Genomic DNA, 57,671 nt, shown 5'->3' with positions numbered 1-57,671 from the left:
GAAGTTGGCCTTTCCAACAAGTTCACGCAGCGAATCAAAGTACTTTTTCCCGCTCCGGAAGTTCCAATTACACCAAAAATTTTTCCCTCAGGAACCTTTAAAGAGACATCAGATAAAGCAGCAACAATTCTGTCTTTCTGATGAAACGTTTTGGTTACATTTTTTAATTCAATCATTTTTTACAGTTTAAAAACAAAAAAGCCTTTCATAAATAAGTTTGAAAGGCTTTTTCGAAATAAATTTTATCATTTTATATATTAAGCCAGATCAATAAACACCATTACAGCATTACAGCACATCATACTGCAATGATAATAATTATTCATTTTCTGGTTCTCTTTCTTCATAGCGAGTGCAAATTTAATTAGTTATTTCTAATTTTAACCTATAATTCGTTAAAACTTTTATTTCCCTATCAATGTAATAGGTTATTTTAAAATTCAAACCTTTAAAATCTAAATTCCAATTTTGAAAATTCCAATTCCCAGATCTTATTTCAATTCAAAAAAAAATCCAAATCCCAATTAGTTTGGAATTTGGATTTTTAAATATTGGTGTTTAAAACTAATTGTTTTGTTCTGCGATTGTAGATTTGTTAAGTTTAATCACTCTGATTTTCTTATTCGTATTATCAGATAAAAAGATACGGTCGTCAAGCTGGGCTGTACCGACAATAGTACCAAAAGCATTTTGTCCTAAAATATCAGAAACGCTTAGAACAGCTTTGTAGTTCATCTTTATAAAATCTGCTTTTGGATACAATTTTAAATAAGACACGCTTCCAACATTTTCTGAAGTAACGGCAAAATCTTTACTGAAAGATACTGCAATTGGTTTTATGTCTACAAATTGCACTTTTTCTGGCTCAATAGGAGTTGTAAGCGAATTTGCGGCATTGGCTTTAATTTTAGCAATATTATACTGCAGATAACTTTTTGCATCTCTCCCACCTACAACCAAGTTTCCGTCTAAAACATCCATTGAATATATTTCAGTATATCCGTTAAGAGTATTTAGTTTGGCAATAGGCTTTAAATTCCAGTCGCTTGTTTCTGTTATTTGGGAAGTTTCAAAAACTTTTATGCTTTTTTCTTTTTCTTTCACAAATACCAATCCGTCTTTAGCCACAACACCAAAAACGTGCACGAAAGTCTGCCACCATTGGCCGTTTCCAACTGTACTAATTCCTGCATTTGTAGTTTCATCAAAAACAAATAATCTAGATTCTGTAGTGCCTAAATAAATACGGCCGTTGTCAACAGAAACCGAAGTAAGGCTTGTAAGCGGAATAGTCGTTGTGCCTTTTGTATATTCTTTTATTGTTTTGATGTGTGCTAATGTCACAGCATTAAAAATCTCTAAAACATTTCCGTTTACAACGTATAGTTTTTCATTAGACAATGCAATTCCTTTTGGGTCAAATGCTTCTGTGCTTCCTGGGATATTTTCGTTGGTAATAGATGCTTCATCTGTTGGATAATAATACGTATAATCTTTAGACGTCGCATCGTCTTTACTGCAATTGGTAAAAAGACAAAGCGCAAGGATCAGGGGCAGAATATGTTTCATGTATAGTTTATATTTTAATTCCATTTTCCTTCGCCTTTATATTTTACTAAAAATGGATTGTTAGGTTTAATTTCAAATACTGGTTTTTTATAAGTTCCAGTCACATATTTTGTTTTTGTATACGTTTTTAAAACATCTGGATCTGTAAAGGGAAGATCATTTAGATAAATCAAATATTTATAAAAATCAGTAAGCATTCCCTGCTGCCCACCGCCTTCTCCGCTGTTTGCCAAGTTGCTGCTGTGGCTGAAACCAATATGATGCGAATATTCATGCGACCAAACCGACATATCTCCAACCCAATGTCCGGTTACATAACCCGATTCCCATTGCGATGCCAGATTTCCTCCGCCCCAAGCAGAATCTCCTCCAACCATTGCCATATAAACGGTTCTTTTGTCTAAGTAATTCCAATATATTTTTTCGATTTCTTCTTTAGAATAATAATCATAAACACCATCTACATCATCTGCATTTCCGTGCCAGTTTAAGGCTCCGTTTATTCCTGTTCCAGCTGCCGCAGCCTGTTCTTGTTTGTATTTGTCAAAATTGGTGAATGTGCTGTAATACAATGGATGGCTCAAAGCATACGAATAATTGATAATCATAGTAATGGCCTCTTTTGCCAAAACAGGATTCATAGGAAGAAATTTGCCCAATTCATTAATGTGGTATCCATCATGAAACTGAACTAAATGATTGGATTTTATTTTTTTGAACTTTTGAAATAAAGGGTCATCTGATTCTATTGAGAATTGAATGGCACCAGAGGAAAATCCTTCAATTTTGTCAATTGTTACTGCATTTCCTGTTTCTAACAAATAATCGTTTTTCTGATCAGTTAATGGAATTTTATGAAATGAACGATGAAAAGCTGGTATTTTAGAAAAACTGTAGATTACAAATCGCTTATCATAATTTGGCAGTTTCGCGTAGATTTTCACATTTGTAAGTCCGACTGGGGAGTATAAAGAAATCTGTACAGAATCTTTTCCTTTTTGGATAACCTGAAGTGGTTCGTTTACTCGAAACCATCGATCGGTTTTGTCATACATTTTTGAAGGACTTTCGTCATCTTCAAACATCGTCATTGGTTTATTTTCTGCTGGTAAAGTTGTGGCATCTATAGTTGGCAGATAGTTTGGCTTGTACGAATCTCCATCGTCACTACAGCCAAAAATAGTACTTGCCAATAGGGCAAATACAAAAAAGCGAGTGTTTTTTCTCATCAGTAAGTAAAGTAGGTTTGGGGTTAAATCTTCGTGCAAAACTATAAATATACTTTATATATACAAGCTGTTTGCAAGAAAAATATGAATATAAAATATACTAAAAGTAAGTTTTTATAAACACCTACTATACTTAAAAGTTAGATTTTAAAGTGGCTATTCAACCAGATTTAATGTCTTTATTACAGCCAAATCAGAATCGAATTGAACAAAACGCGCTGGAAAACCCGACTTAATTTTTCCGACTTTTTCTTTCATACCGATTGCCGCTGCCACTCTTGTAGTTGCCATTTTTATGGCTTCGTCCGGAGAAACATGCAAATGGTTATAAGCATTTTGCACGGCTTCTGTCATTGAAATTGATGCTCCGGCAAGATTTCCGTCTTCGTTTCTATAAAAACCATCAACTAGATGCGCGTCAAAGTTATCCCATTTAAAATTGGCAACTTTTCTGCCTAAAAATGTAGCATCGCTGATTAAGAAAAATTTATCCTGTTTTAATTTGTACGCTATTTTTGCGGCTGCATAATCGCAGTGAACACCATCTAGAATTATTGGAGCGAAGACTTCTTCATTTTCAAAAACGGCTCCCACTAAACCTGGTTCACGATGCCCGAACTGTGTCATGGCATTAAACAAATGTGTTACAAGATTAATTCCTTTTGCGAAATAAGGCTGTGCTTCTTTATGCGTAATTGTTGAATGTCCGATTGAAATAGTAATACCACTTTCAATCAGCATATTTAACTGTTTTTCTGTAAAACATTCTGGAGCTATGGTAATGACTTTTATAACGTCTTTTCCTTTACTGATAATTTCTTCAAGTTCTTCATCAGTTGGTTTTCGAACCTGAGCGATGCTATGTGCTCCACGTCTCTGCGGATTCAAGAAAGGCCCTTCTAGATGCATTCCAATTACACCATTATTATGTTTTTTCATGTAATTGCGAACGGCCTCAATTCCCTCTAAAATGGTTTCTCTTGACGAAGAAATTAGACAAGGTAAAACATGCGTCGTGCCATATTTCATACTAGCATCGTAAATATCCTGAATGCTTTCTTCGTTGGGTGTCTGGCTGAAATAATATTTTTCTCCACCATTAATTTGAATATCTATAAATCCTGCTGAAAGATGATTTCCGCCCAAATCTATAGTCTCGATATTGTTTGGAATTTCTTTTTGCACCGAAATAATAGTTCCGTTTTCTACAACTACAACTCCATTTTCTATTATTTCTTCTCCTGTGTGTACAACAGCATTTATAATCGCCTGTTTCATTTTGTTTATTTCTTATAACTTTCCAAAGTTAAATATTATAAGTTTTTAGCAAAATAAACTCTTTTAAAATCGCCAGAAATAATTTGGTTAATCCGCCCCGCCATCTACGCTATCAAAAGTTTCGCGTTCTTTAGGTTTTACACTATATTTTACTGAAACCATTGGGCCGTAGTAAACATCAAACTGACTGCCATTTGTACGCAACTGCATTTGACCTATCATCCCCGCCAAGAAATGAATATTAGGCGTGATTCCGGCAGTATAATAAATCGATAATCTGAAAATATCAAAATGTTCTTCAGCGTAATCTTTAGACGCAAACTTCAGCATCAATTCGGTATAATAGCCAATATTAGGTGCTAGAAAAATTGGCTTTTCTTTGCTTTGCCTCAAATAATGATTTACCCCAAAACGGGCTCTTATTCTCGGTATCGTTTGATGATTGCCGTTTCTATCATCAAAAAATTTGGTTTCAAAACGCACTTGTTCAAAAAGAGATCCTTTCGGCATTTCTTGGGTATAAGTTCCCATAACGATAAGCCTATTTTCTAATGTTTTATAATTCCCAGCTTCTTCTATTGCATATTTCTGATTGTGTGCATATCCTAACCAAAGTTTCATGTTTTTAAAACCAGAATATATAATCCAAGGTCTTATTACTTTACGCTGTGTGTATTCAAACGGATTTCCGTTTGTGTATGCGCCTTGAGTAACAAGCTGCAAATCTGCCTGTCCGCTCAAATGCCATTTTTCTATTAACGGAAATGCAACATCTACTTCGCTTATAGATGCTGGAATAAATCCCATTGTGTAAGGTGCATCTTGGGCTCTTAAAACCTGCGTTAGGATGATGCAACAGAATAAGAGAAAACTTCTTTTAAATAAATTCATATTCGGTCAATATTAAATTAAGGGCCGCGAAATATAAAAACTCTATCAAATTTAAAGAAAGAAGCATTTAGCGATTCAAAAAAGCGGTTTCATATTATAACATGAAACCGCTTTTTAATATTTTCCAAAAACAAAAAAGCTTTAGAAAAATATCTAAAGCTCTTTAAAATTTAAATTCTGAAAACTAATATAATGCAGACAGGTACAAAGCTGACTGTTTTTTAAAATCAATCTGGGTTTGCCAATATTTTATATAATTCGGCATTCGAAAGATAAAACTGATTCTCTAAACTAATTTGTGACAATTTTGCACTAACCAAATTGTTCTCTCTTGAATTGATTAAGAAAATCGAACTTTCTCCAAATGAGAAGAGTTTTTCTTCTGAGTCCAGCATTGTCATATAATCTTTTACGAGATTGTCAATTACGGCTTTTTGTTTTCTTAACGAAGCTATTTCGGTCTGCTGTGCTTTTATTTTATTTTTTAATTCTAATCGCTGCTGACCTATGTCATATTGCATGTCTTGAATTTTCAGTTTTGCCATTTTCAAACTTCCGCGTTCTTTTCTTAAGAAAATAGGGAAGCTGAAATCGATATTAAACTTATAATCATCGGCATTGAAATTATTCCAATAATTAGGCTCTGAAATATAGTTATACCCTACGTTTATTTTCGGAAGCAATGCATTAGCTTTCAACTGGCGATTGACTTCCAAAATATCCATTTTAGTTTCAAGCGACTGAATTTTTGGATGTGAGTCTAACGACTCAACATCGACCATCATGGCGTCTGTCTTTAAAGTTTCTTCTATGGTCTGAATTAAATTCTGCTCTGGTTTTACCAAATCTCCCAATTCAACAGGAACATTTTCTATCCATAAAAAATTAGCTAGTTTCAATTTTGCTTTCGCTAATTTCAGATTTCCGTTTTCAACATTCAGTTCTCTGTTTCTTACTGTAATTTTAGCTTCAACACTATCAATTGCAGGAGCATCACCAGCTGCAATTAGTTTTTTAACTCCTTGAAAACGAGTGCTCGCAAAACCTAAATAATTTTTATATAATTCGGCTTCGTTATAGCTTTTTCGCCATTCAAAATAAGCTTCACTTGCTTGATACAAAATTTCAATCGCTCTCAGTTTTCGCTGTGCATCACTTAGTTTTACCTGAAGTTTTCCTTCACGAACATCTGCCATTCTTTGGTTAATGAACATTCCTTGGCCTAAAGCAACGTTAATTCCGAGCGACGTTAAACCTGCTTCTGGAGTTTTATTCTGCGGATTGTAATATTCCCCGCTTGTATCATCAAAACCAGCTTTTACTTCAATTCCGTACCAGGTCGGAATTTTGAAACTGCTGTTTAATAACGAATAATATTCTGTGCCTTTAAATTCTTTCTTATTGTAATCTACTTCAATTTTTGGGTCAAATCCGCCACGTGCCAGCATCAATTTTGCCTGAGCGTTGGTCACTTCAAGATTGGCTTGTTTTACGAGCGGGTGGTATTTTTTAACATATCCCAAATACTCGATAAAAGTAAGCTCCTCTTGATTAAAATTCTGGCTATGCAGCGTAGAAAAACAAAATAGTATTAAGAAAGAAAACAATTTTACAAGATTTCTCATTTTACTTTTTCTCCTTTCCTTTTGCTTCTTTTTCTCCTGAGTTATAATAATTTGGAGGGAAACCATTCAGGTTTCGCCAAATCTCGTACCATACCGAAACGGTTTCTAACAAGGCAATACTTTGTGCTCCTGCTCCAATACTTAATTCTTTTGGCCAATGACGGTCTTCTCCATCTGGCGAAATCAGTATTCGGTATTTTCCGTTTGGGCTGATAAAGTTTTCTATCGCTACCACTTTTCCTCCGTAAGTTCCGTAAGATAATCCAGGCCATCCTGAAAATACAATTCTAGGCCATCCATCAAACCAAACACGAACTTTTGCGCCTCGGTGAACCAGCGGCAAATCGATTGGGTCTACATAGGTTTCTACGGCAATATCGTATTTAGATGGCATGATACTTACAACAGGAGTTCCCTCTTTGATTGTTTCTCCAAGACCTGCCAATAAAGCACGGTTTACATAACCGCTTTGTGGCGCCGTAATATAATATAAACCATTTCTAAGTCTATAATTGGTATATTGGTTTTCTAGCTTATTTACCTGTGCTTCTGTATCGTATTGCGTGCTTAAAGCGGTAAATTTATCACTTCTCGATTTTGATATTTTTTCAGCATATTCAGCAGTAATTCTATTGATTTCTACTTTTGCATTTATCAATTCGTTTTTGCTGCTCAACAGTTTATTTTCCTGCGTAATCACATACGCTTCAGCTTCTTGCAGTTTTAATCTTTTCTGCTCGACATCGGTAAGCGGTTTTAGGCCTTCTTTGTTTAATGCAGTCGAACGGTCAAATTGTGTTTTTGCAATTCTAAGTTGTGTTTTTACCGCAACCAAATCCATACTGTCACTTTTTATTTTCAGTTGTGACTGACGGATTTTGTTTTGTGCCTGTTGCAGTTTCAATTGTCTTTCTGTGCTAAGCGACTGAGCCTGCACATCAAGAGAATTTACTTTGTCGCTATACGATTCTACGGCCATTTTTTTGGCATCAACCTGTTGTTTGGTATTGCCAACGAGATTAGGATCTAGATAATCTTCTTTAATCTCCGAAATGTAAAGTATTGTGTCTCCTTTTTTTACATAATCCCCTTCCTTTACAAACCATTTTTCAATACGGCCCGCAATAGCATTGTGAACCGTTTGCGGCCTTTGATCTGGTTTTAAAGTAGTAACAGAACCTGTACCAGAAATATTCTGTGTCCAAGGCAGAAAAAGGCATAATACTGAAAATATCAGAAATCCGATGATGACTCTGTTTAAAATTTTATAATGTGGCCTGCGGGCAACGCTTGTAATCGATTTGTATTTGCCCGGCGTTATAAGTACGTTATTATCTTTAGATATGTTGAGCATGATTAAAGCTTTATGTCGTTAATAATTTTTCCGTCATCAATCGTAATCATACGACTGCATTTGCTTTTCCAAATATCACTTTTAGAAGTCACAATAACAGTCCAGTCATTTTCTTCAGAAAGTAAAAAATCAACGATTTTACTCGAAGTAATTTCGTCCATTTTATCAACTGGATCTTCTAAGAATAAGATATTTGGTTTACCCACAATACTTCTTGCCAAAAGAATTTTTTGAACATCAGAAGCAGAAAGTTCACGACCTCCTGGATGAATTTGATTCTCCAGTCCGTTCTCAAAAGTTTTAATGTACGGCGTTAATCCAACATTATCTAAAGCCCATTTTAAATCATCGCTATTTAATTTTTCATTTCCAAAAACAATATTCTCGCGAATAGTTCCTGCAAAAAGCGTATCACCCTGCAAATACGTTCCCGCCTGTGCTCTGTATGTATCTTCGTTAAGGCGGTTCATATAGTTATCAGTCACATACATGGCTCCGCTTTCTGGCTCTAAAACACCTGAAAGCAATCGCAGCAAAGTACTTTTTCCTGCACCATTTGTTCCCGTAAGAATAATTTTTTCTCCTTGAGAGATTTTCAAATTGATATTCTTAAGCGATTTTTTGCTGTGTCCTGGATAATTGTAACTAATGCTCTCTGTCTCGATATTGATTCCTTTTTCTGTTTTGTCAGAAGTCTCAGGAATGCAAGAAGTCTCCATATCAGTCACTTGACCAATTTTTTCAACAGAAGTCAAAACGTCGTAAAATGACTCTAATCCGAAGATGATTTTTTCTACTGAGTTAATTAATAATACAATTACGATTTCAGCTGCTACGAACTGCCCTATGTTCATTTGGTGGTGAATTACCAGAAAACCACCTATTGATAATAAGGCAGCAGTAACAATTACCTTAAAAATAGTAAGCTGAATGTATTGTTTTTTCATTACCTGAAAGTGTTTTTCACGGTAATTTACATAGTTGTTTACATAGCCGTCATTTCTGTCCAGAGCATATTCGAAAGCTCCTTTTCTGCGAAAACTTTCTCTGTTTCTCGCAATTTCCTGAAGCCAAGCTGCTACTTTGTATTTAAATTTTGATTCGTTCAAACTGGTTTCTAGACCGTCTTTGTACGAAAACTTAAAAATGACATATAAAATGACAATAAATAAAAGTCCAATTACCGTAAAGAAAGAATGGTAAAGCACTAATAATATAATTCCCAGTCCGACCTGAAGAAATGCTGTACAGAAATCAAGCAAAAGTTTTGCCGTGCCTTTCTGTACCATCAAAGTATCAAAAAAGCGATTTGCCTTTTCTGGAGCATACTCTGAGTACATTTCTTTAAATTTAATCAAAGGCAGTCTGTACGCAAACTCAAATGAAGAACGCACAAAAATTCGCTGCTGCAGGTTCTCTACAATACGCAGCTGTAAAATCGTTAGTACGCCTCCAAAACCAACTCCAACCGTAACTAGAATCACAAGAATGATCCATGATACGCTTAGCTGTCCGCTTTGAATAAAATTAATAATGGCTTGGATTCCCAAAGGCAGAGAAAGATTTACTAACCCTGCAAACGCAGCATAGAAGATAATTTGATACACATCGCGCTTATCTAGCTGCAATAAGTTGTAAAATCGTTTGAATGGTGTCATGAATTTAAAGTATAAATACAAGATTATTACATAGAATAAATATACGGCAAAAACCGCATTAACAGATTAAGATTTTGAACCTAATCCTTAAAAAACAAGTATTTATGAAATCATCCGAGGAGGCGGTATGTCTATTTTACCATGAAAACTAAACGAGAAGATTGTATTATCGATGTATTTTTTTCCTTCTGATTCTACTAGAAAGTAAAAATTAGGCATTAAGGATTCTGATGAAACTAAATATTCCATTAACGGAATTCCTTTTGCTAATTTGGCTGTTTTGGTATCTTTTGTTTTGTAGTCATCCAGCTCTTCTGGAATTCCGTCACACTTAAAGATTTTTTTTAAGAAGTTGCATGTAATGCCTTTTACCGTATAGGTTTCTGCATTATCGGTAATAATTCGGCTTACACCATTTGCAATGTTTAAACTGCTGATTAAAAAATAGCCGACAAGTAACGCCTGAAGGCATTTACATAAAAAGCTATTTTTAATCTTATTCAACATACTCTAAAATGGCGTAAAGCTTAAGAAATCAAATCAATTTGAACTGAAATCCCACTGATTTAAGGCGTTTGCTATAATTATTTTAAGGGCGCAAGTTAGAGCCATTTTTTTTGCAGAACATTAAAATAACATTAGAATTTAGAATCATTCAAAAGTTTATAATTACATTAACAAGGCATTCTTACAGGCCTATCGGAATTATGTAAAGACAAACTACAATTCTATAACTCAGATGGCTATGGTCATTCTACTTTTGGTATTCGAAAATTTGATACAATTCTTTAAAAAATATATTACAAGTGTTACCGATTAAACAAATTAGATTTACAAACCATTTAATACAGAATCAAGAGATGACTTACGCAAAAAATGATTTGACCCGATTTTTAGATGCGCAAAATAAACTTTATCTGACCGCATTATCTGAAATAAAAAAAGGTAAAAAAGAAACTCATTGGATGTGGTTTATTTTTCCGCAGATCAAAGGACTTGGTAAAAGTGCTCTTTCTGATTATTATGCCGTTGCCGACCTTAAAGAAGCAACTGAATTTTTAAATCATCCGATTTTATCGAAACATTTAATTGAGATTTCTAAACTTCTTCTGACTTTAAAAAAGAAATCTGCTGAAGGAATTTTAGGAGAACTTGGTGCCAGAAAACTGCATTCTTCTATGAGCTTATTTGTACAGGTAGAAAATGCGCATCCTGTTTTTCAGGAAGTTTTAGATACTTTTTTCTACGGCCATTTGGATCAATTAACTTTGAATTTTACACAAAAAACTAGTGTTCTGCCAGACACAGTACTTTCTTAATATTCTTAGAACAAAAAAGGGAATAGCTCGTAAACTATTCCCTTTTTGATTAACAACATAATTATAAATAAAGCACAAACCCTGAACTTTAACTTTTCTCAAAATTTGAAACGCCTTTTTTAAGCCAATTCAAATATTCTTCGATATCTGGATTATAAGCTGAAGTTTCGTTGAGCGTCTCTCCGTTATGATCTACCAGAACATAAAATGGCTGTGCGTTGGTTTTGTAGGTCAGCGTTTGGAATTCACTCCATTTTTGACCAATATATTTTAATTTTTTTCCTGTTATCTGAGAAGTGACCTGCTCGCTAGGATTCAGTTCTCTTTTATCATCTACATAAAGCGAAATTAAAACCAAATCACCTTTTAAGATTTTCTGCACCTTTTCGTCAGACCAAACATTATCTTCCATCTTGCGGCAGTTCACACAAGCATGACCAGTAAAGTCTATCATAACCGGTTTCCCTATTTTTTTGGCATATTGCATACCCAAATCATAATCGGTAAAAGCCATAATATTATGCGGACCAAGCTCTGCTCCTTCTGGAAGATTTTGGGTTACTTCTTTTGAAGCGGCATTATTCAATCCGTTCGGAATTTCACTGTAATGCATTGGCGGCGGAAAGCCACTGATCATTTTAAGCGGAGCACCCCAAATGCCAGGAATTAGATAAATGGTAAAAGCCAAAACTAAAACGCCCAATCCTAATCTTCCAACGCTTATATTCGAAACTGGACTATCATGCGGCAATTGAATTTTTCCAAATAAATAAAAAGCCAACGTTCCGAAAATGGCAATCCAAATGGCTAGAAAAGCCTCTCTTTCGAGCCAATGCAATTGCAGAACCAAATCGGCATTGGAAAGAAATTTAAAAGCCAAAGCCATTTCCAAAAATCCTAAAAACACTTTAACGGAATTGAGCCAGCCTCCCGATTTTGGAAGGGAATTTAGCCAGCTTGGAAAAGCGGCAAATAAAGTAAAGGGCAAAGCCAAAGCCAAAGAAAAACCAAACATTCCGACAAAAGGCGCAATTCCGCCTCGTGAAGCCGCTTCTACCAATAAAGTGCCTACAATGGGTCCTGTACAAGAAAAAGAAACAATTGCCAAAGCCAAAGCCATAAATAATATTCCGACAATTCCGCCTCTATCTGCTTGCAAATCTACTTTGTTTGCCCATGCATTTGGCAACATAATTTCGAATGCGCCTAAAAATGAAAACGCAAAAATCATTAAAAGCACAAAAAAGATCAGATTAAACCAAACATTTGTAGAAAGCGCATTGAGCGAATCTGCTCCAAAAGCCCAAGTTACAACCGCTCCCAAAAAAATATAAATGGCAATAATGGCGATTCCGTAAAAAACGGCTTTTCTAATTCCTTGCGATTTGGTTTTACTTTGTTTGGTAAAAAAACTCACCGTCATCGGAATCATCGGGAAAACACAAGGCGTTAACAATGCTGCAAATCCAGAGAAAAACGACAATAAAAAAATCGTCCACAAACTTCTTGATTGCATCTTTGGTTCACTTTTTCTGATTTCTTTTTTAGGCGTTTTTACAATTTCTGCAGGAACGATTTCTTTTGTTTTTTCTTTTATTTCAATAACTGAAGAATCTATTGTTTCTGTTTTTATTTCTTCCTTTACAGCAGCTTCAATTAAAGTTTTCGCTTTCGCGGAAGGGCTAACGGCAAACTCCAATTCGTCTGAACTTGGCGGAAGGCAGTTTTCATCATTGCAAACCATAAATTCAACCTCAGCTTTGATTTTGAAAGGTTTTGCCGAAAGTATTTTAACGCGTTGTCTAAAAGTAGTTTCTTTTTCAAAAAACTTAATCTGCATCTTGAAAACAGGATCGTTAACCGTTTTTCCTTTTTCTTCTTTTACAGCATCAGTTAATTGAAAATCTGCGCTTTTTATAAAATTAAAATGAGTTGGAATCGGTCCTCCATCTGAAACCTCCTGACTGTATAAATGCCAGCTCGATTCTATAATGGCTTTTGCCTGCAATTCGTATTCAGTATCAGAAATTTTCTCGACACTGGTTTTCCATTTTATGGGATTATATATCTGAGCCTTTACGAATATGGAAAACAGCAGGAAAAAGCCCAGTAAAAAAATATTCTTTTTCATGGGTAAAAATCTTTAAAAAGAGGGTTGAATAGCAAAAAACAACCCTCTAAGTAATCCGCTATACAAACTAAATTGCTTACTAATTCAAAATAACTATTTGATAGGGAAATACAAATTAAACTCTAGTAAATAAAGGGGTCAGATTATTTTAATGGTTTGAAAACGATTTCATAAGAATCGGCTTTGTTCAAAAATGAATTGGCAAATTCTTGAATGTCTTTTGCAGTAATTGATTTTACAATATTTTCGTAGTTATCAGGATCATTCATATTTATTCCATCAACAAAATAACTGTAAAGCAAATAACTGCTGTACCTATTAAAGTTTTTACCGTCTTCTTTTTCTTTTAAATAATTTGTTTTTGTTTTTTCTAAATCCTCAGAAGCAATTTCTCCTTTTTTAATTTTATCAATTTCCTGATACACAATTGGAAGTAAATGTTCTACTTTATCAGCATCACAATCAAAATTAATTTCCAATTTAGCTTTTGAAATTGGCAATTTATCGATATTTGAATCAACACCTGCACCATAAGTTCCGCCTTCTTTTTCACGAAGACTTTCGGTATAACGCAAAGTCAAAATATCTCCTAAAAAAGAAGCTAATATTTTGTTTCTCTGAGTATAAGCATAGTCCTTCAAGAATGCAATTCGAACCGAGCTTTTTTCAGTTTCCATTTTTATAAAAACATCTTTATCAATTTTATTTGATGTCCATTTCGGAACTTGTGTTTTGAATTTTTCATTACGTTTAATTCCATTTATACTAGCGATATATTTTTCTAATAATGGTTTTAAAACTTCTGGCGAAACATCTCCAACAATATAAAATTCAAAATTTGAAACATCTGCAAAACGATCCAGATAGAAAGCTTTCATTTTATCAAAAGATAAATCGTCGATATATTTTTGATTGAATGGCTGTACTCGTGGGTTGTTTTTTCCATAAACCACAGCTGTTAAACTGTCGTCCATTTTTGCATTGATATCATTTGCTCTATTTTTAAGCGAATTTTGTAATCTTTGCTTTAACAGTGCATACATCTGATTATCAAATCTTGGCTGTACAAAACGCAAATGAACCAATTGCATCATCGTTTCAATATCTTTTACGTTTGCAGAACCTGAAACGGTTTCTTTAAGCGAACTGATGCTTACAGAAGAATTAACAATTTTTCCCTTTAAAACTTTATCTAAATCAACATTTGAAAGTTCGCCAACTCCAGACATCATCGCCAAAGTTGTCGTACGCCCAATTGACGGAAGATCTTGCGGCTCGTATAATGAAGTTCCTCCAAAACTTTCAGCTTTAAGCTCTACTTCTTTTTTGTTTTTATCGGCAAATTTGTAATGCACTTTAACGCCATTGCTCAATACAAAAGTGGTTGCATCGATTGCAGTTTCTTTTTTCTCCGAAACAATTTTTCCAGAATTAATTTTTAGGTTTCCTAAAAGTGTTTTTCCTTCAAAAGTATCCACATAAGGCTGTAACGAAGCATCATTTTCAGCTTTCTGAATAATATCAAAAGCTTTTTCCTGCGTTAGATTGTTTTCGTTTTCTACACCTGTAATCGCTACAACACGATTTTGTGCAGTATATAATTTACTGATTTGCCCTTGAAGAATTTTGGTGTCAACATTTTTCAAAATGTTTTTTAACATTTCAAATTCTGCTTTCGGGTCGGCAATTACTTCGTGGTTCAGATAATCATCTTTTACCATTCCGATAACTTGTTTATGCGGAATCTCATTTAGCTTTTCTAAATAATTTTCGTAGCCCGAAATAGTTTCTGTAATGGCTCTTTCAATTTCTCCTTTAGAAAAACCAAATTTGTAGGCGCGAACCCATTCATTCATTACCATCGCAAAAGCTTCAGCTTGTTTTTCTGGTTTCGGAGAAACGTTCAAAATCCACATATCATTCAAACGCGTGTAGTTTTGATATCCGATTGATGCACTTTTAAAAGGGCATTCTTGTTTCTGCGCCATTTCTGCCAAACGATTATTTAAGATAGAAAAAGCAAGGCTTCTTTGTGTCGATTTCTCTAATTCTGCATAATCATTCGTCGATTTTTCGGCTGTATGGCGAATCATAAAACTTATGTTTGAAGCCGAAATTTCTTTGTCTAAAGCCAGTTTAAAAGTTGGTTCTACTCTTTCTGGAATGGCAATTTCAAAACGTTTTTTAGGATTTATAGTTGTCGGAATGTCTGCAAAAAGCTTCTTGATTTTTGCTTCGATTTCGTCTGCATTGATATCTCCCACAATTGCGATTGCTTGCAAATCTGGACGATACCAATCTTTATAAAAATCTTTTAAAACCTGATATTTAAAGTTCTTTACAATGTCCATATCGCCAATCGGCATACGATCTGCATAAAGCGAATTGTTGTAATAATACGGCGCCAACTGATTATAAATTCTCGCTCTTGCATTTTGTCTCGTACGCCATTCTTCGGTAATTACACCGCGTTCAGCATCGATTTCTTCATTCGTAAGAGATAAAAAATTTGACCAATCATGCAAAACCAATAAACAAGTATCGACAACTCCGCCATCTTTTGACGGAATATTATCTAGATTGTAAACCGTCTCGTCTGTGCTTGTGTAAGCGTTGATATTTTTCCCGAAAACGGCACCTTGTTTTTGAAGCGTATTCAAGATTCCTTTTCCTTCAAAATGTTTCGTTCCGTTAAACGCCATGTGTTCTAGGAAATGCGCCAGACCTTTCTGCTGATCGTTTTCTAAAATCGAACCTACATTCTGAATGATATAGTAACTTGCCGTATTTTTATTGACATCTGTCGGATAAATATAATACGTCATTCCGTTTGGCAGCACTCCCTTTTTTATTTTCTGGTTGACCGCAATTGGTTCTGTTGCTTTAAAGTTTTGCGCTTGCGCGAAAGTTAAACTTCCGATAAAAAGAAGTAAAACTGATATTTTTTTGCTGTATTTCATAAAGCTATTAATTAACCTTTCAATAATTTATCCAGTTGCACTCTCAACTCTGGATTTGACGGACGAAGCGCATCGGCATTGATAATATTTCCTTTTGTGTCAAACAATAAAAATCTTGGAATCGCATTTACGTCATAATTTTTTGCCACATCAGAACCAAAATCTTTATCGGCCATTAATTGAATCCCTTTTAATTGTTCTTTAGTAACAAAATCTTTCCATTTTTGTGCGTCTTTTGGTTTATCCAATGAAAGACTTACAAAAACGATATTTTTTCCGTGATAATCTTCCTCGATTTTTTTCATGTGTGGAATCTCTGCTTTACAAGGTCCGCACCAAGTTGCCCACAAATCTATGTACACAAATTTACCTTTAAAATCTGAAAACGAAACTGGTTTATCGTTGATGTCTTTATAAGTAAAATCCAACCCTTTTTGACCCACATTTTTATGCAATACTTTTTCATATTCTAATAAAAATGCTTTACTCGCGTCAGAAATCATAAAAGGTTTAATGGTTGGAGCAATTTTTTCGTATTCTTCAATTTTCATTCTTGAAGTGGCAACTTCTTCACGAAGGTATGCATCCTTTAAAGCTGGATCTGTAATATGAGTAATTGATTCTGTTAAGTCCAAACGTTTTGGCTTCTCACCACCATTAATGCTTACATAGAAAAAATAATTGGTCATTAAAGAAACTCCATTCGCTAATTTTAACAAATCAGGATCTGTAAATTTCTTGTCTGTCATCCAAGTTTTAATCACTGCCGGACGATCGTCTTTGTCTGGAAACACAGATCTTGGCATTCTGAAAAAAGTATAGGTCAGTTCTTCAACATCTGTTGCAACAGCCAATTTTAATAGTTTATTGAAATTGGCATCTTTCGTTTTAATTGATTTAGAAAATTCATCTGCTTTAGCAAGACCTTTATCAATGAACGGATAAAATTCTACATACGATACATTTTCACCCAAACGTGCAAATGGCGCAAATTCGTTATAGATTTCATTTGCTTTTTGCACCAAAGCATTTTGTCCGATATTCTTTCCGCTTAAAACATAATTTGTTTTATTGATTACCAAATTTAAGTCTAGTTTAGGTTCTAAATACAAACGAATTAACTGGTTTCTGCTTTTAAATTGCCCGTAATCTACATAATAAAAGCCAGCAGCTGAAACTGGTGTCATAAAGCCGAATTCCCCCAGCGAATTGACTTTTGCGGTAGCAGCAACGACTGGTTTTCCATCTTCAACATTGTAAAGCGTAATTTCTTTTGTTTTTAAATCTGGAATTGAAATTGTTCCTCTAATTACTGCATATTCTGAAAGATTGGCAGCAAAACTCATTTGAACCGTGATGAAGGTCAAAATGAAATAAAAAATGTGTTTTTTCATTGTTTCTTTGTTTTTTGTTGATAGTTTTAAATTGAAATTCTCATAGATTGATCGCCTTGTTCTATAATAAAATCTTTGCTTTCTTTAGTTTCTTTCAGCTTTTTAAGATTTTCAGGATTCAATAAATCCTTGGCTTCAAAATCATTGATTTGCGTGACTTTAGCATCAACTTTCACTTTCTTCAAATCTTCATTTTCCTGATCTATAATTCTCTTTATCAAAAGATTTTGGTTTTCGTCAAAGTCTAAAATAAGTCCGCTTAAATAGAAAGAAGATGTCTTTTTGAAATTTTTATTGGGTTCTAGATAAACCGTTTTATCCAACAAATTGATTGTAAAATTGAATCGTCGGATTAAATCGATTCCAAGAGAACCATCGGCGAAAGCCCAGTTTTTATTGGCTTCGTCATATTCCTGCAAAGCAATCGTTACGTTTGGAAAATTGTTTCCATTTATAGCAACATTTGGAATAGTTCCTCCTACAATTCCAGTTTGTTTTCCTAAACTGAAATTGACTGATTTATACTCGGTTTTTAGACTTGCTTCGAGATTGTTTTTATGATTGAAAGGTCCGTAAGCTATAAAATCATAACCTGCTCCAGTATCAAAAGTGAAACTGCCTTCGACTGTTTTTTTATCTTCAAAAGTCAGATTCATTTTTACTACCGGAAGCCCCGATTTATAATCAAAAACTAATGGTTTTGCTTTTCCCCAATACTTAAAATTTCCGAAATTGTACAAGTCAATTGTCATCGTATCAAAGTTGACCGATGTGATATAATTTCTAAGCAGGTTTGCACCGAATAATCCGTCGTAAACACCGTGTTTCGGAAAAATAACCAAACCTTGATTTTTAAGAACTTGATCGCCAATGTAAATGGTGTTATCCGCAGAATACTGCACTTGCTGACTTCCGCCAACTACAGACGCCGATTTACTTTTGGTAACGACAACTCCAGCTTTGTACGCGCTGTCTGGATTGAGCGCCATTCCGTCTGCGCCAGTATCAAAAAGCATTAAAAATTCGCGGTCGCCTTTGTTTAGTTTTATTTTAATGGCAATTCCATTTTCTATAATTTCAAACGGAATGCTTGCTACTTGTTTTACTTGCGCATGTCTGTCAACTTTGTATAAAGAATCGAAAAAAGTCACGTACAGCATTTTATTTTCTGAATTGAAAACAATTTGAGACGGCTTTTTTTCTTTTCCATTAAAACAAAAATCTACCAAGACAAAAGTTTCATTTTTAATCGCCACAGATTTTCCAATCTGAATGGAATCTAAAGCTGGAAATGCTTTGAAAATTCCGTTCAAATAAAATTCGTTTGAAGAAGAATCTCCTACACCAACAGTAAATTGTGGTGCCAGAAGATCTTTAATTTCATTATAACTTTTGTTCTGAAAAGCTTTTTCGAAAGTTTTAATAGATTTCTGAATGCTGTTTTGAGCCTGAATTGTACAGCCAAAAATGAGTATTAAAAAGAATAGTATCTTTTTCATTTCGAGTTACTTTTGTGCTGCATTTGGTTTCACTACAACTTTTTCTACACCAAAATCTTTTAACAAAATGCCAGAATATTTTGTAAACTCTTCTGGCATATAAAGTTCTTTAGAATCATTTACTAATTCTGTAAATCCTTTTAAATCGTTCTTTTTTTCGAACTCTTTTTTCTTGCGCTGTAAAATGGTAAACACATGGTTTGTAACGCTCCATCTTCCGTAATCTGTCGCGAATTTTTTACTGTTAAAAAGAAATGCATCATCATATTGTTTTCCTACTCGTAATCCTGTAATAATTACAAAAGAAACTTCGTCAGAAGCTGCTCCAGATTTTAAATATGTATCGATAACATCAAAAGGAACATTTCTCTTTCCATTTAAATAAGCTTCTTTGTAAAAATCAGGATAATCTTTTTCCTGAATTTCTGGGCTATACTTTTTGAAAGTTCCTTTTTTAGCCGCTTCTTTAGCGTTTTGAAGCAAGGATGTAAATTGCTCTACGTTATGGAAACCGCCTGCAATGTCAATTATTTTTCCATCGGCATTCATCAATAAAAAAGTTGGAAATCCAGTTACGCCATATTTCATGCATAGCTTTTTACCGATTTCTTCTTTCAAAATATCTGATTTGAAAGTGACAAAATCAGCGTTTAAAAGTGCTGTTACTTTTGGATCAGGAAACACTTCTTTATCCATTTGCGCGCATGGCATACAGCCTGTAAAATACAAATCGACAAAAATTAATTTTTTCTCTGTTTGCGCTTGTTTTTTAGCTTGTTCCCAACTTTCTTGAGTGGATTGTGCTTGTGCTTTTAAGGCAATAGATGGACAGGCAAGCAGCAAAACTGCGCTTGCGATTTTAAAAAAACGTTTCATAAAATGTGGGTTATTCAGCCGAATGAATTTTAAAAATTCATTCGGCTTTGAGTTATCAATCTTTAATTATCTAGCACGGTATGCAACATCAACAATTTTACACAATCCTGAATAACTATAATCAAGTACCAAATCTCCATTTACAGGAGGAACAGTAAATAATTCTAGTTTTCCTACTGAACCATTGTAACTTCCAACAATTAATTTTTTATTGTATAATTTATTGGCTCTTGCATTACAATCCAGATAAGTGATTTCTTCACTTCCTTTGTCCAGCATTAATTTTGCAGACTGAGTTCCATTATCATACTCATATAGTTTTCCTCCAACTGCATAAAACAAATAACCAGAATCTGGACTTACAGCAAATTTGGTCGCTTTATCAAAATCTGGAGCATTCAAGATTTCTTTATAATACGTTTGCGCAAAAGCTTTATTAAATCTCAACAAATGAAATTTACCTGTTGTAATATTTCTTAAGACCGCAAAATTTTCATAAGAATTGTAAGCTGACGTAGTCATAAACACTAGATCGCAATTGGTATTGTTCCAATCCAAAACAGTTGGAGAACCAACAACTGGAGGCATTATAGAACAATTTCCTTTTACTACATTCATACGAACAAAACGACGCAAATCTTTATCAAATAAAACTGGAGGACCACCGTATCCCTGATTCTCCGCTATAAAAGGCGCTGCATAAAAAGGTTTTGTTTCTGTATCCAAGATATTGTTTGGCAAACCATATCTAACTTGCTGCACTTTTATGTAACTATACACATTTCCTTTGCTGTAAATAATGTTTTCTGCAGGGCCAGCAGATTTCATAAAATCAACACCAAAATTGGTATCAAAAGCACCACCAACACTTTCGTAAGCAATATTTTGAGATTGCGTCCATGCGAAAGAATCTGGCTCTAATCTTGCTGTACCTGTTTCTGTAGAAGTAACATAAATTCCATAAGCAGTAGAAGTGGCAAGGGCTGAGCCAAAACATTCTACATCGACAGCTTTACCACTTAATTTTAGAGCTGAACCTGCAGCATCTAAAACATCTGTAATAACACGTGTTGTTCCGTTTGGTATTATAGAAACCATATCTAATCTTGCTTTTCCATCAACATCACCTACCACAAGCCAGCCTTCATAAATAGCCGAAACTACATTCAATGTAAAATAGTCCTGCTTCTTTGTAACCCCAGTAACTTTGTCAGTAATTAAAAACTCCGTTTGCCAAGTAACTCCAGTAACTTTATCTGTAATTAGGTAATAAATCTTGTACTGTCCAGGAGACAATTTTATTGGGGCATCAAAATCTTTCGTCGTGCCTATAACAGTTCTAGTTCCTTTTAACGCAACCCATTCAAATGTATAGCGATTAGGATCAGTCCCATCATCTTTGGTAGGATTTAAATTTGGAGATATTTTAAAACTTTCTCCTGTATAAACAGTATACTCATTATCGATACCTGTTACATTTAAAGTATTAATATCAGTATAATTGTAATTACCTTCATCGCTTACGCAACTGCTCGCTAAGATCAATAGGAGCATTACAGCGATTTTAATTTGTATCTTTTTAATCATTTTAATATGTTTTATATGAAATGAATTTGATAATTTATGGAAGGAACATTTCTGTGCCATCTTCTTCGTAGATTGTATTTCCAGATTTCTTCTGATCGGCTAAGTAACGTTTCATGAAATTTTGATAATACGTAACATCTGGAACTGTTAATCCAGGAGAACCCAATTTCTGGGCAAACATTTCTGGCTCTAAGTCCATGAGCTCACACATTAAAAAGAATTTTTTGGCAGTAAAAACACCCAAATAAGCGGCAAACCATCCAGGTGGCTGTGTTAATTTATCATCGAAAGTTATTTTACAACGAACAAAACTCATGGTTTTTCCCGTAATAGAATTCACCACTTTTGTCTGCATTTTTGTGGTAAACCATTCATTTTCTTCAAGGTTTAAAACCAGTGTATATTGATTAGTTTTCATATCTGGAGTTCTAAAAAAAGTAACTTCAACCGTATCAACATGTTTTCCTGCATGAAGGTAAATTTCTTTAGGAAGAGAGAAATGAGTTTCTTCAATCGCAGTGCTTGATGGATCTACAGTAAGTTTTACTTTTCTATCTACATCACTTAGGTTTCCTTGAACCCTAATTGGAATTTTAAAAATTCTTCCTGTAATAGTCGGTCTGTCTAAACTGAAACTAAAACCCGTACTGTCACGAACAGGTTCACTAATTCCGTTAGGCGCGTATAAGGCATTAGAAAAATAAATGTTATCAGTATCTTGGTATGTTTCGATTTCTTCTTTCTCGCAAGATGTAAATCCTAAAAAAGAAACGAAGATTATACTTAAAATCAATATCTTATTCATATTTAATCTTTTAAATTATTGAAAGTTAATTTCAGAATCTGGCAATGGCACTACATATTGAGTGGCATTCATAGTCAAATTTCCTGATGCAGCAGCACCGTTTGGAATATTTGCAGAATTGATTCTTTTGTAATAGAAAAACAACTGTCCCTCTCCAATAAATTCTTTTCGGTATTCTTTTGTGACTTCGGTTGCTAAAACTGCTGTTGCAGCTAAATTTCCAAGTCCTCTGTTAAAGCGAAGCGTATTTAAGTAAGAAATTCCAGTGGCAGGAACTGTTGAAGTTTCGGCTGCGATTAAATACATTTCTGAAAGTTTGAACATTGGAATTTGCAAACGAAACACTTTAGTCTTATCACTAACATCTTCATATTTAAAGAATGTTTTCTGAGTTTTTCCTCCAACAATTGGAATTTTCCAGCTTGGAAGACTTCTATAATCGTTATCATTCGACTCGAAAACTGCATTGATTCTAGACAATAACGGAGAATATATTTTACGATCTTCCAGACTAGAATCAAACAAATCTTTTTGTTTGGTATATAAGGTATAATCGCTTAGAGCAAAGAAATTTTCTGAAGAAAAAATACGATCAGGATCTGCTGCATTAGTTGCATCTAAAAAGGCTGTCCAAGGAAAAAGTGTATTTGATTTTGTAAAATTGATTACTTCATTTGCTATAGTTGAAGCACCTGTTTTATCTCCAGAATATAATAGGACACGTGCCTTTAAGCATTTTACTGCCAAATAATTCATTCTATTTCCTCTGTTTACAGAATAATACGGATTGCCCCCAAAAGCGCCCGATCCTGTATACTTTCCAGTTGTCAAAACAGGGTCATTTGCTAAAAGAGTTAAAGCCTGATCAAGATCTGCAAGCACCTTTGCAATTACATCATTTGCTGGAAGAATCGGGTTAATTGTTGTTACATATTTATCATAATAAGGAATTCCAGGATCAGCAGGAGCTACTTTGTAAATAGGCCCATAAAGACGAAGCATATCAAAATGAAGCATAGCGCGAATCGCAATCGCTTCGCCTTTTAACATATTAGCTTTTTCTGCAGAAATTACACCAGCATGTTCTTCTATGCTTTCCAGAAATTTATTGGCTGATAAAATGGTTGTAAATGCTGTTTCCCAAATACTCGTGAAAGTTGCCTTAGGTGTTTTTTCAGCATAGTTATAACTCGCCATAGTATATTTTTCATGATTTGACTGTATATTATACTGCTGTGCCAAAATCTCAACGGCATCCATAGTCAGCTGTTTGCCATAAAGATTATTGGAGGCCAATTGCAAATAAAGTCCATTGTGCACATTCTGAACTCCTGTTTCTGAACTGTACAGCTGTGATTCTAAGATTTTATCCTGAGGTACCACATCTAGAAAATCACTACAGCCAACAACTGTAAGAGATACTAGAAAAAGGAATGAAATTTTATGTAAATACTTTTTCATACTAATTAAAATGATACGTTTAAATTAAGTGAATAGATTCTTGAAAAAGGGTAATCGATACCTCGCTCGGCTTTGATAGAAGACACTAGGAAAAATTCGTTTGCAATAGCATTAAATGCTAATCCAGTTAATCCTGCTCTTTTTAGCCAAGCTCTATCAGTTACTCGATATCCTAGACGCATAGATTCTCCTGCTATATAATCGTCTTTTTGAATAAAGCGAGAAGATATTGGAGTAGCATTCGTCAAACCAATAGCTTTAAATTGCGCTACCTGTCCAGGTGTTGTCCAACGATCTGTAAAAGCTCTCGCATCTTGATTATCAAAAATATTATCCTTCGAGATATTTTCTACTTTGTTGTACAAGGCGGTATTAAATCTTTCCGCTCCAAAACTGTATCGCACTAATAGTCCGAAACTGAAGCCTTTATAGGTCAAGTTTGTAGAAACAACTCCTGTAGCCGTTTCTCTAGAATTCCCCATTACCACCTCATCTTTTTTATCTAATGTAAAAGTCGATTGACCATTTTTCTTTAAGAAAACTTCTCTTCCTGTTGCAGGATCAATCCCTAAAGAAGGAACAGCCCAAAGGTCATTACTGCTCGCTCCATCGTAATAACGCGTAAGACTTGTTGTTTTTTGAGCAGCCTCATTTAGAGAAGAAAGAGCATTATTAAAACCTCCTAATTTATTATCCCCAGAAGCACCCATAATACCAATTCCCCAAATAAAGTTCTTTTGAAGATCATAAATAAAGTTGTAGTTCACTTTCCATTCTATTCCTTGTGTAGCTAGATAGCCTATATTTAATGGATACGAATTTACCCCTGTTGAAGCAGCCATATCAATCGCCACAATTTGTGGAGAAGTCTTCCTTTTGTAGGCACCTAATGTTGCAGTCAGTCTATTTCTGAACATAGCCAAATCTAATCCAACTGATAAATCTTTTGTTCTTTGCGCTTCTAGATCAGGATTCGCTAGTTGAGAAACCGATAGTCCAGGTCCAAAAACGTTAGTGTTAATACTATATGAATAAACGTCATAAGAAGCAAAACCTACTAAATTTTGATTTCCTGTCTGTCCAATATTTCCGCGAAGTTTTAAAATATTAACAATGCTTTCGTTCATTTTGAACTCATTATTGATATTCCATCCCACACCAACACCCCAATATGGAGAATATTTTTTATTGGTTCCGAAGTTGGTTGCTCCTGACATTGTTTGTGTAAAATCAAACAAATATTTTCTATCATAAGCATAGTTGATTTGATTGGTTAAATCAACACTTCGAATTAACTCGGTGAACACTTTAGGTTTTCCGTTTGGCTGGTATCCAAAAGCAAATGCTGGATTTCCTTCAACACCTAATGGAAACCCTCTCAGCGTAGTTCCAAAAGCATTGTTTCTAGTTTCTAAAGCCGAAGCTCTAATGGTATAATTGAAAGAATGTACATTTTTAAAAACATTAGAATAAGTGGCACCAAGATTGGCGTTCCATTTATCAGTAATTGCCTCGTTTTTAAAGTACGATCCTTTTTCTGTGGCAATATCATTAATATATCTCGTATCATCTGGCGATACAAAAACAGTTGAAAGCGTGCTGTTTCTTGTTACCGATAATGCTCCAGTTGCTTTTATATGTGGATTTATATCGTAATTAACAGCAAAGTTATTCGTAAAATTGAAAGAATTTGATTTATCGTAACTACCTAAGAAAACATTGTAAAGCGGATTAGGAGCCTGATTTACCACAATATCTTTTGCTTCTAAAGGTAATGAAGAACCATCCAAATAACGTGTTATAATTCCATCTTCATTATATTTTGGATAATACGGACTTGTTTTTGCCCAAGTTTCAAAAGAACCATACGGTGATTCTTGGTTATCTCCTCCAGAAACAAAAAACTGATTGTTAATACTCAATTTATTCTTTCGGTAAGTTAAAGTAGCATTGTATCCCCAAGTATTATGCTCAGTGCCTTTCATAGTTCCCGTAACCTTTTTATAATTTCCTGCGATATTGAATCGGAACTCGTCACTTCCACCTCCGAAATTCAAACTATGCCCTGAGGTAATTCCCATTTGAATTGGCTCATTTAACCAATACGTATTGATTCCGCTTCGCACACCTGCTAAACGTCTTTGATATTCTTTTTGTACTTTAAAGTCAAATTCAGAAGCATTATTAGAAGTGGTATATACTCCAGAAAGTCTTTCAAACTCCAGTTTTTGCTCGGCATTCATTAAATGATAAACACTTAAATCTGCTAATTCGTAAGATGAATTATACACATAATTAAACTGCAATTTTCCAGGTATTGGTTTGTTTGTTTCAATAACCACAACACCATTTGCAGAACGAGAACCGTACAATGCAGTCGAAGCCGCATCTTTTAATAAAGTGATGCTCGCAATTCTATTAATGTCTAAATCGACAACCTGCTGTAATGTGGTTGGAAATCCGTCCAAAATAAATAGAGGCTGATTCGGATCGTCTCTAAACTGGCTGTCAACTTGATTGGCTGTTAAACTTGTCTGCCCTCTCACCTCTATCGTTGGCAGAATATTTGGGTTAGAACCTGCAATATTATTATTAATAACAATGAAAGACGGATCTAATGATTTTAAAGCTTGCACCGCATTTTGCGTAGAAATTTGTCTTAATTCTTCTCCTTTAAAAATAGTTACTGCACCCGTTATCAATTCTTTTTTACGAACTGTAACTCCAGTATTTACAACAACTCCTTCAAGCTCTCTTCTTTCTTCCTGAAGTTTTACATTAATTATTTTTCTGTTATTAATGTCAATAATTTGAGGGCGATGTCCAATATAGGTGAAAAGAATTTGTCCATCTTCTGGAGCCATAATGGAATATTTACCATCAAAGTCGGTTTGAGCAGCGGCTCCTGTACCTTTTACCCTGATGTTAACTCCTGGAATTGGCTCTCCTTTTTCATTGGTGACAGTTCCTTTAATTTCGATTAATTTAGACAGAACTACAACTTTCTCTGCTTTTCGTTCTTTTACAATAATCGTATTTCCAGCAGAAAAACTAAAATCAAAATTTTTATCAGAAAAGCTGGCTTCCAATAAATCATTCACTTTAATTTTTCCCTTTTTTAAATGTACTTTAGGTAATTTTTTAAATAAATCTTCCTGATAAATAAAAGTATAGTTAGTTTGTTTTATAATGATGTCAAAAACTTCGTCAACAGATACTGTTTTATCAGCTGTAATTACAACTTTCGTGTTTTGTGAAAATAGATTTACGGGAGAAAAACCAAAAATTGTAGTACAAAACAAGAAGATAAAAGTTCTCATAATGTTAATAATTAGCCGCTTTCTAAAATAGAAATAGGCACTGGTTAATTTAAATTTCATAAATTTACATGTTAATTGGTGGTTGGTTAATAAAACTGACTTACTGGTTGATACACAGAAAGGGATAAAGCGCAGTACGGTGAGAGGTCTAAACTTTAATCCCTTTTCTTTTTTATTTGATTATAATTTTATTGTCTTTCTTTTCATAGGCATTAATAAAATTGATATTCTTGATCGTGGTTAATATGTCTTCTAATTTCTGATTCTTATTTAAAACCCCATTAAACTTAACATTGCCAAGCGCTGGATCTGCAAATACAATATCAACATCGTACCATCTTGACAGTACTCTCGCAATATCTTTTAGAGGCATTCCTTTGAATACAAACAATCCTTTTCTCCAGGAAATTTCATTGTAAACATCTACTTCAGAAACATTAATATTTCCGTTGTACTCTGTTATTTTAGATTGTTGGCTTGGAGTCAGAATTTGCTTTTTAGCAGCATTGCTTACAGCAACAACTCCTTCTACCAAAGTGGTATAAATGGCCGGTTCATCTCTGTAGGCCTTAATATTAAATTCGGTTCCGATAACCTCAACATTCTGTTCTTGGGTTTTCACTTTAAATCTTGAACCTTTATGTTTGGTGCTTGGCGACACTTCAAAATAAGCTTCTCCATAAACCAATTCTACTTGTCTGGTTTGACCGTCAACAAAAGCAACTGGATATTTTAATTGCGATTCAGAATTCAGCCAGACTTTGGTACTGTCTGCAAGTTGCACAAAAAACTGCCCGCCTCTCGGAATCGTTAAAAGGTTATTGGCAATAGCCGCAGATTTTCTGTTTGAATTGTAAATTAATTTTTCTCCGTTGCTAGAAACATTTCCTTTTGTATACGATTTTCCTTTTTCTAATTCGATAACAGAGCCGTCTTCTAGAGTTAGAGTGGCTTTATCGCTTCCAATTAAAATTTCTTTGTGCGCCACTTGCGGTGTTTCAATCTTAAGCGGATTTGTTTTATTTATTATTAATGAAATTGAAATCAGCAATAATAATGATGCCGCCATGGCAATCAATTTGAAAGATGTTTTGGTATAGAATGGCTGAATTGATAGTACTTGAGATTCTTCAGATTGGATGGCGTTTTGAAGACGGGTTCTCATTTTATGTTCTAATTCTTCTTTAGAACCTAAAGCTTCGTCCCAATCCTTATCGGTTTGGAAACTTTCATAATAATTCAATAATTTATTATTCTCCTCGAGATTGGTATCACCGGAAAGATATCTATTTAGTAACAGTAAGAAATCCTCTTTTTTCATTTTTTATTGTATTATTCGGGAGTATATGAGATAAGTAACCAAAAAGGAATGTACCCCCTAGTCCAAATTGTACTTTTTTTGATTTTTTTTGAAAAAGATTTAAAAAAGAAGAAAAACCAAGCACCATCAACCAACTACCACATTTTTATTTTCGCTAAAAGATATTTTTTGAGAGCCACAAAATCATCGCCATACTCATGCTTTCACCCATCGAAGAGCGAATGGTATGCAATGCTTTGGTAATATGGTTTTCGACTGTTTTTGTAGAAATATTAAGTCGTTCGGCAATTTCTTTATGACTCAGCTGCTCTTCACGGCTTAGTTTATATACAGCTTGACATTTTTCAGGAAGTCCTGCAATGATTAAATTCAGCTGTTGCACCAGTTCGTCGTGCATTAACTGTGTTTCTGGAGTTGTAGATAAGAAACGTTTTTCTAAATCATCAAAAAGTTCTACATGAACTTTGTCTTTATTTTTTCTCAGATGATTAAAAACCTGATATCTCGCGCAGGCGTACATATATCCTTTTAGGGAAATATGAATTTCGATTTTTTCACGATTGTGCCAGATATTCATAAAAATATCCTGAATAATATCTTCACACAATTCTTTGTCTTTAATGACATTATAAGCCGACATAAAAAGTGCCTGCCAAAATGTATTGTACAATTCTGTCAATGCCGATTCATCGCCGTCGCGAAGACGATCGATTAAAATCTGATCCTGATTTAAGATAGAATTTGGCAATGATGGAAGTTTATGGAGATTGAATAATTCGCAACAAACTTAATAAATTCCGTTAATAATCCTAATTTGTTCTTAGTCTCAGAGAATTGCGTTTCTGATAAATCTTAATTTTAATAGCAGATTTAGTTTAAAGAAATTCTAATTTCACCAACAAAATCAGCTTGTTTTTTAAACATAAATAAAATTCATAATTAAAATAAAATGAATTTTCTAAAATCTCCAAAACAACTTCTTTTTACGTTAAAATTGTATTTTTATTAAATTTCAAAAAAAGACGTAGCCAATTTCTTTAAATCTAAAATTGAGTTTTTCAGGCTTCCCTTTTTTAACTCAAAATTTCTTAAATAAAAAATTGCTCTCCTTATTTTCTTATCTTAAGTCAAGGTCTTAACTTTTTCATAGCCATTACTTTTGAGAATTATTAACCTAAAACTCAAAATACATTTTATGAAATCATCAATCTATCTTAAAATTTTACTTTTTATTGTCGGACTTATTGGTTTTTCGATTGGGATCGCGCTTTTATTTTTTCCGATAACTTTTGAAGCTTCAGCAGGTATTTATCTTAACGAAAATGATTTTAGTCTGTTGAGCGAAATCCGTTCTTCGGGCGGAACGCTGATTGCATTTGGAATTGTAATTGTTACGGGAGCATTCAAATCTTCATTTACAAAAATTTCTCTGCAAACAGCAATTTTACTGTATTTCGCTTACGGATTTTCTCGCTTATATGCTACAATTGTTGATGGAGTTCCAAGTCCAACAATTCTAAATGCGGCGATATCCGAAATTGCAATCGGAATTATTTGCACTGGATTTTATTTTAAATATAAAAACGAACTCGGGTAAACAGATTCGCGATAGCTACTTGTAATAAGTTTTAGCTATAAAAACAAACTCATTTCTGAACTATCCTTTTTCTAATTCTGCTCAATGATTCGGGCGTAATACTTAAGTAACTGGCAATATGAACGAGTGGTATTCGATTTAAAAAATTAGGATTCGATTTCATGAATTTCAGATAACGTTCTTCTGGATTGTAATTGTTTAGCAAAGCAATATAACGTTCTGCTTTTCGATAATCTGAAACCATGATCAACGAAGTTATATGCTCCAATATTGGGCTTTTTAACTGCATTTCTAATTCTTTTTCTCGAGTGCCACTCACTAAAATGGTGTCTTCAAGACATTGGATGTTAAATTCAGAAGGTTTTCCGTCTAAGTAGCTGGAATAAATCACTAAAGGCATTTCTTCTATAAAAAAACCCGAGGTTTTTTCGACTCCATCAATCATTTTGAATTGTCTTAAACAGCCTTTTAAAACCAAATAACATTTATCGCTAATCTGTCCTTCTGTAACTACAAAATCGCCTTTTTTAAAAAATTCGATTGTTGTGTTTTCAATAATTAGATCAATATCTGAAGGCTTAAATCTAGTGAATTGTTCTAAAAATTTCCGAAGCAGATCGTTCATTGTTACAGTTTTAAATTTTCATTTTTAAAAATAACAAAAGCTATTTAATGTACTGAATTTGAGGCTCATTTTTTTCGCCACTTTACTATTAAAAAAACTCTAATGATAATTATTGTATTTTTGGACTAGCAAAATATATTTATTTACCAAACAAAAACAGTCCAGATGCTTCGACCGTGGCCATTAGAAATTCAGCTTGATAAAAAATCAGACAAAGCCATTTACCTGCAAATTGCCGATGCTGTAATAGATGCCATAAAAACTGGAAAATTGGTAAGTGATAATGCATTACCAGGAAGCAGACAACTCGCCGAATTATTGAAAGTAAACCGAAACACAGTTGTGGAAGCTTTGGATGTTTTAATTGCCGAAGGCTGGCTCGTGACAATCGACCGAAAGGGAACTTTTGTAACACAATCACTTCCACAGATCAATCATGCAGAAAACAAAAAAGATCTGAAAATTAAAACAGAGGAATCTAAAAGTTTTTTAGTTTTTGATGACGGACTTCCCGATAGCCGCCTTGCACCAATGAATGATCTGGCAAGAGCATATCGCGAATTGTTTAGTCGAAAATCGCGTTGGCAGATTATGGGTTATAGCACCGAATTGGGAAATTTGGAGTTTAGAAAATCGATTGCTCAAATGTTGAATTTTAAACGTGGCATGAGTATTTCTAAAGATCAAATCTGTATTACTCGCGGAAGCCAGATGGCGATGTATTTGGCTTCGCATTGCATTTTAAAATCAGGCGATTTTGTTTTGGTCGAAAATCCGGGTTACAAACCTGCTTGGGAAGCTTTTGAAAATGCAGGCGCAACATTACTTCCCGTAAATGTAAACTCGGACGGATTGGATATCGATCAAGTCGAAAAATATCTTGAGAAACATTCAAACATAAAAGCAATTTACGTTACACCACATCATCAATTTCCGACCACGGTAACGCTTTCTTTAAAAAAGAGGTTAAAACTAATTGAACTTTCTAATCAATATAATTTTACAATCATTGAAGACGATTACGATAATGAATTTCATTTTGGACAGCGCCCAATACTTCCAATTTCCAGTCATTCGGCTTTGAAAAACTATATTTACATTGGCACTTTCAGCAAAATTGTTGCTCCTGCTCTACGTATTGGTTATCTGGCAAGTTCTCATGAAAATATACAGAAAATAGGAAATCATAGAAAAATAATAGATGTTCAAGGCGATAATATTATGGAAGAAGCGATTTTGAACCTCATCAACGAAGGCAAAATAAAGCGTCATCTTAAAAAAGCCAATTTGGTCTACAAAACCAAAAGAGATTATTTTGAAAACTTGTTAAATCAATATCTTCAAGATAAAATCACTTTTACAAAACCCGAAGGCGGACTTGCATTTTGGATTGTTCCAAAAGAAGAAATTGATGTTCTTGAGATTTTTGAAAAGCTAAAATTACAAGGCATTCAGATTATGAGTCCAAACCGATTTAGTTTTGAAAAACCCATTAAAGGTTTTCGTCTGGGTTATGCTTCTCTTTCAGAAAAACAAATGAAGGAAGGAATAAGAATACTTTCAAAATTGTTATAAAAAGTCCTTCGACTTCGCTCAGGGTGACATGAAGATTGTCTGGCTGAGCGGAGTCGAAGCCTTTCTAGTTATCAGTCTTGCAAATTAATTTAATTGCAAAAATTAGCTATACAAAAACAAGCCAAAATTACACGCGGATTTTACGGATTTGCGATCGCAAAGACACGGAAAAAAACTGATTTTTAAAATCTGTGTTAATCAGTGTTTTCGCGATAGCGAATCCGTTTTATCAGCGTTCAATTAATTTAATTGCAATTCTCCATTTCAATAATAGAAAATCCATTTTTCCGAATCTGATTTTCAACTTCAATCGGCGCTTTATCAATGTGGCAGAAACGGCATTCTTTAGACGATAAAGTCTGTCCCTCTTGTGCTACACTTTTCAGGTATTTTTTGCCGTATTCATATACCTGTTCTGCATCATTAACATTTTCATCAACCAAAATATCAAAGTGCATAATTTTTCCGTCTTTGCGGGTTACGTAAGTATCCCAAACTGCTATTTTCATTTCTTTTTAAGGTACTAAGGTTCTAAGTTACTAAGGTTCTGAGTTTTTTTCTATGCAAATTTATATTGGTTTTCGTAGTGTCAAATCATCCAGTTTTTTCATTTTTTGAAATATACTGGTCCAGCAGAATTTTGCCGTTTAGGTATAGTTTTGCAGTATGAAAAACGAAATTATTTTTAATTTAATTAAAGTGCATCAGCGTATCGAAAATGCTTGCAAAGCTTCTGGCAGAAATCCCGCTGATGTTCAGCTTTTATTGGCAACCAAAACGGTTCCAGCAGAAAAAATTCGAATCGCAATTGAGGCTGGCGAAACTTTAATGGGCGAAAACAAAATGCAGGAATTGCGGGATAAAAATGATATTTTGAAAAATCTTCCTGTTGAACGCCATTTTATTGGACATCTTCAAACCAACAAAGTAAAAGATGTTTTGAAATATGCTACTTGCATTCAATCTCTAGATCGAATAAGTCTAGCTGACGAATTGCAGAAACAACTCCAAAATCAAAACCGAAAATTAGATGTTTTTGTACAGGTGAATACTTCTTATGAAGAAAGCAAATTCGGTTTAGCTCCAGAAGACGTTTTATCTTTCATTAAAAAAATAAAAACTTACGAGACCCTAAATATTAAAGGTTTAATGACCATTGGACTTTTAGATGTTGAAAAAGAAAAAATGATTCCGTCACTCGGGCTTTTAAGAACTATTCGGGATGAAATTTATTCGGAAGGAATTGACGATTTGCAAAATCTAAAACTTTCGATGGGAATGTCTCAGGATTTGGAACTTGCTATCGCGGAAGGTTCGAATATGGTTCGAATTGGCACTTCGATATTCGGAAACCGCTTTTTAGGAAAAGAAATCTGGAACGAAAACATTGCAGAATAAAACTTAATTTTGAAGCAAATAAATGAGCAGATGAACCTGAATGATCTTACTGTAATTGATACTGAAAAAATTGCTTTAGACGATTTGTTTTTTAGCGATGAAAATAAAGCGGCTTTGCTTCAGATTATCAAAGAACATCAATATATTGAGGAATTAAAAAAGTACAATCTTAAAGTTGATAATAAAATTCTGCTACACGGAAGCTCTGGCTGCGGTAAAACGACAACGGCAAAAGCGATTGCGAATACCTTAGACAAAAAAATTATCATTGTCAACCTCAGCACTGTTGTCGATTCTAGAATTGGTGAAACTTCTAAGAATTTAAAAGCCATTTTTGATAAAGCCATTAGAGAAAGAGCGGTTTTATTTTTAGACGAATTTGACCAAATTGGAAAAAGCCGCGACAGCGATGATAAAGATGTAGGCGAAATGAGACGTTTGGTAAATACAATAATCCAGCTTTTTGATTATTTTCCCGCTGATAGTTTGCTGATATGCGCAACCAATCATTATGAGATAATTGACAGCGCTTTATTGAGAAGATTTCAACTTCGTTTGAAATATGATATGCCTTCTGAAAAACAGCTGAATATTTATTATGATAAAATTTTAGGCAGTTTTCCAATACATTTTCAAAACATCGAAAGACGTTATGGCATTTCGTATGCTGAGGCTTTAGATTTTATCAATACCACTATGAAAAAGCAGATTATTGCTGCTTTAGATTCAAAATAAAAACATATAAAATTAGAAGTAATCTCACGTTGCAATTTTATATGTTCCGTAGGAACATTTGATTGTCATTCATTTTTAACCGACGAGACGTTCCTAACGGAACGTGGTTCACTGGTTACCTTTTTTTACCTATCAAACGTTCCTACGGAACGTGTAACCACAATCCACATTTTAATTCTACCGACGAAACGTTCCTAGCGGAACGTGGGTTGTACCGGTTATCTTTTTAAATCAAAAAACCCGCTGCAAATGCTCGCAACGGGTAATTCTCTTGGGCGGAGTTTTATAATAGAATGAAAGTGTACTTGTTTATAAGCCTCTTGTCAACCAGCCTTTTTTGTTGGCTGTCGCAATAGCATAAGGCCCGATCCAGAATAAACTGAAAGTGTAAAAAACACTATATGAATATGCCCAGAATGATTCTGAAAGTGTATATCTTTTGGCATAGAATACCATAGAAAATGTCGAAAACATTAAAATGGCTACCAATGTTGAACTTAAAAATAGTACTGGGTGAACCGCAATAAAGTAAAACATAAACAATATAAACGGATACGTCATTGCAATTTTAAAAAACTGGTTTAAGAATAACATTCTCGCTCCAAATTTTGACCCTTTTCTAAAATCTGTAAAAACATATTTCGCCATCATAAGATTTTCACGAACGTTACTTCTCGCCCATCTGATGAACATTTTGTACAGACCTTTGTATTCTTCAGGAACGTTTGTCAATACTACCGCATTTCTTTGAAATTTAACTTCAAAACCTTGTTTCAAAATCATGTTAGTCAAAGCACGGTCTTCTCCAATATCTGAAGGTTCGCCCATAAAAGTCTGGTTGATCCACTCTGGAAGACAATTGAAAACAGCATCTCTTCTATACGCCGCCAAAGCGCCTGGCGTACATAATACAGAACCTAATTCGCTTTCTGCAGAACGCTGAAATTCAAAACTCATTACGAAACTTACATTCAGCATTTTTGGCAAAATGGCTTTTTTGTTGTTCAAAACTTGAACATTTCCTGCAACTGCACCACATTTTTTGTTCACTACAAACGGACTAACCAAGTTTCTCAAAGTATCTTTTTTCACAATAGAATCGCTATCTACCGTTACAAAGATTTCTCCAGTTCCTAATTTAAAACCTCTGTATAATGCCTGACGTTTTCCTTGATTTTTTGGCTGCTGAAAAATCGTAACACGATCTCCCAATTTTGCTTTTGCTTCCTGCATCCAGTACCAAGTATCGTCTTTACTTCCATCATCAATTGCAAGTAGCTGTAATTTTTCTGCTGGATAATCGCTGTCTGCAAGACTCAATAAAGTATCCCAAACTAATTTTCCTTCATTATATGCTGGAACGATGATCGTACATGTTGGCAATAAATCATCTGATACAGAAGGAATTGCTTTATATCTTAAATACAAATAAGAGCTGTACAAGAAAACTCCTGTTTGATAGAAAAACAAAATGGTAGTGATCACTAAAAATGGCAATCCCCAAGTCGAAGCAATTCTTTCAAAATGAAATTGTTCAAAATCATCTTGCAATAGAATTACTGAGATTACACCTGTGATTAGTAATAAAAATGTTGCAACAAGAACCGCTAATCCGAAAGGACTCTTTGGTCTTTCTACGTGTACTTTTGATTTTTCGTTGGTTCTGAAAAAAGAACCGTTTAATGTTTTTTCGCTGATTGCTGAACTGCTGTTCGCATAAAATTGTTCTGAGATAATTGTTTCGCTTTTCATGCTTATACTCCTTTTTTAATTTCCTTAATTTGGCTTTTAGCAAAATCTTTCTTTTCTCATTTATTTGTAACTCTTATTCGAGAAACGATAAAAAACAAACGCATCAAAGATTTTGATATTAACACTTTTTACAAGTGGCGTGCCAACACGATTTTAAACTGATAAAGAGCTATTTAGAAAAAGAACTTCAAAAAAAAGTGTATAATTATTTCACACTTTTTGGATACGGTACACACTAAAATTGCCAAATTTGGAATTAAGAAAGTGAGATTTTAAAGGGTTTTTCAGCGATTTTGCGATTCGTATTTTTAGAAAGAAACGAAATTTCAAAACTATTTTTTCGCGCAAAAAAATGATAAGAATTATTCAAACGCCGTTTTAAAAATAAAATTGTTTGAAAGAAAGAAAATAGATTCTAAAACAGCCTTTTTTAGTCTTTTGAAAAACATTCTTTATAAAAATCAGGAAATCTTATCGAAAAAAGTTAAATTTATCCAAACAAACTTAACCCTAAATTAAGGAGACTACGAAATGAGTAAGGAGCATTACCATCTTTTACTGGCTGACGATGACGAAGACGACTGCCTTTTCTTTAAAGAAGCTCTCGATGAAATAGCTATCAGCAATGTTCTTTTAATGGTTCACGATGGCGTACAATTAATGGATTATTTAAAAAATAATATTGTAAATCTTCCTGACGTTGTTTTTTTGGATCTGAATATGCCCCGAAAAAATGGCTTGGAATGTTTGGATGAAATAAAAAATGACGAAAAACTAAAAAATCTGCCTATCATTATTTTCTCTACTTCACTGGATAACGAAATAGTAAATAGACTTTATCAACAAGGCGCTTCTTATTATATCAGGAAACCTGGAGAATTTTCTAAACTGAAATCTGTTATAAATAAAGCCCTTACCATTGCATCTGAAAACAATTTCACACAGCCTGAAAGAGCTAATTTCGTACTGCAACCCTAATTTTCTTTTGAAATGAGCCATAAAAAAAAGGAACATTATTTTCTATCCGAAGGAGGAGAAATGGGAGAATTAATTCGTTCTGCCAATTGGAACCAAACTCCTTTGGGGGATCCCGAAAAATGGCCTCAGAGTCTTAAAACAATGACTGCAATGATGTTAGGCAATCCGTTTGGAATGTACATTGCTTGGGGAGAAAATTATACTCAATTATACAATGATGCTTTCCGTCCTATTCTTGGCGCTTCAAAACATCCCGATGCATTGGGCGGAAGCTCTAAAGATACGTTTGCAGAAATCTGGGATACCATTGGTCCTATGTTTGCCAATGTGATGCAGGGACAAGCGGTAAGTTTTCCTGATTTTAAAGTTTCGCTTCATCGAAATGGCTATACAGAAGACTGTTATTTTGATTTTTCATATAGTCCCATAAAAATAGAAGACGGTTCTATTGGAGGAATTTTGGTTACCGTTATCGAAACTACCGAAAAGAAAATTGTTGCAGATGCTTTACAGGAAAGTAATGCACGATTTATCAATAATATCATGCAGGCTCCTGCCGCAATGTGCATTTTTAGGGGCGAAAATCATATTGTTGAAATCGCCAACGAACAAATGCTGCTGCTTTGGGATACAAGAGCAGAAAGTGTAATTAACAAACCTATTTTTGAAGTCCTTCCTGGATTAAAAAAACAAGGCTTTGATGAGATTCTTCACAACGTTTTTACAAACGGTAAAAAAATTACAACTGATGAACTTTTTGTCCAATTAAATCGAAACGGACAAACCGAAAATACGTATATCAATTTTGTCTACGAAGCCTTAAGAGAAACCGACGGAACTATTTCTGGCGTTGCCGCAATTGCAACAGAAGTTACCGCTCAGGTTTTGGCTCGTACCAAAGTACAAGAAAGCGAACAAAAAATAAGACAGCTGGTTGAAAATGCTCCTTTTCCAATTGCGCTTTATGTCGGCAAAGAAATGCGCATTGAACTGGCAAATGAATCTATAATAAAAGTTTGGGGAAAAGGACCAGATGTAATTGGAAAAACATACACTGAGATACTTCCAGAATTAAAAGACGGACCAATTTTTAAACAAGTCAAAACCGTTTATGAAACAGGACAATCTTTCCATTCTAATAATACCCGAATCGATCTTGTTGTAAACAACGAATTAAAAACATCCTATTTTGATTATAGCTTTACGCCACTTTATGACAACCATGGAAATGTTTATGGCGTAATGAATACTGGCGTTGAAATTACAGACTTATATTTAGCCAAACAAAAAATTGAAGAAAGTGATAAACGGTTCCGTGATACTGTAAGACAAGCTCCTGTTGGCATCACCATCCTTCGGGGATCAGAATATATAGTAGAAATGGCCAACGAAGCTTACCTCAAGCTTGTCGCTCGAGAAGAAGAAACTTTTGTTGGAAGACCATTATACGATTCTCTTCCAGAGGTAAAAGAAACCGTCAGTGCTTTACTTGATAGCGTTTTAAAAACTGGTATTCCGTATCATGGTTTTGAAGTTCCTGTTCCTTTAAACCGATTTGGAAAAATACAAACTTCGTATTTTGATTTTCTTTATCATCCATTAAAAGAAGAAAATGGGACCATTTCCGGAATTTTAGTAACGGCTACTGAAGTTACTGAAAAAGTAGAAGCTAGAAAAAAAATTGAATTAAATGAGGAACGCCTCAAAATTGTAGTTGAAGCCAGCGAATTGGGGACATGGGAATTGAATGCTAAGACCAGAGTACCCACTTATTCTCAAAGGTATCTTGAAATTCTTGGCGGCTATACGGAAGAAGTGGCGTTAACCCACGAAGAATTATTAGCCCATCTTCATCCCGATGATTTACACATTAGAAATAAAGGCTTTAAGGAAGCTTTAAATACAGGTTTCTTAAATTATGAAGTCCGTGTAATTTGGAAAGACCAATCAATACATTGGATTGAAGGAAAGGGAAAAGTTTTTTTTGATGAAAATCATGAGCCTGAGAAACTCATTGGAACAATTCGAGATATTACAGAAGAAAAAAAATACCAGCAGAAAATTGAAGAAAGCGAAAAGAAACTTCGCAATCTTATTATGCAGTCGCCTGTTCCGAAAGCCATTTTGCGAGGAGATGATTTTGTAATCGAAATGGCCAATTTTGTGCTTTTGAATAATATCTGGAAAAAAGAAGAAGCTGAAGTTCAAGGGAAAAAAATATTGGAAATATTTCCAGAACTGAAAAAACAAAAATATGCTGATTTATTAAAGAAAGTTTACGAATCTGGAAATGTATACTCAGAATCAGAATCTTTACTTTTTATTGAAAATGAAAAAAGCAGCAACTCATTTTATGTAGATTTTGAATTTGCACCGCTCCGCGAAAGTGACAATTCGATTTCTGGAATTAGAATGACACTTATTGATGTTACCGAGAAAGTTGAAGCTAGAAAGAAAATCGAAGAAAGCGAGAAGAGATTCCGATCGCTTACCGAAAGTATTCCGCAATTAATATGGGAAACTGATGCCGATGGAAATGCTCTTTTTACTTCGGGAAGATGGCTAGAATATACCGGTATTGAACCAGGAGTTGAGGGATCATGGCAGAAAATGATTCATCCAGACGATTTTGATGAAAATATAAAAATATGGCAGCACTCGCTTGCAACGGGAGAAATGTATCGCTGCGATGTAAGAATGCGAAGAAAAGACGGCTCGTACAGATGGCATACTGTTATTGGCGAACCTGTTTTTGGGCCCGACAATAAAATTGTAAAATGGGTTGGCGCCTTTACCGATATTCATACTGAAAAAGCTTTTACGCACGAACTCGAACAACAGGTTACAGCCAGAACTAGAGAATTAATCCAGATTAACGAATCGCTTAGAAAAAGTGAAGAGCGCTATCATTTAATGGTTGAAGAGGTTCAAGAATATTCGATTCTATATTTAAATCCAGATGGTATTGTAGAAAACTGGAATGTTGGAGCCGAAAAGATTAAAGGTTACAAAGCAGAGGAAATTATCGGGAAATATTTTGCGGTCTTTTATACTAACGAAGATCAGAAGAATAAACTGCCAGAAAGACTTTTGAACTTAGCGCGCGAAAAAGGAAAAGCAGTACATGAAGGCTGGCGCAAGCGTAAAGACGGAAGTTTATTCTGGGCAAGCGTAGTTATTACAGCTGTGCACAATAAAAAAGGTGATGTAATCGGTTTTTCAAAAGTTACGCATGACTTAACCGAAAAGAAAAAAGCCGATGATAAATTAAAAATGAATGCACTAGAGCTAGAGCAGAAAAATAATGAGCTGGAAGAAATGAACAAAGAACTCCAGTCGTTTGCTTATATCTCAAGTCATGATTTACAGGAACCGCTCAGAAAAATACAGACTTTTGCTTCGCAGATTATTGAAAAAGAAGCCGAACATTTATCGGAAAATGGAAAAGATAAATTTAAAAGAATGCAGAACGCAGCACAGCGAATGCAGACTTTAATTAATGATTTATTGGCTTACTCAAGAACAAATGCCCACGAACGTATTTTTATAAAAACAGATCTTGCTCAAATTATAAATGAAGTAAAAGAAGATTTAACAGAAGAACTAGATCAAAAAAGCGCTATAATTGAAATTGAACAAAATGCAGAAGTTGATATTATTCCGTTTCAGTTCAAGCAACTGCTTTATAACCTCATCAGCAATTCGTTAAAATTTTCAAATCCTGATATTCCAATTGTAATTAAAATTAGAAGCGAAATTGCATTAGGAAAAGATTTAGAAAATGAAAAACTAATTCCGGCTAAAAAATATTGCCATATTAAAGTTTCAGATAACGGAATTGGTTTTGAAGCGCAGTACAACAAAAAAATATTCGAAGTTTTTCAGCGTCTTCATGGCAGAGACCGCTACAATGGAACTGGAATAGGATTAGCTATTGTAAAAAAAATTATTGAAAACCACAACGGAATCATTACCGCTTCGGGTATTCAAAATCAAGGAGCTTCTTTTGACATATATATTCCTGTAAAATAAGAAATTTCAAATTCCAAATTTCAAATTCCAAATTTCAAATTCCATAAAAAAACGGAAACTGCCAATAAGCGGTTCCCGTTTTTTCATTTCAAAGGAAATTGAAATTATCTCAAAACAAATTTTATCTAGTATAAACAGTAATTATACCTGTTGTTTTGTCTTTAATTTTTAACTCTTTGTTGGTAAGATTCATGATATCGCTAGTAGAACTTACGTTTCCAACAGTAATAGTCAAATCGTTATGAGATCTTACATAAGTACCAGTAGTTTCTGTTAAAGCACAATTACTTCCATCATAATCTCCAATAACTGCTGCATTACTTAATCTTAAATCTAAATAATCTCTATTGCATCCTGGCGCATTTTGTGGCGCATCAACTAATACTTCTTGTCCATTAACAATTGTTCCTGTTTGGCTTAGATTATACTTCCCTTGAATAGGAACTATTGTTTCTCCTTCATTATCGTCGTTACTACAAGAGGTTACGAACATTCCCGCGCTTAAGGCTAATACGAATAAAAAGTTTCTGTTTTTCATGATTTCTTTGTTTTTTTATTAATTTAATTCAATAATGCTAAATTAAATGTATTTATTTACAAAAAATTTCATGATTCTGCGAATATTTTACATAAATCGCATTTTCTATAGATTTTACTTTTTTACATATTTATTTAAAATATATCTTGTTACAGGTTTTAAAGGGCTATTATTCTCAGGATGCCTTCCATGTCCGTTAAAGAAATCTATTCCATTTGCAGTTTTACCATACCACACAACTGCTTCTCCATTTGTATTAAAAAATGCTGTTGTATCGCATACTTTTATTTTTTTTAAATCAAAAACAGTTTTGTCAAAAGGTTCTACAACATTAAAACTTCCTAAACCATTTACTTCCAAATCACAGCTTACTTTTTCATAGTGATCACTTGACCATTGCATGCATTGTTTTTGAAAGAAAGCAAAATAAATCATTATTGCCAATCCAGCAGAAACAGCTGCAACCACTGAATATTTTATTATTCTAAATTTTCCTATACCTTCCGTTCCTATCTTAACAGGAGTTACTATTCCCAATGGAATTGTTTCCGAATCCAGATTTTCATCTTTCTCTATTAACGCAGCTTCACCTTGCTTTACTTCTTCATTTTTAGCTTTTTCTGTTTCTTCATTTTTTAAATCAGAAAAATTTTCGTTTTCTAACTCATCAATAGAACTAGCAGAAGAAATTTCCGGTTTATAATGTTTGGTGTTTCTTAGCTCTTCTATCAATTTCAAATTCTCAGGATCAATTTCTTTTCTAAACTTATTAAAAGGTCTAGGATTAAAATCTACCAAAATTGCTGCCATATCAACAACATCAATTTTATCTGGATCTGTCTCTCCTTTGAAAAATTTTTCTACTGGTCTAAATAAATCTGTCTCTTGCTTAAACTTTTTTTTTGAACTAATATCAAAAGAAAGTCCTAGTAAAGAATTGAACACATTCAAATCATTTGAATGCATATCGTTATTCGCAAATTTTTCCCAACATAACTTATTTAGTTTTCCTCTTGTTGGAGCATTCAAGAAATAAAAATCATCACCATTTTTTACTTCTTCATATTTTTCTTTAATGGCTTTTTTATATAAATCTTCCAAAGTATTGTTATTCATAGGCTTCATTTTTTTGGTTTTTAAGGATTTATAAGGAACAATAGGGATTTTACAAAATTTAATCGGAAATCCCGGAAATCCGTATCAATGCAGGTTCAAAACCGTTGTTACTTTGCCTCAACAAAATTAGTTATCGCTTTGATCTGCAGGTCAAAAGCAAATGTACAAAACTAGTTTATTTACAAAGTGTGGAAAACCGTAAGACGGATTTTATCCGGGAAGTATAGATGAAAATCTTACGGTTCTACACACTTCACTTCCCAAACAAAATTTGGCATTGCTGTCATTAAAAACAGTCAGAAAAAACTCCAGACAGCAATCCTCATGTCTAATTTTTAATCTATAAAAAAATGAAAACTCTATATTTATTGGGAGCGTGCGCGCTGTTGTCAACTACATTATTTTCTTGTACTGCTGACGAATTTGAAACAGAAAGTAAAAAAACTGAGGTAAAAAAAGAAGTAACTCTGCCAGAAGGACAAGCAAGTGAACCAGATGGTCCTGGTGATGATCCAATTGTGGTTCCTCCACCAAAAAAATAATCCATAAAATAGTACATATCTATTTTATTATTAATTTCGGGGAAAGTATTATTTATGATACGATCCCCGTTTTTATTTCTTCTAATCGCATTGTTTGTTTTTTCGTGTGCAGAAAAGACCTCTACTTCTATTGATGATAAAGATATAAGAGAAAAAGCCTTTCAGTTTAGAGAAAAGGGAATTGCACAGCTTCAAGAAAAAAACTTTAATAGCGCTTTTTATTCTTTTAATAAATCTAAAATCTCTTACGAAAAGATCAAAGACAGTGCTAACATCGTCTTCAATCTTATTCAGATGGCTTCGATCCAACAGATAAACGGAGATTATTATGGAAGCAAAGAAACACTGACGGAAGCTTTGCCTTATATCAAGAGAAAAGATATTTACAGCGCATCTATCAATAATTTTTTTGGCATTGCCGACAAGGAACTTTCTTTATATGACGATGCTATATCTTATTATAAAGAAGCTATAAAAGATTGTACAGATTCTATTTCAAAACAACCTCCTTTGAATAATATAGCCGTAGTATATATTCAACAGAAAAACTACAACAAAGCAATTTCCATTTTAGAATCAATTTTAAATAAAAAAGATTTAGACAGCATCTTGTCTTCTAAAACTAAATCGAGAGTTCTTGATAATCTTGGGTTTGCTTACTTCAAAATAGGAAAACCAGACAAAGGTTTGCTTTTAATGAATGAGAGCTTAGATTTAAGGACTAGAACTGAAGATTTTTATGGAAGCATCGAAAGTTATCTTCATTTAGCCGAATATTATTCTAAAACTGATATTCAAAAATCAAATGAGTATGCTAAAAAAGCTTATGAAATTGCAACTAAATTCAATAGTATTGATGAGCGACTGAGAGCTTTAGCGTTTCTTGTTTCTAACGGATCTGAAACAAAGTATGGCAAGAAATATATTTCTTTAAATGACAGCATTATTAAAATCAGAAACAATTTTAAAAACAAGTTTGCCAAAATTAAATACGATTCTAAGAAAGAAAAAGACGAAAATCAGAAACTTCGATTAGAGAAAGCCGAGAACTTGCTTGCGCTTCAGACAGCTCGTTATCAAAAGATATTTTTTATAATTGGCATTACATCTCTTTTTCTTCTTTTGCTCTATTTGAGAAAATTTTATCAGAACCGAAATCGAATTGAGAAAATAAAAACAGCGTACAGTACCGAAACCCGAATTGCCAAAGATATTCATGACGGATTAGCAAATGATGTTTTTCATGCTATAACCTACACACAAACCCAAGTTTTAACAGACGAAAGCAATAAAGAGAACTTACTTCAGAAACTTGATGATATTTACTCACGCGTACGCGGAATTTCTAGAGAAAATAATGATATTGATACGGGGCCAAATTTCCCAAACAATTTAAAAGCAATGCTTTCTACTTATAATAGCAGTCAAACTAACGTTATTATAAATGGTGTTGAAAAGGTAAATTGGGATTCGGTTGATGATTTAAAGAAGATTGCCATTCAGCGAGTTTTACACGAATTAATGGTCAATATGAAAAAACATAGTGATGCTCCTGTTGTATCTATAAAGTTCAATATGGACTCAAATTCTCTTCTTATTGATTATAGCGACAACGGAAAAGGCTGCGAAAAATCAAAAATTATAAAAAATGGTCTTCAAAATATGGAAAACCGTATTTTGTCTAATAAAGGAACTATTACTTTTGACACTGAACCTGATAAAGGTTTTAAAGTAAAAATAACAATGCCTAAATAAGAGCCTATGTTTAAAAAAGTAATAATAGCCGAGGATTTTGAAGAATTCAATTTAGCCATCAAACAAACTTTGAATGATTTCAACATTGTCAATTTTCAACACGCAAAATATTGTGACGATGCCTTTCTTAAAATTAGAAAAGCGATTCAGGATAACGAACCATACGATTTATTGATTAGCGATCTTTCGTTTAAAAAAGACCATCGCGAAGTAAAAATCGACAGCGGAGATGAATTGATTCAAAAAGTTCGTGAACTCCAGCCTGATATTAAAATCATCGCCTACTCTATTGAAGATAAAAATGTTCGCATAAAATCGCTTTTTGAAGATTCTGAAATTAATGCCTTTGTGTTAAAAGGCAGAAATAGTATTGAAGAACTCAAAAAAGCGTTGACCATAATTTCGTCTTCTGATCAAAGATTTATTTCGCCAGAAGTTGCTTCAGCGCTTCAGGAAAAAGGCAATTACGAAATAGACGATGTCGACATAAAGATCTTAAAATATTTGTCTGCTGGAACTTCTCAGGATGAAATTATAGAAATCTTTAAAAGCAGTGATATAAAACCAAATAGCAAAAGCGCTATGGAAAAAAGATTGGCAAAACTAAAAGACTTTTTCAAAGCCAACAATACCATTCATCTGGTTTCGATTACAAAAGATATGGGGATAATTTAAATCTCTATTTATTACCCATTTAAGCTCCTTCGGGAGCTTTTTTTATTTTCAAGAATTATAATATCGGATTATGGATTTCCGTAAAATACTGGTTTTGATTGGTTTTACTTTTGGGTTGTAAATCAATTTAAAAATTAATTAAAATCAAAAATTATGGAATACAAAGTAGTGCCATTCGTGGCTTCAATCGATCCAAAAAAAGGAACTTCTAATCATGTTGCTGAACAACTTGAAAGTTTAATCAAAAATTACACAAGCCGAGGTTGGGAATATGTGCGCTTAGAAAGTGTATCCACATTTGTTCATCCTGATAGTGGTTGTTTTGGATTCGGTGCAAAACCAGGCTACACAACAAATAGTCAAATGGTTGTTTTTCAGAAAAAATGAAATATTTAACCTTATTAATTATTCGATTGTATTGGATTTTAATTCCGCAGTCTAACAGAAGGAAATGCATTTTTAAAAAATCCTGCTCAAATTATGTTTTTGAAATAACTCAAAAAGAAGGATTTATAAAAGGTTTAAAAGCATTTCAATTTCGATATAAAAACTGCAGAGGAAATTTTTCCATTTTTAAGAATCCAATTAATGACCAAATCCAAATGATTCTTCCTTCTCAAATCATAATTGATAGAGAAGAAATAGCTGAAAGATTAATTAAACAAATCTAAATTACCTAAACCATGAATAAAAAAATTACTCAAGTTATACTTTCATTACTCGCAATTTTCGCTTTTGCAGTTTCATGTTCAGAATCTGGTGATTCAATTGAATCAGCTGAAACCAATACAAGCTCGTCTTCTAGTTCCTCTTCAAATTCAAATTCAAACTGCCCAACAAAAACTTGTGCAGATTTTTCAACTCAGGCTCAGGCACAAGCCACTTATGATAGTAACAGAAGCTGTTACAAAAACCTCGACAGAGATGGTAATGGAAAAGCCTGCGAATCTTTAAAATAAACAAACCCAAAAACTATGATAACACTAGAACTAAAAAGTCATTTTTTAAGATTATATCAAATGGCGTTATCTGATGATCAATTTGATGTATTAGAACTTCAAATGCTGTATCATTTTGCAGACGAAAGAGGAATTCCAAAAGAAGAACTCGATAAACTTTTTCTGAATCCAATTAATGCTGATTTTATTGTTCCGGAAGCTTTACATACCAAAATCGAATATCTGTATGATCTTACCCGAATTATTTGGGCTGATGGAAAAATTACTGACGACGAATTAAACATGCTGAGAAAGTATTGCAGAAAATTTGATTTTGTTGAAGAAAACATCAATGATTTATCTGATTATCTGATTGATTGCGTTCAGAAAAACATTGGTAAAGAAGAAATTATTAGTCAACTAAACGCTTAAGTTATGAAACCACTTGCACAATTATTCAGTTTAAAAAAATCTGAAGATTCTCCTTTTAAAATTCTGGAAGAAAATGAAGAAGACAGAGAACAAATCAGAATTACGTATTATCAAAGCGGTTTTGCTGCATCGGTTAAGGCAACCGGAAAACCAATTGTTCTCAAAGCATGTCTTCAAAATTTATATATGAGTTTTGAAGATCAGTGCCGAAAACAAAAAATGGAGCAAGACAAACTGAAACAGCCCTATCGTGAAGAACAGGAAAAAAACAGAACTGAGCTCAAAAAATCTGAAGCCGCAATTGGTATTTATGAGAAAAAAGAACAGGATATCAATGATAATATCGACCAGATAAAAAACGAAATTATTGAAGTAAAACGAAATCCTGACAAATACGGAATCGAAGAAGGAAAAGGTCTTAAAGCCCAATTTTATATTGGTTTGATTCTATTACTGCCAATTACGCTTTATGTTTTGGTGTTTTATATTTCAGCTTCTTATTCTGCTTTTTTCAAAGAATTTTCAAATGACAGTTTAACTGCGGCCATTTTTGATGCCGATGCTTTTACAAATGCTTTTAAGGCAAGTTGGCTTGAAGGCGTTTTGGTTACCACTATTCCGTTTGTTTTTATGGGATTGGGTTATGTTATTCATATGGTTCAAAAAGGAAAAGGAATCAAAAACATTTTTAGACTTGCTGCACTTTTTACTATTACATTTCTATTTGACGGTCTTTTGGCTTACATCATTGAGAAAAAAATATACGAGTTTAATAAAACAACCGAATCTTCTCCTTACAATTTAAATATTGCTTTGGGCGAGCCAGAATTCTGGATGATCATATTTGCTGGTTTCGTGGTGTATATTATCTGGGGATTGGTATTTGATTTTGTAATGAAAGAATTTGAAAACATTGATAAAATCAGAGCTTTTATAAGAGGGAGGAAAGAAAATCTAGTAAATCTGGAAAAACTGAAATCTGATTATATTAATAAAATCAACGGTTTTAAAGAACAGATTGTAACCATAAATGGCAAGATATCAGAACTCCAATTGAAAATAGACGGCTTTGTTTTTCCTGTAAAAGAATATCTGCATTATCATCATCAATACAAAGAAGGCTGGTTTCAAGCTATCAATACAGAAATTGCTTTGCCACATAAGGAAAAAGTAGAATTACTGGAAAACTGCGAAAATTTATCTGAAGAGCATCTTGGAAGATTAAATTTAATAGACCCTGATTTTCAGCATTTAGTGTATTTTAAAAATTAAGATTATGAAAAACACTTTACTTAAAATTTCAATGTCATTGTTATTGGTTTTATTCTTTTCATGCAAAGAAGAAGCAAAAACAGAAAGCAAAGAAACCTCAACTAAAAGTTCTGTTTCAGAAAATTACAACATTAGTATTTTGCTGGATTTATCAGACCGAATTAGCCTCAAAAAAAATCCTAATCCAACAATGGAGATTTACCAAAGAGATTTAGGATATATCAAATCGGTTTCTGAAGCTTTTACAGATCATTTAAAATCAAAAAGAATGAGGCAGATTAATGATAAAATGCAATTATTTTTTAATCCTGAACCCGAAAACCCTGAAATTAATTCGGTTTCTAAAGAGTTGAGAATTTCGGTAAATAAAGATAATGCCTCCAAAAAATTCTTAAATTCTATTAACAATACTTATTCTTCAAAAACAGCTATGATTTACGAATCAGCGATTAAAGATGATAAATACATTGGTTCAGATATTTGGAACTTTTTTGACAGCAATGTGCAAGATCAATGCATTGAAAAAGACTTTAGAAACATCTTAATTATCTTAACTGACGGATATATGTTTTATGAAGGAACAAAAATTAAAGACAGGAATTTATCTAGTTATTTAACACCTCAGCTAATTAAACAAAATGGCTTGAATACAAATAACTGGAAGAAAAAATTCGATGAAGAAAATTTTGGTTTCATTAAGATAGATACAGATTTATCTAATCTTGAAGTTTTAGTTTTAGGAATAAATCCAAGCAAAAACAATCCGTTTGAAGAAAAAGTTATACAAGCGTATTGGGCTAAATGGCTTTCTGAAATGAAAATAAAACATTTCGAAATTAAAAATGCCGACCTGCCTTCAAACATGGATAAGATCATAAAAGATTTTATTTTAGAAAAAGAATAAAAAACTAATCTTATGCTTTTAAAAGAGGAATTTCATTGTCCTCTTTTTTCCGTTTAAATCCTTTCCAAAAAAACTTTCTCTAATTTTTCGTTTTGATTACGGTTTTCCATAATACACTGATTTTTATTGGCTTTACATTTGAAATATTAATTTAAAACTACAATCCAATGGAAATGAATATTCAACTAAAATCATTAGCCGATAAAATAAATCAGCTGAAAAGTAAAATCGAAACCGAAGAATCTACAAAACATGCTTTTGTATTGCCTTTTATACATGTTCTGGGATATGATGCATTTAATCCGCTAGAAGTAGTTCCTGAATTTACGGCTGATCTTGGCTTAAAAAAAGGAGAAAAAGTAGATTATGCTATTTTTCAGAATGGAGAACCCATTATCATTGTAGAATGCAAAAGCTGGAAAGAAAAACTTACTGTTCATAATTCACAATTATTCCGCTATTTCCATGTCACTAAAACGCGATTTGCACTTTTAACAAACGGAATTCATTATCAATTCTTTACCGATTTGGACGACCAAAACAAAATGGATGAAAAACCATTTCTAGAATTTGATATCTGCAATCTAAAAGAAAACACAATAAACGAAATTGCCAAATTTCATAAAGCCAATTTTGATGTCGATAATATTGTAAGCAATGCAAGTTCATTAAAGTACATTAAGGAAATAAAAAAGCAGATAAGTACAGAATTAGAAAATCCATCAAATGAATTTACAAAACTTTTTGCCAACAAAGTTTACACAGGTAGGCTTACAGAAAAAGTTGTGGAAGAATTCAAAGATTTAGTTCAAAAATCAGTAAATCAATTTATTAATGACAAAATTAACGATCGTTTAAATGCGGCTTTAAGTAAAGAAACAATCAAACAACAAGACGAAGAAATTGTCTCAGTTGAAGATGATAGCAAGGTGGTTACAACCGAAGAAGAACTTGACGGTTATCGTATAGTCGTTGCCATTTTACGACGAAAACTCCCAGTAGCCAGAATAGTATATCGCGATACACAATCGTACTTTGGGATATTGCTGGACGATAATAATCGTAAACCTCTTTGCAGACTTCATTTAAACAGCGGAAAAAAATACATAAGCCTTTTCAATAATAATAAAACCGAAGCTAAAATTGCTATTTCCTCAATTGATGACATTTACCAATACGAAAAGGAATTATTAGAGACTGTGGCGCTTTATGAAACTGAATTAAATCCCGTATAAGTACTCATTTTAAAGAATTAAATTCTAAGTAGATTTATTGCAGCTAACCAAATACCACATCGCCTATGCAAAAAAACTACCTCATCTTATTTTTAGTATTTACATTTTATTCTTGCAAAAAGACCGCTTCTCCGCCTCCATTGCCACAAGTAAATTCATTTTACAAATCGGTAATTACAGCAGATGATCGAAAAACAATTACACCAGAAGAAGCTAGAACATATCATGTAAATAAAACGTATCAATACGAATACAGAACAGGAAATTCTGGGAATTACGAGTATAATTATGATGTAAAAGGAATAAGCAGCAGAGGCGATTCAGTTTGTGGAAATATTAACGTTCAGGGTAAATATGGCGCTGGAATTTTAACGAGCGATACAGTTGCTGAAGTTGAAATTAATACTGAATGGATCTCGTACGGAAAATTAAAAGCTACCGATAAACAAGGAAATGAATACCATTTAATTGTTAAATAAAAAATATAGCATGAAATATACTCTAGTGTTACTTTTTGTTTTTGCAAGTTCTTTTCGGCCACCAGAAACAAAAGTGTTTATTTGCGGTTCTACCGGCGCAAAAAAATATCATTATCATGAAAATTGCCGCGGTTTAAGATCCTGCAGTCATGAAATAGTCAAAACATCACTTAAACAAGCTCAAGGTCTAGGTTTGACACTATGCGGATGGGAAGATTAAATACCTTCCCATTTTCACATTTAATTATTTGATAATAATCACTTTACACTAATTTCACATTAGTTTTTTTAATTTGATATAAAACTAATCGTTATGAAATTCTTTAATCTAAAATTCCTGGTATCATTCAAAGAATGGCTTTTTTTAAGAGCAATGCAATCTTCTTTCCTGCATTAATAAACCATTATAAATAAAGGAAAGCACTATTGAATGAATAAAATTGAAAGCTCATTTTTGAACAGAAACCAATTTGGTGAAGATTTCTTGTGGGGTGTTTCTACCGCCGCTTTCCAAATTGAAGGGGCACATGATGCCGACGGAAAAGGTACTTCTATCTGGGATGTTTTTACTTCTCAAAAAGGAAAAATCAAAAACGGACATCATGCCTTAACAGCTTGTGATTTTTACAACTGCTATGAAGACGATATTAGTTTAATCAAGGAACTAAACATTCCGAATTTTAGATTCTCTATCAGCTGGCCCAGAATTATGCCGACAGGCATTCATCCTATCAATCAAGCAGGCATCGATTATTACAATAAAATTATAGATTCTCTGCTGTCATCTGGAATAAAACCTTGGATAACGCTTTATCATTGGGATTTACCGCACGATTTGGAGGTAAAAGGAGGCTGGACAAATAGAGATTCTGTATCTTGGTTTAAAGAATATGTTGAAGTCTGCGTGCAATATTTTGGCGATCGTGTCAAAAACTGGATGGTTATCAACGAACCTTCTGTGTTTACTGGAGCGGGTTACTTTTTAGGCATTCACGCGCCTGGCAAAAAAGGAATCACCAATTATCTAAAAGCCATGCATCATGTTACTCTGGCCACTTCAGCTGGAGCTAAAATAGTTCGCGAACGAATTCCGAATGCCAATATCGGAACTACATTTTCATGCACGCATATTGAACCTGCAACTGAAAGCTCAAAAGATGTTGAAGCCGCAAAACGTGTTGACACTTTATTAAACAGAACTTTTATAGAACCCATTTTAGGATTAGGTTATCCGCAGAAAGATCTTCCGGTTCTTAAAAAATTGAATAATTATATCCTTGAAGACGATTTAAACAATCTCAATTTCGATTTTGATTTCATCGGATTACAGTGTTACACACGAGAGGTTGTAAAATCTTCTATCTTAACTCCGTACATTGGCGCTGAACTAGTAAGTGCCGAAAAAAGGAATGTAATTTCGACAGAAATGGGCTGGGAAGTTTATCCGCCTGCCATGTATCATATCCTTAAAAAATTTAATGAATATAAGGGAATCAAAAAAATAATTATCACCGAAAACGGAGCCGCTTTTCCAGACACCGTTCAAAACGGAAAAGTACACGATATAAAGCGAACTCATTTTATTCAGGACAATTTAGAACAAATTTTAAAAGCCAAAAGTGAGGGGCTAAATGTCGACGGCTATTTTGTTTGGACTTTAACCGACAATTTTGAGTGGGCTGAAGGTTATAATGCCCGATTTGGTTTGATTCACGTTGATTTTGAAACCCAAAAAAGAACTATAAAAAACTCTGGATTGTGGTTTAAGGATTTTCTATCCTAACTTTTTTGGTTTTTTCGCAAAGTACGCTAAGTATTTTTAAGCAACTTTCAGTTAAAACAAAGTTCGCAAAGCGATATAAATTGCTTTGCGAACTTTGCGTATCCCGATAGCTCGGGATTGTACTCTTTGCAGTTAAAAACTAGCCCCAAAATCATTAAGACTTATATTTATAATTCTGCTTTAAGATTCCAACATGGATTTTTCCATTAGTTTTTAAGTTAGTTATAATCCTAATAAATTTCTCTTCGGGATATTTGACATCAAAACTAAAGGTTGTATCTTTTGTTTTAACCTGAAGCAGGTGTTTTCCGTCACCAGATACCGACAATCCTACTGTTTCATAAGTAGGGAGTTCTTCTGTCGCTTTCAAATTAATCTCTTTCACTTTTTCTTTATCCAGAAATACTTCTAGTTTTAAGTTGTCCAATTTCATATTGGTTGGCTGTTCAAACGAGACAACATATTTTTTACAGCTGACAGCGCATAAAACAATAAATAGTATGAGGAGCTTTTTCATAAAGGAATTTTAAACTGATTGTTATTAAAAATCAAAATCGTTTTTTAGTGTTTTATAAATATAAATAATTTTATTTCAATCCGGCTGCAAAAACAAATTTTACATTTTTCTGAGATATAGAATTACTAAAAAAAGTACAAAAAAATTATCCCAAAAAAAGGAAAAAAAGAGCTGAAAAATCTGTTATTTCATTGAATTCCATTAGGTTTATCAATATTTTTTTCTTATATTTATAGTATAAAAAACAGTAAATATATGCCGAAAAACAAACTTTTTAAACGCCAAAATTACACTTCAAAAATTATTCTTTTCTATCTCTTCAAGCATTTTACTTTTCAAAATGCATTTAAATTTCTTTCCGAAATTGTATCTCTCAATTTTTTTTCTGCACCAAATATAAGCATGCAGAAGATATCAGAGCAACTGCTCCAACTGCAATCGTAATTATTTTGCGCGGATATATTTTCTGAGCCACTTTTTTAGAAAATAGATCTTTAAAATTCAGCATAAGATTTCTCTTTTTGGGAACTTCTTTAGACTCTTGATTTTCATTTTTCAACAAAACAGTTTTTTCTATGCCACTACCATCAATTTCAGCAGTTACATTCTCAATGACATTCTTAATTTGTTTGGCTTCTTCAATTCTACATTTTTCGTTGAATTTTTTAAAAGGGCGTGGTTGAAAATCGACTATTACTGCTGCAAGATTTATGGCATCAATATTTGATGGATCTGTTTCGCCCTTAAAGAAAGTTTCAATAGGCCTAAACTTATCTTTTTGATTTTTAAACTTATTCTTTTGAGTATAGTCAAAATCTACGCACAGTAAATTCCTAAAAACTTTTAAATCATCTTGAGTCGGGTTGTCTTCAAAGATAAGCCAGCATAAATCGCGGAGTTTTCCGCGTGAAGGGTGGTATAGGAAGTCAAAATACTCTCCCTCTTTTTCGATCTCGTATTTAATTTTAATCGCCTTTTTATATTCTTCTAATGTATTGTTCATCTTGCCTTTTTTAAGAACTTCTTTTGACTCCTTTTATTTCCATTTTTAACCAAAACTTTTTTATATGCCTTTATTTCCGACTTCTGCAATTAAACCTTTACCAGCAATTCAATTTTTGTTCCAAATCTATATTATTTCTATAATTTTTTTTAGCTATTCCCAACCAACTTTTTACCGACAAATTGCATCTATTACAATAGAGATTTGTATTAAAATTAAATAATTCAAACTAGACTTTTAAGCTTTTTTCTGGGAATTTCTGGGAATCTCAGGAAAACGCAGGAATTCCGGGAATCCCTTTCCAGATAAGGCCTGGAAGCTCCTTTACTTTGCATCAAGAAATTAGTTCAGGTTTTGTCTGCAGACTAAAACAATAATGAAAACCAGTTCTAATTAAGAGTGTAAAAAACTGTAAGACCAAGTTTATTCGGGAAGTATAAATAACGTCTTACTGTTCTACACACTTCACTTCCCAAAACCAATGTTGGTATTGCCCTAAAGCCTCTGGATTATTCCGGACCGCAATACCTATGTCTAATTTCTTAAAAATAAACAAAATGAAAAAACTAATACTATTTATCGCTTTTGCGTTATTGTTCACGATATTTTCTTGTACTCCTGATGAGTATGAGACTACACCAAAAAAGAAAATCGAAAAAACAGATGGTCACGCTGGTGATGATATACCTGATGGTCCTGGAGATAAACCAGGAGGGGGAGGAACAATTCCACCTCCTGCTCCATGATAAAAAAATATTTTTGGTGTCAAATTAATTACTATTTTCGGGGAAAGTAAATTTAAATGTTACGATCCCCGTTTTTTTATTTCATTACATTACTTTTTCTTTTTTCCTGCGAAGAAAAAAAGACCATTAATCCTAAAACTAAATCTATACGAAAAGAGGCTTATGCTTTGCGTGATAAAGCAATTGAAAACTACGGAAAACAAAATTTCAATACTGCTTTTTATGATTTCAATAAGTCAAAGAAACTATATGAAACTTTAAAAGATAGTGCCAATATTGGATATATCCTTATCCAAACCTCAATGATTCAACAAATTAATGGAGATTATTACGGTAGTAAAGAGACCCTAACCGAAGCATTGCATTATGTTAAGAAAAACAGTATTTATGCTGCTAACATTAAGACTAATCTTGGTATCGCCGATAAAGAGCTTTCTCTTTACGATGATGCCATTTATTACTATAAACTAGCGGCAAATGAATATTCAGACCCTCTCTTAAAACAAGCTCCCATACAAAATATTGCTGCTGTTTATATTCAACAAAAAAAATATGACGAAGCAATCCCCATCTTAGATTCTCTTTTACAATCTCTTTCAAGTAAAGATTTAAAAGATAAAGCCACACCCAATGACAAATCTATACTACTCGATAATTTGGGTTACGCTTACTTTAAAAATGGATTAGAAAATAAAGGGCTTCATTTAATGAATGAAGGTTTAAAAATTAGAATTGATACTAAGGACACCTATGGGAGCATTGAAAGCTACCTCCACCTCGCTGATTATTATTCTAAAAAAGACAAAAAAATATCAGATGAAAACGCTCTGTTAGCTTATAAAGTTGCTACAAAGCTTAACAGTATTGATGAAAGATTAGAAGCCCTGCAAATATTAATCTCAAACGATAATACTCATAACACCCCTAGATACACTCAACAGTACTTTACACTAAACGACAGTATCATTAAGGTCCGAAACAATTTTAAAAATAAGTCAGCCAAAATTAAATATGATGCTAAAAAGGAAAAAGACGAAAACGAAAAACTTCGTTTAGAAAAGGCTAAAAATCAATTATCACTTCAAAGAGCCAAATACCTTCGAATTGTGTTTGCAATTGTGTTTGTATTTTTAGTTATTCTGATATTAATTTTAATACGTTATTACAAGAATAAAAATAAGGCCATAGAATTTAAAACTTCGTACAATACCGAAACGCGAATTGCTAAAAAAATCCACGATGAGTTGGCTAACGATGTTTTTCAAGTTATCGCTTTTGCTGAATCTCAGCCGTTATATGCAGAAAACACCAAAGAGAATCTGCTTCAAAAATTAGATGATATTTACAGCCGTGTAAGGGGAATTTCTAGAGAAAATAATAGTATCGATACTGGCGCAAATTTTACCCGCAGCATCAGAGAAATGCTATCTGCTTATAATACACGAGAAAGAAACATTATGGTAACCAATTTAGAAGACATAAATTGGGAAAACATTGACGATATAAAAAAGATCACCATCAGTCGAATTTTACAGGAACTAATGGTAAATATGAAAAAACATAGCAATGCAAGTCTTGTGGTTATACGATTTGAAAGCGACCAAAAATCAATTTTTGTAAACTATATGGACAACGGGATAGGCTGCGAAAAAAGCATAATTGTGAAAAATGGCCTTCAAAACATGGCAAATCGTATTCTTGCTGTTAACGGTACGTTTGATATTGAGACAGAACCAGACAAAGGATTTAAAGTAAAAATATCTATGCCAGAACAAACGCAGATTAAAGTAAAAGAAAAGTTCGCATATTAATAAAAAAGCCTTTCAGAATTAATCCGAGAGACTTCTTTCTTCAAAAACAACAAATATTATAACCTCATCTTAGCTTATAATGTTCCATTTAAAACAGCCACCGCCTCTTTCCAGTTATTTACTCGCAAATGGTGTGTCTTGTTTATATTATGAAATGCAGTAAACATGATTGGCTTACCCATACAGTAATCTAAATTTTTGCAGTGGTCATCTATAAGATAATCGGTATTGATGATTCTTTTGCTCCCACATAAAACTATATTCTCCCATTTTATAAAAGGGAAATGCTCGCCAAGCCAAGCTACTTTTTCGGCAAGGGAGATTGGAAATTCTGTAGCTGCCGAAACAATAAAAATTTCAAAATTCTTTTGGAGTTCTTGCAAACTTTCGACTGCATCTGGCATTACTGGCAGGTTTCTAAAAAAGTTTCCCTTATTTAAAATTCCGTGCAAAAGCGGTCTTTCTTTAAAAGCTTCTTCTTCACTTAATCCTTGAATTCCCTCTTTCGTAAGGTTCATTCCGTATTCTTTATTGTACTCTTCAATCAATTGGGATTCTATATCGGCTAGCACCCCATCCATATCAACTGCAATGGTTTTCTTTCTCATGATAATTTTATTTTGCGGTAAAATTATGCAAAAATTGCAAAATATTGCAATTTTTAACTTATTTTTGCAATATAAAACCGCAATTAAAATGAAAAAGGAAGAACGACAAAAGACAATTTTAGAATATCTATCTAAAGAACACCGTGTTAGCTCTGTAGAATTAAGCGAATATCTGAGTGTTTCAGAAGATACGATCCGACGCGATTTAAAAGAACTTTCAGATCAAGGACTTTTAAAAGCGGTTCGCGGTGGTGCAGTTGCTCCTTCTCCAATTCCGCTTCATTATAGAAAAAGAGAAAAACACGATATCGAAAACAAAAAAATTATTGCCCAGAAAGCCATTTCGTA

General features: G+C 33.5%; 50 protein-coding genes (2 of these 50 cut by a window edge). 22 read left to right on the top strand and 28 right to left on the bottom strand.

The genetic code is table 11. The annotated features are described in order from the left end of the window. From metN to GR162_RS10680, 9 genes are all read right to left on the bottom strand, one after another. Positions 1-176, bottom strand: partial view of a methionine ABC transporter ATP-binding protein MetN gene (metN, locus tag GR162_RS10720; protein WP_160782144.1) — the start only. Its footprint begins 856 nt before the window's first position; 176 of the gene's 1,032 nt are visible here — the first part of the coding sequence; the start codon lies at positions 174-176; its stop codon lies beyond the left edge, outside the window. Positions 177-564: 388 nt separating this feature from the next. Continuing rightward, positions 565-1,593 (bottom strand): hypothetical protein, encoded by a 1,029-nt coding sequence (locus GR162_RS10715; RefSeq protein ID WP_160782143.1) that lies wholly within the window; start codon positions 1,591-1,593, stop codon positions 565-567. After that, a complete protein-coding gene (locus tag GR162_RS10710) occupies positions 1,584-2,798 on the bottom strand; it encodes a hypothetical protein (RefSeq protein ID WP_160782142.1) in 1,215 nt (404 codons plus the stop codon). The genes GR162_RS10715 and GR162_RS10710 overlap by 10 nt, the downstream gene beginning before the upstream one ends. A 156-nt stretch (positions 2,799-2,954) precedes the next feature. Then, positions 2,955-4,076, bottom strand: a complete 1,122-nt coding sequence (gene nagA / locus GR162_RS10705) for an N-acetylglucosamine-6-phosphate deacetylase (protein WP_160782141.1) — start codon at positions 4,074-4,076, stop codon at positions 2,955-2,957. Positions 4,077-4,163: 87 nt separating this feature from the next. Then, the gene (locus tag GR162_RS10700; protein ID WP_160782140.1) at positions 4,164-4,967 is read right to left on the bottom strand and encodes a DUF2490 domain-containing protein; all 804 of its coding nucleotides are present in this window, start codon (positions 4,965-4,967) and stop codon (positions 4,164-4,166) included. Between the two features lie 227 nt (positions 4,968-5,194). Continuing rightward, on the bottom strand, positions 5,195-6,592 hold the full coding sequence (locus GR162_RS10695) for a TolC family protein (RefSeq protein ID WP_160782139.1): 1,398 nt from the start codon (positions 6,590-6,592) through the stop codon (positions 5,195-5,197). 1 nt (position 6,593) lies between these two features. After that, positions 6,594-7,946 carry an HlyD family secretion protein gene (locus GR162_RS10690; RefSeq protein WP_008468361.1) on the bottom strand — a complete coding sequence of 451 codons (1,353 nt, stop codon included), beginning with the start codon at positions 7,944-7,946 and terminating at the stop codon, positions 6,594-6,596. 2 nt (positions 7,947-7,948) lie between these two features. Further along, positions 7,949-9,604, bottom strand: a complete 1,656-nt coding sequence (locus GR162_RS10685) for a peptidase domain-containing ABC transporter (RefSeq protein ID WP_066033900.1) — start codon at positions 9,602-9,604, stop codon at positions 7,949-7,951. A gap of 102 nt (positions 9,605-9,706) precedes the next feature. Further along, on the bottom strand, positions 9,707-10,111 hold the full coding sequence (locus tag GR162_RS10680) for a hypothetical protein (RefSeq protein ID WP_008468358.1): 405 nt from the start codon (positions 10,109-10,111) through the stop codon (positions 9,707-9,709). Positions 10,112-10,464: 353 nt separating this feature from the next. Here GR162_RS10680 and GR162_RS10675 point away from each other — a divergent pair, with 353 nt between their 5' ends. Further along, positions 10,465-10,923 (top strand): DUF1810 domain-containing protein, encoded by a 459-nt coding sequence (locus tag GR162_RS10675; protein WP_066033899.1) that lies wholly within the window; start codon positions 10,465-10,467, stop codon positions 10,921-10,923. Between the two features lie 88 nt (positions 10,924-11,011). On the opposite strand, the gene GR162_RS10670 is transcribed toward GR162_RS10675, so the two are convergent. The 11 genes from GR162_RS10670 to GR162_RS10620 form a co-directional block, all read right to left on the bottom strand. Continuing rightward, on the bottom strand, positions 11,012-13,054 hold the full coding sequence (locus GR162_RS10670; RefSeq protein WP_160782138.1) for a protein-disulfide reductase DsbD: 2,043 nt from the start codon (positions 13,052-13,054) through the stop codon (positions 11,012-11,014). A 143-nt stretch (positions 13,055-13,197) separates the two neighbouring features. Next, positions 13,198-16,014: a pitrilysin family protein gene (locus tag GR162_RS10665; RefSeq protein ID WP_160782137.1), complete on the bottom strand. Its 2,817-nt coding sequence runs from the start codon at positions 16,012-16,014 to the stop codon at positions 13,198-13,200. Between the two features lie 11 nt (positions 16,015-16,025). Next, on the bottom strand, positions 16,026-17,408 hold the full coding sequence (locus tag GR162_RS22265) for a TlpA disulfide reductase family protein (RefSeq protein WP_237421350.1): 1,383 nt from the start codon (positions 17,406-17,408) through the stop codon (positions 16,026-16,028). Positions 17,409-17,434: 26 nt separating this feature from the next. Beyond that, on the bottom strand, positions 17,435-18,907 hold the full coding sequence (locus GR162_RS10655; RefSeq protein ID WP_160782136.1) for an aspartyl protease family protein: 1,473 nt from the start codon (positions 18,905-18,907) through the stop codon (positions 17,435-17,437). A gap of 6 nt (positions 18,908-18,913) precedes the next feature. Then, positions 18,914-19,783, bottom strand: coding sequence for a thioredoxin fold domain-containing protein (locus tag GR162_RS10650; protein ID WP_160782135.1), 870 nt, complete (start codon positions 19,781-19,783; stop codon positions 18,914-18,916). Between the two features lie 66 nt (positions 19,784-19,849). Next, positions 19,850-21,370 (bottom strand): PKD-like family lipoprotein, encoded by a 1,521-nt coding sequence (locus tag GR162_RS10645; RefSeq protein ID WP_160782134.1) that lies wholly within the window; start codon positions 21,368-21,370, stop codon positions 19,850-19,852. 34 nt (positions 21,371-21,404) lie between these two features. Continuing rightward, complete coding sequence (locus tag GR162_RS10640) at positions 21,405-22,175, bottom strand: DUF4843 domain-containing protein (protein ID WP_160782133.1); 771 nt, start codon at positions 22,173-22,175, stop codon at positions 21,405-21,407. A 15-nt stretch (positions 22,176-22,190) separates the two neighbouring features. After that, positions 22,191-23,636 (bottom strand): RagB/SusD family nutrient uptake outer membrane protein, encoded by a 1,446-nt coding sequence (locus GR162_RS10635; protein ID WP_091133392.1) that lies wholly within the window; start codon positions 23,634-23,636, stop codon positions 22,191-22,193. Between the two features lie 5 nt (positions 23,637-23,641). After that, the gene (locus GR162_RS10630; protein WP_160782132.1) at positions 23,642-26,956 is read right to left on the bottom strand and encodes a SusC/RagA family TonB-linked outer membrane protein; all 3,315 of its coding nucleotides are present in this window, start codon (positions 26,954-26,956) and stop codon (positions 23,642-23,644) included. Positions 26,957-27,128: 172 nt separating this feature from the next. Next, the gene (locus GR162_RS10625) at positions 27,129-28,277 is read right to left on the bottom strand and encodes a FecR family protein (protein ID WP_160782131.1); all 1,149 of its coding nucleotides are present in this window, start codon (positions 28,275-28,277) and stop codon (positions 27,129-27,131) included. A gap of 154 nt (positions 28,278-28,431) precedes the next feature. Then, on the bottom strand, positions 28,432-29,025 hold the full coding sequence (locus GR162_RS10620) for an RNA polymerase sigma factor (RefSeq protein ID WP_160782130.1): 594 nt from the start codon (positions 29,023-29,025) through the stop codon (positions 28,432-28,434). 447 nt (positions 29,026-29,472) lie between these two features. Between GR162_RS10620 and GR162_RS10615 the strand changes: the two genes are divergently transcribed. Then, positions 29,473-29,874 carry a DUF4345 domain-containing protein gene (locus tag GR162_RS10615; protein ID WP_008468336.1) on the top strand — a complete coding sequence of 134 codons (402 nt, stop codon included), beginning with the start codon at positions 29,473-29,475 and terminating at the stop codon, positions 29,872-29,874. Between the two features lie 49 nt (positions 29,875-29,923). On the opposite strand, the gene GR162_RS10610 is transcribed toward GR162_RS10615, so the two are convergent. Beyond that, positions 29,924-30,499: a Crp/Fnr family transcriptional regulator gene (locus GR162_RS10610; protein ID WP_160782129.1), complete on the bottom strand. Its 576-nt coding sequence runs from the start codon at positions 30,497-30,499 to the stop codon at positions 29,924-29,926. A gap of 165 nt (positions 30,500-30,664) precedes the next feature. On the opposite strand from GR162_RS10610, the gene GR162_RS10605 reads away from it, so the two are divergent. Then, positions 30,665-32,074 carry a PLP-dependent aminotransferase family protein gene (locus GR162_RS10605; RefSeq protein ID WP_160782128.1) on the top strand — a complete coding sequence of 470 codons (1,410 nt, stop codon included), beginning with the start codon at positions 30,665-30,667 and terminating at the stop codon, positions 32,072-32,074. Positions 32,075-32,319: 245 nt separating this feature from the next. Here the strand turns inward: GR162_RS10605 and GR162_RS10600 are convergent, their stop codons facing one another. Then, on the bottom strand, positions 32,320-32,583 hold the full coding sequence (locus tag GR162_RS10600; protein ID WP_160782127.1) for a DUF2024 family protein: 264 nt from the start codon (positions 32,581-32,583) through the stop codon (positions 32,320-32,322). A gap of 157 nt (positions 32,584-32,740) precedes the next feature. Between GR162_RS10600 and GR162_RS10595 the strand changes: the two genes are divergently transcribed. Both GR162_RS10595 and GR162_RS10590 read left to right on the top strand, forming a co-directional pair. Further along, positions 32,741-33,472 carry a YggS family pyridoxal phosphate-dependent enzyme gene (locus GR162_RS10595; RefSeq protein WP_160782126.1) on the top strand — a complete coding sequence of 244 codons (732 nt, stop codon included), beginning with the start codon at positions 32,741-32,743 and terminating at the stop codon, positions 33,470-33,472. A gap of 30 nt (positions 33,473-33,502) precedes the next feature. Next, on the top strand, positions 33,503-34,207 hold the full coding sequence (locus tag GR162_RS10590) for an AAA family ATPase (protein ID WP_160782125.1): 705 nt from the start codon (positions 33,503-33,505) through the stop codon (positions 34,205-34,207). A 309-nt stretch (positions 34,208-34,516) separates the two neighbouring features. Here GR162_RS10590 and GR162_RS10585 read toward each other — a convergent pair whose 3' ends face one another. Beyond that, positions 34,517-35,959 carry a glycosyltransferase family 2 protein gene (locus tag GR162_RS10585; protein ID WP_160782124.1) on the bottom strand — a complete coding sequence of 481 codons (1,443 nt, stop codon included), beginning with the start codon at positions 35,957-35,959 and terminating at the stop codon, positions 34,517-34,519. Between the two features lie 531 nt (positions 35,960-36,490). Here GR162_RS10585 and GR162_RS10580 point away from each other — a divergent pair. Both GR162_RS10580 and GR162_RS10575 read left to right on the top strand, forming a co-directional pair. Continuing rightward, entirely contained in the window at positions 36,491-36,937 is a 447-nt protein-coding gene (locus GR162_RS10580) for a response regulator (RefSeq protein ID WP_160782123.1), read from the top strand. Positions 36,938-36,949: 12 nt separating this feature from the next. Further along, positions 36,950-40,969 (top strand): PAS domain S-box protein, encoded by a 4,020-nt coding sequence (locus GR162_RS10575; protein WP_160782122.1) that lies wholly within the window; start codon positions 36,950-36,952, stop codon positions 40,967-40,969. A gap of 121 nt (positions 40,970-41,090) precedes the next feature. Here the strand turns inward: GR162_RS10575 and GR162_RS10570 are convergent, their stop codons facing one another. Both GR162_RS10570 and GR162_RS10565 read right to left on the bottom strand, forming a co-directional pair. After that, complete coding sequence (locus GR162_RS10570; RefSeq protein ID WP_160782121.1) at positions 41,091-41,507, bottom strand: lipocalin family protein; 417 nt, start codon at positions 41,505-41,507, stop codon at positions 41,091-41,093. 114 nt (positions 41,508-41,621) lie between these two features. Next, positions 41,622-42,623: a hypothetical protein gene (locus GR162_RS10565; protein ID WP_160782120.1), complete on the bottom strand. Its 1,002-nt coding sequence runs from the start codon at positions 42,621-42,623 to the stop codon at positions 41,622-41,624. A 350-nt stretch (positions 42,624-42,973) separates the two neighbouring features. Between GR162_RS10565 and GR162_RS10560 the strand changes: the two genes are divergently transcribed. The 12 genes from GR162_RS10560 (at position 42,974) to GR162_RS10505 (ending at position 52,638) form a co-directional block, all read left to right on the top strand. Continuing rightward, positions 42,974-43,165, top strand: coding sequence for a hypothetical protein (locus GR162_RS10560; protein WP_091133418.1), 192 nt, complete (start codon positions 42,974-42,976; stop codon positions 43,163-43,165). Positions 43,166-43,219: 54 nt separating this feature from the next. Beyond that, positions 43,220-44,920, top strand: coding sequence for a tetratricopeptide repeat-containing sensor histidine kinase (locus tag GR162_RS10555; protein ID WP_160782119.1), 1,701 nt, complete (start codon positions 43,220-43,222; stop codon positions 44,918-44,920). 6 nt (positions 44,921-44,926) lie between these two features. Beyond that, a complete protein-coding gene (locus GR162_RS10550) occupies positions 44,927-45,595 on the top strand; it encodes a response regulator transcription factor (RefSeq protein WP_160782118.1) in 669 nt (222 codons plus the stop codon). A gap of 153 nt (positions 45,596-45,748) precedes the next feature. Continuing rightward, entirely contained in the window at positions 45,749-45,982 is a 234-nt protein-coding gene (locus tag GR162_RS10545) for a hypothetical protein (protein WP_160782117.1), read from the top strand. Next, the gene (gene yidD, locus GR162_RS10540; protein WP_091133422.1) at positions 45,979-46,266 is read left to right on the top strand and encodes a membrane protein insertion efficiency factor YidD; all 288 of its coding nucleotides are present in this window, start codon (positions 45,979-45,981) and stop codon (positions 46,264-46,266) included. Before GR162_RS10545 ends, yidD begins: the two co-directional genes overlap by 4 nt. A 12-nt stretch (positions 46,267-46,278) precedes the next feature. Further along, positions 46,279-46,554, top strand: a complete 276-nt coding sequence (locus tag GR162_RS10535; protein ID WP_160782116.1) for an excalibur calcium-binding domain-containing protein — start codon at positions 46,279-46,281, stop codon at positions 46,552-46,554. Positions 46,555-46,569: 15 nt separating this feature from the next. Beyond that, positions 46,570-46,965, top strand: coding sequence for a TerB family tellurite resistance protein (locus GR162_RS10530; protein ID WP_160782115.1), 396 nt, complete (start codon positions 46,570-46,572; stop codon positions 46,963-46,965). Positions 46,966-46,968: 3 nt separating this feature from the next. Continuing rightward, entirely contained in the window at positions 46,969-48,237 is a 1,269-nt protein-coding gene (locus GR162_RS10525) for an ABC transporter permease (RefSeq protein ID WP_160782114.1), read from the top strand. Between the two features lie 4 nt (positions 48,238-48,241). Further along, positions 48,242-49,141, top strand: a complete 900-nt coding sequence (locus tag GR162_RS10520; protein WP_160782113.1) for a hypothetical protein — start codon at positions 48,242-48,244, stop codon at positions 49,139-49,141. A gap of 167 nt (positions 49,142-49,308) precedes the next feature. Continuing rightward, positions 49,309-50,376 (top strand): type I restriction endonuclease, encoded by a 1,068-nt coding sequence (locus GR162_RS10515; RefSeq protein ID WP_160782112.1) that lies wholly within the window; start codon positions 49,309-49,311, stop codon positions 50,374-50,376. 65 nt (positions 50,377-50,441) lie between these two features. Beyond that, the gene (locus GR162_RS10510) at positions 50,442-50,855 is read left to right on the top strand and encodes a hypothetical protein (protein WP_160782111.1); all 414 of its coding nucleotides are present in this window, start codon (positions 50,442-50,444) and stop codon (positions 50,853-50,855) included. A gap of 430 nt (positions 50,856-51,285) precedes the next feature. Then, a complete protein-coding gene (locus tag GR162_RS10505) occupies positions 51,286-52,638 on the top strand; it encodes a GH1 family beta-glucosidase (protein WP_160782110.1) in 1,353 nt (450 codons plus the stop codon). Positions 52,639-52,792: 154 nt separating this feature from the next. Here the strand turns inward: GR162_RS10505 and GR162_RS10500 are convergent, their stop codons facing one another. Then, positions 52,793-53,155 (bottom strand): hypothetical protein, encoded by a 363-nt coding sequence (locus GR162_RS10500; protein ID WP_160782109.1) that lies wholly within the window; start codon positions 53,153-53,155, stop codon positions 52,793-52,795. Positions 53,156-53,528: 373 nt separating this feature from the next. Beyond that, on the bottom strand, positions 53,529-54,158 hold the full coding sequence (locus GR162_RS10495; RefSeq protein ID WP_160782108.1) for a hypothetical protein: 630 nt from the start codon (positions 54,156-54,158) through the stop codon (positions 53,529-53,531). Between the two features lie 557 nt (positions 54,159-54,715). On the opposite strand from GR162_RS10495, the gene GR162_RS10490 reads away from it, so the two are divergent. Further along, positions 54,716-54,904 carry a hypothetical protein gene (locus tag GR162_RS10490; protein WP_160782107.1) on the top strand — a complete coding sequence of 63 codons (189 nt, stop codon included), beginning with the start codon at positions 54,716-54,718 and terminating at the stop codon, positions 54,902-54,904. A gap of 56 nt (positions 54,905-54,960) precedes the next feature. After that, the gene (locus GR162_RS10485) at positions 54,961-56,715 is read left to right on the top strand and encodes an ATP-binding protein (protein ID WP_160782106.1); all 1,755 of its coding nucleotides are present in this window, start codon (positions 54,961-54,963) and stop codon (positions 56,713-56,715) included. Between the two features lie 74 nt (positions 56,716-56,789). On the opposite strand, the gene GR162_RS10480 is transcribed toward GR162_RS10485, so the two are convergent. Continuing rightward, positions 56,790-57,323 (bottom strand): 5'(3')-deoxyribonucleotidase, encoded by a 534-nt coding sequence (locus tag GR162_RS10480; protein WP_160782105.1) that lies wholly within the window; start codon positions 57,321-57,323, stop codon positions 56,790-56,792. Between the two features lie 88 nt (positions 57,324-57,411). Between GR162_RS10480 and GR162_RS10475 the strand changes: the two genes are divergently transcribed. Beyond that, on the top strand, positions 57,412-57,671 hold the 5' end (the start) of the coding sequence (locus GR162_RS10475) for a DeoR/GlpR family DNA-binding transcription regulator (RefSeq protein WP_237421349.1). The gene runs 490 nt beyond the window's last position; only the first 260 of its 750 coding nucleotides appear in the window; its start codon is at positions 57,412-57,414; the stop codon falls past the right edge of the window.

It is taken from the genome of Flavobacterium sp. HBTb2-11-1 (genome assembly GCF_009826975.1).
Lineage (GTDB): Bacteria > Bacteroidota > Bacteroidia > Flavobacteriales > Flavobacteriaceae > Flavobacterium.
The sequence above is the reverse complement of the archived record's forward strand: the minus strand, read 5'-3'. Positions and strand labels throughout refer to the sequence as shown.

Excerpts from the sequence above, each read along its gene's own strand:
- GR162_RS10715 (WP_160782143.1), bottom strand. The coding sequence starts at position 1,593 with ATGGAATTAAAATATAAACTATACATGAAACATATTCTGCCCCTGATC.
- GR162_RS10710 (WP_160782142.1), bottom strand. The coding sequence starts at position 2,798 with ATGAGAAAAAACACTCGCTTTTTTGTATTTGCCCTATTGGCAAGTACT.
- nagA (WP_160782141.1), bottom strand. The coding sequence starts at position 4,076 with ATGAAACAGGCGATTATAAATGCTGTTGTACACACAGGAGAAGAAATA.
- GR162_RS10700 (WP_160782140.1), bottom strand. The coding sequence starts at position 4,967 with ATGAATTTATTTAAAAGAAGTTTTCTCTTATTCTGTTGCATCATCCTA.
- GR162_RS10695 (WP_160782139.1), bottom strand. The coding sequence starts at position 6,592 with ATGAGAAATCTTGTAAAATTGTTTTCTTTCTTAATACTATTTTGTTTT.
- GR162_RS10690 (WP_008468361.1), bottom strand. The coding sequence starts at position 7,946 with ATGCTCAACATATCTAAAGATAATAACGTACTTATAACGCCGGGCAAA.
- GR162_RS10685 (WP_066033900.1), bottom strand. The coding sequence starts at position 9,604 with ATGACACCATTCAAACGATTTTACAACTTATTGCAGCTAGATAAGCGC.
- GR162_RS10680 (WP_008468358.1), bottom strand. The coding sequence starts at position 10,111 with ATGTTGAATAAGATTAAAAATAGCTTTTTATGTAAATGCCTTCAGGCG.
- GR162_RS10675 (WP_066033899.1), top strand. The coding sequence starts at position 10,465 with ATGACTTACGCAAAAAATGATTTGACCCGATTTTTAGATGCGCAAAAT.
- GR162_RS10670 (WP_160782138.1), bottom strand. The coding sequence starts at position 13,054 with ATGAAAAAGAATATTTTTTTACTGGGCTTTTTCCTGCTGTTTTCCATA.
- GR162_RS10665 (WP_160782137.1), bottom strand. The coding sequence starts at position 16,014 with ATGAAATACAGCAAAAAAATATCAGTTTTACTTCTTTTTATCGGAAGT.
- GR162_RS22265 (WP_237421350.1), bottom strand. The coding sequence starts at position 17,408 with ATGAAAAAACACATTTTTTATTTCATTTTGACCTTCATCACGGTTCAA.
- GR162_RS10655 (WP_160782136.1), bottom strand. The coding sequence starts at position 18,907 with ATGAAAAAGATACTATTCTTTTTAATACTCATTTTTGGCTGTACAATT.
- GR162_RS10650 (WP_160782135.1), bottom strand. The coding sequence starts at position 19,783 with ATGAAACGTTTTTTTAAAATCGCAAGCGCAGTTTTGCTGCTTGCCTGT.
- GR162_RS10645 (WP_160782134.1), bottom strand. The coding sequence starts at position 21,370 with ATGATTAAAAAGATACAAATTAAAATCGCTGTAATGCTCCTATTGATC.
- GR162_RS10640 (WP_160782133.1), bottom strand. The coding sequence starts at position 22,175 with ATGAATAAGATATTGATTTTAAGTATAATCTTCGTTTCTTTTTTAGGA.
- GR162_RS10635 (WP_091133392.1), bottom strand. The coding sequence starts at position 23,636 with ATGAAAAAGTATTTACATAAAATTTCATTCCTTTTTCTAGTATCTCTT.
- GR162_RS10630 (WP_160782132.1), bottom strand. The coding sequence starts at position 26,956 with ATGAGAACTTTTATCTTCTTGTTTTGTACTACAATTTTTGGTTTTTCT.
- GR162_RS10625 (WP_160782131.1), bottom strand. The coding sequence starts at position 28,277 with ATGAAAAAAGAGGATTTCTTACTGTTACTAAATAGATATCTTTCCGGT.
- GR162_RS10615 (WP_008468336.1), top strand. The coding sequence starts at position 29,473 with ATGAAATCATCAATCTATCTTAAAATTTTACTTTTTATTGTCGGACTT.
- GR162_RS10610 (WP_160782129.1), bottom strand. The coding sequence starts at position 30,499 with ATGAACGATCTGCTTCGGAAATTTTTAGAACAATTCACTAGATTTAAG.
- GR162_RS10605 (WP_160782128.1), top strand. The coding sequence starts at position 30,665 with ATGCTTCGACCGTGGCCATTAGAAATTCAGCTTGATAAAAAATCAGAC.
- GR162_RS10600 (WP_160782127.1), bottom strand. The coding sequence starts at position 32,583 with ATGAAAATAGCAGTTTGGGATACTTACGTAACCCGCAAAGACGGAAAA.
- GR162_RS10595 (WP_160782126.1), top strand. The coding sequence starts at position 32,741 with ATGAAAAACGAAATTATTTTTAATTTAATTAAAGTGCATCAGCGTATC.
- GR162_RS10590 (WP_160782125.1), top strand. The coding sequence starts at position 33,503 with ATGAACCTGAATGATCTTACTGTAATTGATACTGAAAAAATTGCTTTA.
- GR162_RS10585 (WP_160782124.1), bottom strand. The coding sequence starts at position 35,959 with ATGAAAAGCGAAACAATTATCTCAGAACAATTTTATGCGAACAGCAGT.
- GR162_RS10580 (WP_160782123.1), top strand. The coding sequence starts at position 36,491 with ATGAGTAAGGAGCATTACCATCTTTTACTGGCTGACGATGACGAAGAC.
- GR162_RS10575 (WP_160782122.1), top strand. The coding sequence starts at position 36,950 with ATGAGCCATAAAAAAAAGGAACATTATTTTCTATCCGAAGGAGGAGAA.
- GR162_RS10570 (WP_160782121.1), bottom strand. The coding sequence starts at position 41,507 with ATGAAAAACAGAAACTTTTTATTCGTATTAGCCTTAAGCGCGGGAATG.
- GR162_RS10565 (WP_160782120.1), bottom strand. The coding sequence starts at position 42,623 with ATGAATAACAATACTTTGGAAGATTTATATAAAAAAGCCATTAAAGAA.
- GR162_RS10560 (WP_091133418.1), top strand. The coding sequence starts at position 42,974 with ATGAAAACTCTATATTTATTGGGAGCGTGCGCGCTGTTGTCAACTACA.
- GR162_RS10555 (WP_160782119.1), top strand. The coding sequence starts at position 43,220 with ATGATACGATCCCCGTTTTTATTTCTTCTAATCGCATTGTTTGTTTTT.
- GR162_RS10550 (WP_160782118.1), top strand. The coding sequence starts at position 44,927 with ATGTTTAAAAAAGTAATAATAGCCGAGGATTTTGAAGAATTCAATTTA.
- GR162_RS10545 (WP_160782117.1), top strand. The coding sequence starts at position 45,749 with ATGGAATACAAAGTAGTGCCATTCGTGGCTTCAATCGATCCAAAAAAA.
- yidD (WP_091133422.1), top strand. The coding sequence starts at position 45,979 with ATGAAATATTTAACCTTATTAATTATTCGATTGTATTGGATTTTAATT.
- GR162_RS10535 (WP_160782116.1), top strand. The coding sequence starts at position 46,279 with ATGAATAAAAAAATTACTCAAGTTATACTTTCATTACTCGCAATTTTC.
- GR162_RS10530 (WP_160782115.1), top strand. The coding sequence starts at position 46,570 with ATGATAACACTAGAACTAAAAAGTCATTTTTTAAGATTATATCAAATG.
- GR162_RS10525 (WP_160782114.1), top strand. The coding sequence starts at position 46,969 with ATGAAACCACTTGCACAATTATTCAGTTTAAAAAAATCTGAAGATTCT.
- GR162_RS10520 (WP_160782113.1), top strand. The coding sequence starts at position 48,242 with ATGAAAAACACTTTACTTAAAATTTCAATGTCATTGTTATTGGTTTTA.
- GR162_RS10515 (WP_160782112.1), top strand. The coding sequence starts at position 49,309 with ATGGAAATGAATATTCAACTAAAATCATTAGCCGATAAAATAAATCAG.
- GR162_RS10510 (WP_160782111.1), top strand. The coding sequence starts at position 50,442 with ATGCAAAAAAACTACCTCATCTTATTTTTAGTATTTACATTTTATTCT.
- GR162_RS10505 (WP_160782110.1), top strand. The coding sequence starts at position 51,286 with ATGAATAAAATTGAAAGCTCATTTTTGAACAGAAACCAATTTGGTGAA.
- GR162_RS10500 (WP_160782109.1), bottom strand. The coding sequence starts at position 53,155 with ATGAAAAAGCTCCTCATACTATTTATTGTTTTATGCGCTGTCAGCTGT.
- GR162_RS10495 (WP_160782108.1), bottom strand. The coding sequence starts at position 54,158 with ATGAACAATACATTAGAAGAATATAAAAAGGCGATTAAAATTAAATAC.
- GR162_RS10490 (WP_160782107.1), top strand. The coding sequence starts at position 54,716 with ATGAAAAAACTAATACTATTTATCGCTTTTGCGTTATTGTTCACGATA.
- GR162_RS10485 (WP_160782106.1), top strand. The coding sequence starts at position 54,961 with ATGTTACGATCCCCGTTTTTTTATTTCATTACATTACTTTTTCTTTTT.
- GR162_RS10480 (WP_160782105.1), bottom strand. The coding sequence starts at position 57,323 with ATGAGAAAGAAAACCATTGCAGTTGATATGGATGGGGTGCTAGCCGAT.